At 63.6% G+C, this 55466-nt stretch carries 55 protein-coding genes and 1 pseudogene (1 of these 56 running past the window's edge); 26 read left to right on the top strand and 30 right to left on the bottom strand.

What is annotated here, in order from left to right:
• Both AWB79_RS32490 and AWB79_RS32485 read right to left on the bottom strand, forming a co-directional pair.
• Positions 1–293, bottom strand: partial view of a M24 family metallopeptidase gene (locus AWB79_RS32490; protein ID WP_082862537.1) — the 5' portion only. It extends 943 nt beyond the left edge of the window; the window shows 293 of its 1236 coding nt (coding positions 1–293); it begins with the start codon at positions 291–293; its stop codon lies off the left edge, out of view.
• Positions 294–454: 161 nt separating this feature from the next.
• Entirely contained in the window at positions 455–1378 is a 924-nt protein-coding gene (locus AWB79_RS32485; protein WP_061171571.1) for a LysR substrate-binding domain-containing protein, read from the bottom strand.
• Positions 1379–1633: 255 nt separating this feature from the next.
• Between AWB79_RS32485 and AWB79_RS32480 the strand changes: the two genes are divergently transcribed.
• Together AWB79_RS32480 and AWB79_RS32475 are read left to right on the top strand one after the other, a co-directional pair.
• Complete coding sequence (locus tag AWB79_RS32480) at positions 1634–2893, top strand: aromatic ring-hydroxylating oxygenase subunit alpha (protein ID WP_061171545.1); 1260 nt, start codon at positions 1634–1636, stop codon at positions 2891–2893.
• 9 nt (positions 2894–2902) lie between these two features.
• Positions 2903–4054, top strand: a complete 1152-nt coding sequence (locus tag AWB79_RS32475; RefSeq protein ID WP_061171570.1) for an FAD-binding oxidoreductase — start codon at positions 2903–2905, stop codon at positions 4052–4054.
• A 497-nt stretch (positions 4055–4551) separates the two neighbouring features.
• Here the strand turns inward: AWB79_RS32475 and AWB79_RS32470 are convergent, their stop codons facing one another.
• Positions 4552–5265 (bottom strand): FadR/GntR family transcriptional regulator, encoded by a 714-nt coding sequence (locus AWB79_RS32470; RefSeq protein WP_063963600.1) that lies wholly within the window; start codon positions 5263–5265, stop codon positions 4552–4554.
• A 109-nt stretch (positions 5266–5374) separates the two neighbouring features.
• Between AWB79_RS32470 and AWB79_RS32465 the strand changes: the two genes are divergently transcribed.
• On the top strand, positions 5375–6580 hold the full coding sequence (locus tag AWB79_RS32465; RefSeq protein WP_061171543.1) for a mandelate racemase/muconate lactonizing enzyme family protein: 1206 nt from the start codon (positions 5375–5377) through the stop codon (positions 6578–6580).
• Between the two features lie 123 nt (positions 6581–6703).
• Positions 6704–8107 carry a sodium:solute symporter family protein gene (locus AWB79_RS32460; RefSeq protein WP_061171542.1) on the top strand — a complete coding sequence of 468 codons (1404 nt, stop codon included), beginning with the start codon at positions 6704–6706 and terminating at the stop codon, positions 8105–8107.
• An 18-nt stretch (positions 8108–8125) separates the two neighbouring features.
• Here AWB79_RS32460 and AWB79_RS32455 read toward each other — a convergent pair whose 3' ends face one another.
• Together AWB79_RS32455 and AWB79_RS32450 are read right to left on the bottom strand one after the other, a co-directional pair.
• Positions 8126–9418, bottom strand: coding sequence for an NAD(P)/FAD-dependent oxidoreductase (locus tag AWB79_RS32455; RefSeq protein WP_061171541.1), 1293 nt, complete (start codon positions 9416–9418; stop codon positions 8126–8128).
• 12 nt (positions 9419–9430) lie between these two features.
• Positions 9431–9613 (bottom strand): hypothetical protein, encoded by a 183-nt coding sequence (locus AWB79_RS32450; protein ID WP_061171540.1) that lies wholly within the window; start codon positions 9611–9613, stop codon positions 9431–9433.
• A gap of 124 nt (positions 9614–9737) precedes the next feature.
• Between AWB79_RS32450 and AWB79_RS32445 the strand changes: the two genes are divergently transcribed.
• Positions 9738–10643 carry a LysR substrate-binding domain-containing protein gene (locus AWB79_RS32445; RefSeq protein ID WP_061171569.1) on the top strand — a complete coding sequence of 302 codons (906 nt, stop codon included), beginning with the start codon at positions 9738–9740 and terminating at the stop codon, positions 10641–10643.
• 7 nt (positions 10644–10650) lie between these two features.
• On the opposite strand, the gene AWB79_RS32440 is transcribed toward AWB79_RS32445, so the two are convergent.
• Positions 10651–11397, bottom strand: a complete 747-nt coding sequence (locus AWB79_RS32440; protein WP_061171539.1) for an ABC transporter substrate-binding protein — start codon at positions 11395–11397, stop codon at positions 10651–10653.
• 8 nt (positions 11398–11405) lie between these two features.
• On the bottom strand, positions 11406–12299 hold the full coding sequence (locus AWB79_RS32435; protein ID WP_061171538.1) for a GntR family transcriptional regulator: 894 nt from the start codon (positions 12297–12299) through the stop codon (positions 11406–11408).
• A gap of 73 nt (positions 12300–12372) precedes the next feature.
• On the opposite strand from AWB79_RS32435, the gene AWB79_RS32430 reads away from it, so the two are divergent.
• Entirely contained in the window at positions 12373–12891 is a 519-nt protein-coding gene (locus AWB79_RS32430; protein ID WP_232471088.1) for a porin, read from the top strand.
• Positions 12892–12936: 45 nt separating this feature from the next.
• On the opposite strand, the gene AWB79_RS32425 is transcribed toward AWB79_RS32430, so the two are convergent.
• On the bottom strand, positions 12937–13824 hold the full coding sequence (locus tag AWB79_RS32425; protein WP_061171537.1) for an SDR family oxidoreductase: 888 nt from the start codon (positions 13822–13824) through the stop codon (positions 12937–12939).
• Positions 13825–13922: 98 nt separating this feature from the next.
• Here AWB79_RS32425 and AWB79_RS32420 point away from each other — a divergent pair, with 98 nt between their 5' ends.
• Complete coding sequence (locus tag AWB79_RS32420) at positions 13923–14753, top strand: helix-turn-helix transcriptional regulator (protein ID WP_061171536.1); 831 nt, start codon at positions 13923–13925, stop codon at positions 14751–14753.
• Between the two features lie 38 nt (positions 14754–14791).
• Here AWB79_RS32420 and AWB79_RS32415 read toward each other — a convergent pair whose 3' ends face one another.
• The 3 genes from AWB79_RS32415 to AWB79_RS32405 form a co-directional block, all read right to left on the bottom strand.
• Complete coding sequence (locus AWB79_RS32415) at positions 14792–15007, bottom strand: hypothetical protein (protein WP_061171535.1); 216 nt, start codon at positions 15005–15007, stop codon at positions 14792–14794.
• A gap of 274 nt (positions 15008–15281) precedes the next feature.
• Positions 15282–17204, bottom strand: a complete 1923-nt coding sequence (locus AWB79_RS32410) for a bifunctional diguanylate cyclase/phosphodiesterase (protein WP_061171568.1) — start codon at positions 17202–17204, stop codon at positions 15282–15284.
• A 169-nt stretch (positions 17205–17373) separates the two neighbouring features.
• The gene (locus AWB79_RS32405; RefSeq protein ID WP_061171567.1) at positions 17374–18216 is read right to left on the bottom strand and encodes an EamA family transporter; all 843 of its coding nucleotides are present in this window, start codon (positions 18214–18216) and stop codon (positions 17374–17376) included.
• Between the two features lie 105 nt (positions 18217–18321).
• Between AWB79_RS32405 and gcvA the strand changes: the two genes are divergently transcribed.
• The 3 genes from gcvA (at position 18322) to AWB79_RS32390 (ending at position 23014) form a co-directional block, all read left to right on the top strand.
• The gene (gcvA, locus tag AWB79_RS32400; protein ID WP_061171534.1) at positions 18322–19230 is read left to right on the top strand and encodes a transcriptional regulator GcvA; all 909 of its coding nucleotides are present in this window, start codon (positions 18322–18324) and stop codon (positions 19228–19230) included.
• A 187-nt stretch (positions 19231–19417) separates the two neighbouring features.
• Positions 19418–21850: a glucose/quinate/shikimate family membrane-bound PQQ-dependent dehydrogenase gene (locus AWB79_RS32395; protein WP_061171566.1), complete on the top strand. Its 2433-nt coding sequence runs from the start codon at positions 19418–19420 to the stop codon at positions 21848–21850.
• Positions 21851–21967: 117 nt separating this feature from the next.
• Positions 21968–23014: a porin gene (locus AWB79_RS32390; RefSeq protein ID WP_061171533.1), complete on the top strand. Its 1047-nt coding sequence runs from the start codon at positions 21968–21970 to the stop codon at positions 23012–23014.
• Between the two features lie 9 nt (positions 23015–23023).
• On the opposite strand, the gene AWB79_RS32385 is transcribed toward AWB79_RS32390, so the two are convergent.
• Both AWB79_RS32385 and AWB79_RS32380 read right to left on the bottom strand, forming a co-directional pair.
• A complete protein-coding gene (locus tag AWB79_RS32385; RefSeq protein WP_061171532.1) occupies positions 23024–23560 on the bottom strand; it encodes a YbaK/EbsC family protein in 537 nt (178 codons plus the stop codon).
• A 139-nt stretch (positions 23561–23699) separates the two neighbouring features.
• Entirely contained in the window at positions 23700–24056 is a 357-nt protein-coding gene (locus AWB79_RS32380; RefSeq protein ID WP_061171531.1) for a MarR family transcriptional regulator, read from the bottom strand.
• A gap of 186 nt (positions 24057–24242) precedes the next feature.
• Here AWB79_RS32380 and AWB79_RS32375 point away from each other — a divergent pair, with 186 nt between their 5' ends.
• Positions 24243–24536, top strand: a complete 294-nt coding sequence (locus AWB79_RS32375; protein ID WP_061171530.1) for a hypothetical protein — start codon at positions 24243–24245, stop codon at positions 24534–24536.
• Positions 24537–24604: 68 nt separating this feature from the next.
• Positions 24605–25177: a hypothetical protein gene (locus tag AWB79_RS32370; protein WP_061171529.1), complete on the top strand. Its 573-nt coding sequence runs from the start codon at positions 24605–24607 to the stop codon at positions 25175–25177.
• A 108-nt stretch (positions 25178–25285) separates the two neighbouring features.
• Here the strand turns inward: AWB79_RS32370 and AWB79_RS32365 are convergent, their stop codons facing one another.
• From AWB79_RS32365 to leuC, 3 genes are read right to left on the bottom strand one after another with little or no spacing between them, the layout of a single operon-like run.
• Positions 25286–26608, bottom strand: coding sequence for a 2-hydroxycarboxylate transporter family protein (locus AWB79_RS32365; protein ID WP_061171528.1), 1323 nt, complete (start codon positions 26606–26608; stop codon positions 25286–25288).
• A 60-nt stretch (positions 26609–26668) separates the two neighbouring features.
• Positions 26669–27313, bottom strand: coding sequence for a 3-isopropylmalate dehydratase small subunit (gene leuD / locus AWB79_RS32360; protein WP_061171527.1), 645 nt, complete (start codon positions 27311–27313; stop codon positions 26669–26671).
• Entirely contained in the window at positions 27306–28688 is a 1383-nt protein-coding gene (gene leuC, locus AWB79_RS32355) for a 3-isopropylmalate dehydratase large subunit (RefSeq protein ID WP_061171526.1), read from the bottom strand. The genes leuD and leuC overlap by 8 nt, the downstream gene beginning before the upstream one ends.
• 106 nt (positions 28689–28794) lie before the next feature.
• On the opposite strand from leuC, the gene AWB79_RS32350 reads away from it, so the two are divergent.
• A complete protein-coding gene (locus AWB79_RS32350) occupies positions 28795–29685 on the top strand; it encodes a LysR family transcriptional regulator (protein WP_061171525.1) in 891 nt (296 codons plus the stop codon).
• 186 nt (positions 29686–29871) lie between these two features.
• Here AWB79_RS32350 and AWB79_RS32345 read toward each other — a convergent pair whose 3' ends face one another.
• The gene (locus AWB79_RS32345; RefSeq protein WP_061171524.1) at positions 29872–30861 is read right to left on the bottom strand and encodes a LacI family DNA-binding transcriptional regulator; all 990 of its coding nucleotides are present in this window, start codon (positions 30859–30861) and stop codon (positions 29872–29874) included.
• A 206-nt stretch (positions 30862–31067) separates the two neighbouring features.
• Between AWB79_RS32345 and AWB79_RS32340 the strand changes: the two genes are divergently transcribed.
• The gene (locus AWB79_RS32340; RefSeq protein WP_061171523.1) at positions 31068–33317 is read left to right on the top strand and encodes a beta-glucosidase family protein; all 2250 of its coding nucleotides are present in this window, start codon (positions 31068–31070) and stop codon (positions 33315–33317) included.
• A gap of 130 nt (positions 33318–33447) precedes the next feature.
• A complete protein-coding gene (locus AWB79_RS32335; protein ID WP_061171522.1) occupies positions 33448–34614 on the top strand; it encodes a phytanoyl-CoA dioxygenase family protein in 1167 nt (388 codons plus the stop codon).
• A gap of 1 nt (position 34615) precedes the next feature.
• On the opposite strand, the gene AWB79_RS32330 is transcribed toward AWB79_RS32335, so the two are convergent.
• Genes AWB79_RS32330 through AWB79_RS32310 form a run of 5 tightly spaced genes read right to left on the bottom strand, consistent with a single transcriptional unit; the run spans position 34616 to position 39916 of the window.
• Positions 34616–35338 carry a FadR/GntR family transcriptional regulator gene (locus AWB79_RS32330; protein ID WP_061171521.1) on the bottom strand — a complete coding sequence of 241 codons (723 nt, stop codon included), beginning with the start codon at positions 35336–35338 and terminating at the stop codon, positions 34616–34618.
• 3 nt (positions 35339–35341) lie between these two features.
• Positions 35342–36379 carry a galactofuranose ABC transporter, permease protein YjfF gene (gene yjfF / locus AWB79_RS32325; RefSeq protein WP_096031644.1) on the bottom strand — a complete coding sequence of 346 codons (1038 nt, stop codon included), beginning with the start codon at positions 36377–36379 and terminating at the stop codon, positions 35342–35344.
• A complete protein-coding gene (locus AWB79_RS32320; protein WP_061171520.1) occupies positions 36376–37434 on the bottom strand; it encodes an ABC transporter permease in 1059 nt (352 codons plus the stop codon). The genes yjfF and AWB79_RS32320 overlap by 4 nt, the downstream gene beginning before the upstream one ends.
• Complete coding sequence (locus AWB79_RS32315) at positions 37427–38947, bottom strand: sugar ABC transporter ATP-binding protein (protein ID WP_061171519.1); 1521 nt, start codon at positions 38945–38947, stop codon at positions 37427–37429. The genes AWB79_RS32320 and AWB79_RS32315 overlap by 8 nt, the downstream gene beginning before the upstream one ends.
• Positions 38948–38953: 6 nt before the next feature.
• Positions 38954–39916 carry an ABC transporter substrate-binding protein gene (locus AWB79_RS32310; RefSeq protein ID WP_061171564.1) on the bottom strand — a complete coding sequence of 321 codons (963 nt, stop codon included), beginning with the start codon at positions 39914–39916 and terminating at the stop codon, positions 38954–38956.
• Between the two features lie 386 nt (positions 39917–40302).
• Here AWB79_RS32310 and AWB79_RS39815 point away from each other — a divergent pair, with 386 nt between their 5' ends.
• Genes AWB79_RS39815 through AWB79_RS32295 form a run of 4 tightly spaced genes read left to right on the top strand, consistent with a single transcriptional unit; the run spans position 40303 to position 41971 of the window.
• Entirely contained in the window at positions 40303–40473 is a 171-nt protein-coding gene (locus tag AWB79_RS39815; protein ID WP_157695897.1) for a hypothetical protein, read from the top strand.
• Between the two features lie 4 nt (positions 40474–40477).
• On the top strand, positions 40478–40660 hold the full coding sequence (locus AWB79_RS32305) for a DUF6726 family protein (protein WP_061171518.1): 183 nt from the start codon (positions 40478–40480) through the stop codon (positions 40658–40660).
• A 1-nt stretch (position 40661) separates the two neighbouring features.
• Complete coding sequence (locus tag AWB79_RS32300; protein ID WP_061171517.1) at positions 40662–41282, top strand: hypothetical protein; 621 nt, start codon at positions 40662–40664, stop codon at positions 41280–41282.
• A 20-nt stretch (positions 41283–41302) separates the two neighbouring features.
• Positions 41303–41971 carry a flagellar basal body L-ring protein FlgH gene (locus tag AWB79_RS32295; RefSeq protein ID WP_061171516.1) on the top strand — a complete coding sequence of 223 codons (669 nt, stop codon included), beginning with the start codon at positions 41303–41305 and terminating at the stop codon, positions 41969–41971.
• Positions 41972–41989: 18 nt separating this feature from the next.
• Here AWB79_RS32295 and AWB79_RS32290 read toward each other — a convergent pair whose 3' ends face one another.
• Complete coding sequence (locus AWB79_RS32290) at positions 41990–42739, bottom strand: response regulator (RefSeq protein ID WP_061171515.1); 750 nt, start codon at positions 42737–42739, stop codon at positions 41990–41992.
• A gap of 244 nt (positions 42740–42983) precedes the next feature.
• On the opposite strand from AWB79_RS32290, the gene AWB79_RS32285 reads away from it, so the two are divergent.
• The 3 genes from AWB79_RS32285 to AWB79_RS32275 are packed head-to-tail and all read left to right on the top strand — an operon-like array spanning position 42984 to position 45915.
• Positions 42984–43712, top strand: coding sequence for a response regulator (locus tag AWB79_RS32285; protein WP_061171514.1), 729 nt, complete (start codon positions 42984–42986; stop codon positions 43710–43712).
• Between the two features lie 5 nt (positions 43713–43717).
• A complete protein-coding gene (locus AWB79_RS32280) occupies positions 43718–45025 on the top strand; it encodes an ATP-binding protein (RefSeq protein WP_061171563.1) in 1308 nt (435 codons plus the stop codon).
• The gene (locus AWB79_RS32275) at positions 45022–45915 is read left to right on the top strand and encodes a tyrosine-protein phosphatase (RefSeq protein ID WP_061171513.1); all 894 of its coding nucleotides are present in this window, start codon (positions 45022–45024) and stop codon (positions 45913–45915) included. The genes AWB79_RS32280 and AWB79_RS32275 overlap by 4 nt, the downstream gene beginning before the upstream one ends.
• Positions 45916–45926: 11 nt before the next feature.
• Here the strand turns inward: AWB79_RS32275 and AWB79_RS32270 are convergent, their stop codons facing one another.
• Positions 45927–47540, bottom strand: coding sequence for a hypothetical protein (locus tag AWB79_RS32270; protein WP_061171512.1), 1614 nt, complete (start codon positions 47538–47540; stop codon positions 45927–45929).
• Complete coding sequence (locus tag AWB79_RS32265; RefSeq protein ID WP_061171511.1) at positions 47537–48472, bottom strand: glycosyltransferase family 2 protein; 936 nt, start codon at positions 48470–48472, stop codon at positions 47537–47539. The genes AWB79_RS32270 and AWB79_RS32265 overlap by 4 nt, the downstream gene beginning before the upstream one ends.
• Positions 48473–48876: 404 nt before the next feature.
• Between AWB79_RS32265 and AWB79_RS32260 the strand changes: the two genes are divergently transcribed.
• The 3 genes from AWB79_RS32260 to AWB79_RS32250 all read left to right on the top strand — a co-directional run bounded on the left by AWB79_RS32260 (position 48877) and on the right by AWB79_RS32250 (position 50461).
• Positions 48877–49572 carry a class I SAM-dependent methyltransferase gene (locus tag AWB79_RS32260; protein ID WP_061171510.1) on the top strand — a complete coding sequence of 232 codons (696 nt, stop codon included), beginning with the start codon at positions 48877–48879 and terminating at the stop codon, positions 49570–49572.
• 58 nt (positions 49573–49630) lie between these two features.
• Positions 49631–50035 (top strand): GtrA family protein, encoded by a 405-nt coding sequence (locus tag AWB79_RS32255; protein ID WP_061171509.1) that lies wholly within the window; start codon positions 49631–49633, stop codon positions 50033–50035.
• Between the two features lie 228 nt (positions 50036–50263).
• A complete protein-coding gene (locus AWB79_RS32250; RefSeq protein ID WP_061171508.1) occupies positions 50264–50461 on the top strand; it encodes a hypothetical protein in 198 nt (65 codons plus the stop codon).
• A 189-nt stretch (positions 50462–50650) separates the two neighbouring features.
• On the opposite strand, the gene AWB79_RS32245 is transcribed toward AWB79_RS32250, so the two are convergent.
• From AWB79_RS32245 to AWB79_RS32235, 3 genes are all read right to left on the bottom strand, one after another.
• Entirely contained in the window at positions 50651–51181 is a 531-nt protein-coding gene (locus AWB79_RS32245) for a hypothetical protein (protein WP_061171507.1), read from the bottom strand.
• Between the two features lie 19 nt (positions 51182–51200).
• Positions 51201–51644: a hypothetical protein gene (locus AWB79_RS32240; protein ID WP_061171506.1), complete on the bottom strand. Its 444-nt coding sequence runs from the start codon at positions 51642–51644 to the stop codon at positions 51201–51203.
• Positions 51645–51798: 154 nt separating this feature from the next.
• Positions 51799–52866, bottom strand: coding sequence for a hypothetical protein (locus AWB79_RS32235; protein WP_061171562.1), 1068 nt, complete (start codon positions 52864–52866; stop codon positions 51799–51801).
• A 292-nt stretch (positions 52867–53158) separates the two neighbouring features.
• On the opposite strand from AWB79_RS32235, the gene AWB79_RS40230 reads away from it, so the two are divergent.
• On the top strand, positions 53159–53329 hold the full coding sequence (locus tag AWB79_RS40230) for a hypothetical protein (RefSeq protein WP_198399142.1): 171 nt from the start codon (positions 53159–53161) through the stop codon (positions 53327–53329).
• A gap of 136 nt (positions 53330–53465) precedes the next feature.
• Here AWB79_RS40230 and AWB79_RS32230 read toward each other — a convergent pair whose 3' ends face one another.
• Entirely contained in the window at positions 53466–55211 is a 1746-nt protein-coding gene (locus tag AWB79_RS32230) for a tannase/feruloyl esterase family alpha/beta hydrolase (RefSeq protein ID WP_063963598.1), read from the bottom strand.
• A 102-nt stretch (positions 55212–55313) separates the two neighbouring features.
• A pseudogene (locus AWB79_RS39185) lies at positions 55314–55466 on the bottom strand (porin); the annotation flags it as partial.

Raw genomic sequence — 55466 nt, 5'->3', positions numbered from 1 at the left:
CCGCGCCACACGTGCTCGCAATTGTGAAATTCGAAGCCGATGACCGGGCCGTGCGCGAACACCATGACATGGCGCGTCGGATTGCGGCCGCTCCAGATCTGCATGTTCGAGGTGTCGGTCGCGTAGCGAATGTTCACCGGGTCGTACAGAACGATGGCCGGGCAGCCGGACGCCCGAAGCATGTGCCGCACGCGCTCGAGGCGATAGCGCCGCACGCGGTCCAGCGTCCCTTCGGGCAGGTCCGGTTGCGCATCGCTCGTGGTTGCTGCGTGAATCGTGCTGACCGCTGACATGGGCTCTCCGTATCGTGGTTGTCTCGTGGTTGTCGCGTCGCGCGCAGGCGGGGACCGGCGCGAAATCAGAGCCAGTATCGAAACGAAGAAAACGGGCGTCAATGCGCTAAATTTTCACGCTCGGATTACACAAAGTTATCCGACCGGAAACGCGCACGCCGTCAAAGGCAGGCCGGTTCGCCGCGCAACCAGTCGATGATCTGCGTGACCGCCGGCGTGATCGAACGTCCGTGAGGGACGACCACGAAATACGCGTCCGTCGGCCGGCTCGTGACGGACGTGAGGCGCACCAGTTCGCCGCGCACCAGCAGGTCGTGCACGAGCCGCCCCCAGCCGAGCGCGACGCCCTGGCCGTAGCGCGCGGCCTGCACGGCGTCGGTGTACAAGCTGCAGCGCAGCACGAAATCGAGCCGCGGCGGGCGATAGCCTACCGAGCGAAACCACGCCTCCCAGTCCATCCATCCCTCGTAGGTCGAGTCGGACTGGACGAGCGGCAGCTTCGACAGATCCTCCAGCGTTTCCGGCGACTTGTATTCCTTCAGAAAGGAGGGCGAGCAGACCGGGAACACTTCCTCGTCGAACAGGAGGGTGGAGGTGCCGTCGCCCCAGTTGCCGTCGCCGAAGCGCACGGCGACATCGACCTCGACGTGGCGCAGATCGGCCGTGAACATCTGCGTGGTCAGCCGCAGTTGCAGCGGCGGCTCCATGCGCTTGAGCTTGGCCAGCCGTGGCAGCAGCCGAAGCTGCGAGAACGGCGCGGTGGACGCCAGCACCAGCTCGCGCCGCTCGACCACGCCGGTCGCAAGGCGGTCGAATACCCCGGCGATCTTCTGCATGGATTCGGCCACGACGAGATAGAGCGCCTCGCCTTCGCCGGTGAGCGAGATCGAACGGTGCAGGCGATGAAACAGCCGCACGCCGAGCGTTTCCTCCAGTTGCCGCACCTGCCGGCTCACGGCCGCCTGCGTGACGCCGAGCTCCGTTGCCGCAGTAGTGAAGCTGCCGAGCCGCGCCACCGCCTCGAACTCGACGAGCGCGGTCAGTGACGGCACGATCCGCCGATACCCCTTGGTTGCTTTTGTCATCTTCATGCGACGGCCGGCTTGTTAATCGACTGCTTCATGGTTGTCTCCGCGCTGCATCATCTGTCTAAAGGTTTATTGCGTCAAGCCGCCCCATTCCTCGAGCGCAGGCTGACCCGGAATGCGCGCACATCCGCATAACATAAAGTAATGCGATGCGAAGAATAAAGCGCATTGACGATCCATACCGTCGATCCAATACTCCGGGTCATGGAGACGCCTCATGCGTCGCAAACAGACCAGACGGAGAGCCCCGCAATGTCCACGATTTATTTAAAGACCCACCGTGAACTGCTCGACAGCAGAGAGCCGGGATTCGGCATGCCTGGCGAATTGTTCGGCCGCGAAGACGTCTTCGAGAAAGACGTCGAAGTCTTCTTCCACAAGATGTGGATTCTCGTGGCCGTCACGGCCGACGTTCCGGAGCCGGGCGACGTGTACACGGTCGACATCGGCAAGGCGTCCATCCTGGTCGTGCGCGACGACGACGAGAACATCCGCGCGTACCGCAACGTGTGCCGGCATCGCGGCTCGCGTCTGATGCCGAAGGCGGGCAAGACCAGCGTCGGCATGCTCGTTTGTCCCTATCACCAGTGGACCTACGATCTCGACGGCTCGCTCAAGCACGCCACGCACATGGGCGCGGACTTCGACACGAAATGCCGCAGCCTGATTCCTGTGCATCTCAAGGTGATCGGCTCGCATGTGTTCGTGTGCCTGGCCGACGAACCGCCCGCCGACATCGAGAAGCTCGAAGCGGTGATGACGCCGCGCTTCGCGCCGTATGACATGCAGCGCACGAAGATCGCGTATGAGCTGGAGGTGATCGAGAACGGCAACTGGAAGCTCGTGATGGAAAACAATCGCGAGTGCTATCACTGCTCGGGCACGCACCCGGAATTGACCGCGTCGTTCCTCGCCGAAGACTTCGGTTTCTGTCCGGACGGGCAAAGCGAGGAAACGCTGCGCGAGTACGAGGAATATCGTCAGCGCAACGCGAACGCGCAGAAGAACTGGGAAGCCGACGGCTACGAGTGCGCGCTCGTCGAATCGGTCGATGAGGACGTCGAGACGAACTTCCGCACGCAGCGTCTCGTGATCGCCGGCGCGGGCGAATCGCAGACGATCGACACGAAGGTCGCATGCGGCAAGCTGCTGGGCGGTCTGACCCGTCGCGATCTGGGCGACGTGCACATGTGGGGCCATCACGCCTGGACCCACGTGATGAGCGACCACGCGGTGGTGGCCTACGCCATTCCGCTCGCGCCGGACAAGACGCTTGTGCGCACGGTGTGGCTCGTGCATGCGGACGCGGTGGAAGGCGTCGATTACGACCTCCAGAAGCTGACCGAGGTGTGGGTCGCGACGACGCGCCAGGACGCCGAGCTCGTCGGCAATACGCATAGCGGCACGCAGGACCCCGCCTATGCGCCCGGCCCGTTCTCGATGTACACCGAGGCGGCGCTCGAACAGTTCTCGCGCTGGTACGCGGCGCGTCTCAAGGCAAACGGTATCTGAGTGTTGAAGATGAACGCGATCGACATGTTCTGTTCAGTGGCTTCCAGCGCGAGCGCGATGGATCGATTCACCAGCGCCGAGACATGGGAGCGCCCCGATGTGCAGTGGGGCAGCCATGAAATGCGGACGCTGACGTGCTGCCGCACGACCGACGAAACGCACGATGTGCGCACCTTCGTGTTTTGCGGCGAAGACGGACGACCGTTCAGCTTCGAGCCGGGTCAGTTCATCACGGTAAGCGCGGAGGTCGGCGGACGCACGGTCAGCCGCTGCTACACCATCTCGTCGCCGCCGACGCGCCCCTACACGCTGACGATCACGGTGAAGCGCACGCCGGGCGGCGTGATGTCGAACTGGCTGCACGACAACATGAAGCCCGGCGTGACGCTGAACGCTTACGGCCCGGCGGGGGTGTTCACGCCGTCTTCGGCGCCGGCGGTGAAGGCGCTGTATCTGTCGGCCGGTTCGGGCGTGACGCCGCTGATGTCGATGACGCGCGCGGCGTTCGAGCTCGGACTCGATCGCGACATCGTGTTTCTGCACAGCGCGCGCACGCCGCAGGACATCATCTTCCGCGATGAACTGGCGCGCATGAGCGTGCAGGCCGCTAACCTCGATGTCATCCAGGTGTGCGAAGGCGTCGGCACGGAGACGGACTGGAACGGTCCTACGGGACGGCTCAGTCTCGAACTGCTGGAGGCGCGCGTGCCCGACTTCCGCGAGCGCGAAGTCTTTACATGCGGACCCGCGCCTTACATGAGCGCCGTGAAAGAAATTCTCGCGCGCGGCGGCCACGATCCCGCGCGCTACCATCAGGAGAGTTTCAACTTCGCGGAGACGGTCGAGCCGCTGGTCGAGCCCGCCGTACCGGCAGCGGAAAACCAGGCAGCCGCGCAGAGCACGTACACGGTGCGTCTCGCGCGCTCCGGCAAGTCGTTCACCATGGAAAGCGATCAGACCATCCTCGCGGCGGCGCGCAAGGCGGGTGTGGTGCTGGCGTCGTCGTGCAGTCAGGGCATTTGCGGAACCTGCAAGACGGCCGTGCTCGAAGGTTCGGTGGATATGCAGCACAACGGCGGCATTCGCAAGCGCGAGATCGACAAGGGCCTGCGTCTGATGTGCTGCAGCCGTCCGACTTCGGATATCGTGCTGGACCTTTGATGCCTGCGCTTCGGCGCACCTCGGATGAAGAAGAAGCGAGCCTTGGCTCGCTTCTTTTTTTGCCCCTTGCTTTTCCCGAAGTCGACAGTGAACGCATGTCGGCATCCTTATAAAACCTTGTTCATTGTTGTCTGGTCTCCCCGGCGCGTGTTCTGTCTCGTGTGCTGCTTTTGTCCAGTGCCGATGGCTGATGCAATCCTAGGCGCTGGAACGCAGCCGTGAAAGTTCGATGTGTGCGCTCTCCCACAGAGCATCGCGGCGAGTCGACGGGGACGTCGCTCTTCCTGTCAGACAGCTTTTGGGATTTTCTTGGCGCGCGTTAGTCCACTTCATAGTCAGGCCCTGCCCGACGGAAACAACGCCTCTGCACAGGTCTGAATTCCGCCACTCCAGCCGATCATCCTATTCGGATGTCTAACCATGTCCCGGGGCCGATGTCGAACATCGGCCGCAACTTGTCGGAAGCATCGAACACGTAAAGCTGTGCGCTGCCTGATTCATTTGTTGAAGAGCCGTGCGATGCCGCCTTCGATATGGTCGCGCATCGCGTCGCGGGCGCGCCCCGCGTCGCCCGCGTCAATGGCCGCGACGATCCGCGCGTGCTCGTCGATCACCGCCTGACGACGCGGCGCGACCGGGCTCGCGCCCGACAGATCGCGCACGAGCCGGATGCTGAAGCTCATCTGTTCCAGCAAGGCGCCCAGCGTGTGCGCGAAGAACCGGTTGCCGGTCGCCTGCGCCACGGCCATATGAAACGCGATGTCCTGATCGATTCCCGATTCGCCGGACGAGAACGCCTCGGCCAGCCGCGCATGACACTTCTTGAGCTTCGATATCGCGAGCCTGTCGCCGAGTTGCGCCGCGCACGCCGCGCTTTCGCCTTCGAGGCTACGGCGGAACTCCAGAAAGTTGCGCACATCGGGAATGCTGCCGAGCGTCGCATACGAAAGAATCTTCGACGCGGGCTCCTGCGCGCTGACGTAGTGGCCCGATCCCTTGCGCGAATGAATCTTGCCTTCCGAGCGCAAACGCGCGAGCGCCTGCCGCAGCATGGGGCGCGACACGCCGAAGCGCTCCGCCATTGTCTGCTCGCCCGGCAGACGCTCCCCCGTCTCGAACTCGCCGCTGCCGATCAACGCGAGCAACTGGTCGTAAGCGTATTCGTCGCGCGTATGCACGGGAATCTGGGAGGAAGGGCGAAGCGAATGCATGATATTTCCTGGTGGCTCAAACCTGTCAGACAGACTAGCAGATTAAATTGACAGCATAAAGCGTGGTCGACAGAATCGGTTCAACGTCCAGCCAATCGGGTTTCACACCGTGCCAAAGATCGTCAACCTCCGCACCATCCGCCTGCCACAGCGTCCCAAGCTCGTCTGGGTCGAGATCGAAACCGACGACGGACTCACCGGTCTGGGCGAGACCTTTCGCGGCGCGCAGGCCGTCGAGGCGGTGTTGCACGAGCTGGTCGCGCCGGCGCTGCTGGGCCGCGCCGCCGAACATGTCACCGCGATCACGCAGGAACTGATGGGCTCGTATGTCGGCTTCAACAGCAGCAGCGCGGAGGTGCGCGCGGCCAGCGCGGTCGATATCGCGCTGTGGGACCTGGCCGGAAAGCGCGCGGGCGTGCCGGTGCACGTGGCGATGGGCGGCGCCATGCGCGAGCAGGTGCCGGTGTACAACACCTGCGCCGGCTATGACTTCAATACTTCGCAGGGCGCGCGGCGGAGCATCGGATCGCTGGAAACGAGCACGGGTCCGTACGACGACCAGCTCGCCTTCATGCGCGATGCCGGCGCGCTTGCCGAGAGTCTTCTCGAAGAGGGCTATGGCGCGATGAAGATCTGGCCGTTCGACGACTTCGCGTTGCAGAGCCCGCACCACATCACGCTCGCCGACCTGAACGCCGGGCTCGAGCCGTTCCGCAAGATTCGCAAGGCGGTGGGCAATCGCATCGAGATCATGTGCGAGTTGCACAGCCTGTGGGGCGCGCGCGCGGCCGCGCGCATCTGCAATGCGCTCGCGGACTTCGACGTGCTGTGGGTCGAGGACCCCATCGCGAAGATGGACAACTTCAGCGCGGTGGCCGATCTGCGCCGCCAGACGCGCGCGCCGATCTGCGGCGGCGAGAACCTCGCGGGCGTGAAGAGCTTTCGCGACATGCTGGCCGCCGACGCGCTCGATGTCGTGATGGTCGATCTGACGTGGTGCGGCGGTATCACCGAGGCGCGCAAGATCGCGGCGCTCGCGGAAGCGTACGCGAAGCCGCTCGCGCCGCATGACTGCACGGGGCCGGTGGCGCTGATGGCGGGTCTGCATCTCGCGCTGCACGCGCCCACGGCGATCTATCAGGAAGTCGTGCGGGCGTCGCTCGCGAGCTGGTATCCGGAGATCGTCGATCGCCTGCCGGTCATTCGCAACGGCGTCGCGCTCGCCCCCACCGACCCGGGTCTGGGCACCGCGCTGTTGCCGCAGGTCCGGCAAAGCAAAGGCGCGGCGATTCGCGAGAGCCGCCTGTCGCATTGATGTAGCGAAGCACCCCCGGCAAAGCCACCGACGCCTTCGAGGCGGGCATGCGCATCCAGACCTGCGCAGGGAGAGCGGCTGCCCGGATTTCTTGCACTTGCACTTTCATACTGGAGACAGAAAGTGTTGACACGAGTCACGTTGATCATCGGCGTCACCGCGATCTACTTCGCGCTGATCGCTTTCATGGGTTATAGCGTTCGCCGGCATGCATCGAGCAGCGCGGGCTTCACCGAGGGCGGCAAAGCCTTCGCTCCGTGGCTGATCGCGGCGCTGATGCTGTCGGAGTTCATCGGCAGCTCGGTGAGCATCGGCACCGCGCAGAAGGGTTTCGAGGACGGCATCTCGGCGGGATGGAATCTCGTCGCGCTGTCGATGGGCTTCCTGTTGCTCGGCGTGCTGCTCGTCGGCCGCTACCGGCGCACGAAGCTCAACACGATATCCGCGATTCTCGAACAGACGTATGGAAAGGGCGTGCGCTACGCCGCGTCGGTGCTGACGATCTTCTCGCTGAACGTGGTCGCGGTCGCGCTGTATGCGAGCGGCGGCGCGGTGCTGGGCGCGGTCATGCAGATCGATCGCGGCGTGGCGACCGTCATCGTCGGTCTGGTGGCGATCTTCTTCGTGACGGTCGGCGGATTCCGCTCGGTGATCTACACCAACACGCTGAACGCGATCATCAAGTATGTGGGCATCGTGCTGGCGCTCGCGTTCGCGCTCACGCAGTCGGGCGGCTATGCGCATTTGCGGAGCGCGCTCGCGCCGCGCATGTTCGATATCGCCGGCGTCGGACTCTCGCAGATCGTCGCGTGGATGATCGCGGGCATCGGCTCGATCTTCGCGACGCAGTACGTGATCCAGGGCATTGTCACGACGCCCGACGACCGTGGCGCACGGCGCGCGTGCTACTACGTCGCGGCGCTGATGATCCCGTTCGGTGCGATCGTCGCGCTGATCGGCGTAAGCAGCGCGTACCTGTATCCGGGCATCAGATCGATCGATGCCTTCCCGGTGCTGATCGCGCATATGCCGCCGTTCTCGGCGAGCATCGTCGTGATCGGACTGGCCGGCGCGCTGTTCGGCGGAATCTCGGCGAGCACGATCGCATCGGGCACGCTGCTGCTGCGCGATTTCTACGAACCGCTCTTCAGGAAGCAGGGCGACGATCGTTCGTCGTTGCGCTTCATTCGCATCACCACGGTCGTGATCGGCCTGATTCCGCTGGTGCTCGCGCTCTTTGCAAGCAAGATCCTGCTGATCGCGTTCCTTGGCAAGTCGCTCAGGGCGACGCTCGCCGTGATGATCCTGCTGTGCTTCTACGCGCCGCGCTTCGGCACGCCGCGAGGCGCGATGACGGGCATCGTGCTGTCCATCGTCGCGACGATTTCGTGGTTCATTGCGGGCAATCCTTATGGGATCGACAGTTCGTACTTCGCGCTCGGCGTGCCGGTTGCCGCGATGACGGTCAGCCAGCTACTCAAGGTTCTCCATCGCGATACGCACGCGGCCACGGCGGAACGGCCGTGATCGCGCGATTCAGCGACGTCAGTGCAGCTTGACGCGCGGCGTGGTCACACGCCGCAACGCATGCATCGCGAGACTGGCAAGCGACCGCCGCAAGCCCGACACCGCCGCGAGATGCTTGCGATACAGCGCCGCGTACATGAGCTTCGCCATGAAGCCGCGCACGATCAGGTTCTTGCCGAGCGCGCCGGGCAAGCTGCCCACTGCCGATACATGCCCGAGCGACACTAGTGAACCGTAGTCCGAGTACGTGAACTCGCCGATCGGCCGCCCGGCCACGCGTGACTTCAACGCCTTCGCCAGAAACAGCGCCTGCTGATGCGCGGCCTGCGCGCGCGGCGGGACCATCTTGCCATCGGTCCACGAGCAGCTTGCGCAGTCGCCGAGCGCGAACACGTTGTCATCGGCTTCGCTCCGCAGCGTGCGCGTCACCTTGAGCTGATTGATGCGATTGACCGGCAGGCCATCGAGCGCGGCAAGGCAGTCCGGCGCCTTGATGCCCGCCGCCCAGATGGTCAGATCGACGGGAATCGCGCGGCCGCTGCGCGTGGTCAGCGCATGCGGCGACACGTCGGTGACCGGATCGCCCACCGATACCTCGATATTCAGTCTGGCCAGCAAGGCTTCGGTGGTGGCGGAGACTTCGGGCGGCAGCGCCGGCAGCACGCGCGGTCCCGCTTCGATGAGCGTGACGCGGATATCGCTGTCGCGTGCGCTCGAATGCAGGCCGAAGCGGCGCAACTCGATCTCCATCCTGCGCAACTCGGCCGCGAGTTCGACGCCCGTCGCGCCGCCGCCGATGATCGCGACATTGGCCGCCGTGCGCGAGCCCTCGCCATGTCTGCCCGAATGCCGCACGCATGCCTGTAACAGCCGCTGGCGCAGACGCTCGGCCTGCTCCACCGTATCGAGCGCGATGCTGTGCTCCGCCGCGCCCGGCACGCCGAAGAAATGCGTCCGGCTGCCGAGGGCGAGTACGAGCGTGTCGTACTCGACGGTGCGCGTCGGCATCATGTGCTCGCTTTCCGCGGGTGGCGCGATGTGCAGATGCTTCGCGCCACGGTCGAGGCCGTCGAGCGCGCCATGCACGAACTCGAAGTGATGCCAGCGGGCCTGCGCCGCATATTCGATCTGATGCACCTGAATGTCGAGGCTGCCGGTCGCGACCTCGTGCAACAGCGGTTTCCAGACGTGCGTGGGGCGGCAATCGACGAGCGTGACCTGCGCGCGCCGCGTGCGGCCGAGGCTGTCGCCCAGCCGCGTCGCCAGTTCCAGCCCGCCCGCGCCGCCTCCGACGATGACGATACGATGCATCTCGCGCCTCCGTCAGTTGTAGCCGAGAATGGCGACCGAGGAGACGTCCGCGCGTTCGGAGACGTTGCTCGCGATAGACGACATCGGCGCGCGCAGCAGGACGGCATACGTCGAAGGCGGGGCGACGAGTTCCGCGATCTGGGAATGCGCGCGGTCGTCGGCGAGCGGGAACGGGTCGTAAGCGAAGGTCGTCATGTCGATGGCTCGAAAGAAGCGTGAATAAAAAATGTCGGAAACTCTTTCGGTCCATTGTTGTTGTGACGTATGTTTTGCAGCAAGCGATATAAATGCGTGATGTTGTGCGTTGGAGGAACGATCTGTGAGAAGAAGAATCCCGAGCATGGAGGCGCTGATCGCCTTCGAAGCGGCCGCGCGTCACCTGAGCTTCACGCGCAGCGCCGACGAGCTCGCGCTCACGCAAAGCGCGGTGGGCCGGCAGGTCGCGGGACTGGAGGAGTATCTGGGCTTGCCGCTGTTCAACCGCTTCAAGAAGCGCCTGAGCCTGACCGAGGTGGGCAAGCACTATGCGGAGCAGGTGCGCCGGCATCTGGATCGCATCGAGCGCGACACGCTGGATGCGATGGCCTATCGCAACGCGGGCGGCGTGCTCGAACTCGCCGTCATTCCGACATTCGCCACGCGCTGGCTGATTCCGCGCATGCCCGAGTTCTATGCGAAGCACGAGCGCATCATCGTGAATCTGACGACGCGCGCGGAGCCGTTCCTTTTCACCGATACACCGTTCGATGCCGCGATCCACTTCGGCGAGCGCGTGTGGCCCGGCGCGATCACGAAGTATCTGTTCGGAGAGGAGATCACGGCCGTATGCAGCCCGCGTCTGCTCGACGGGCGCAAGACACTGTCGGCGGCCGAGCTTGCGCAGTCGACGTTGCTGCATCAGTCGGCGCGTCCCGACGCGTGGCGGCAGTACCTCGCGCTCGCGGGCCTGCATGAGGTCGACTGCATGAAAGGGCAGCGCTACGAGCTGTTTTCGATGCTCGTGGAAGCGGCGCGAGCGGGACTCGGCATTGCGCTCGTGCCGCGCTTTCTGGTCGCGCATGAACTGGAAATCGGCGAACTCGTGCTGCCCTGCGATCTGTTCTTGCGCAGCGAAAAGGGCTACTACCTCGTGTATCCGGAGGACAAGCAGAACTCGCCGCTGCTCGAAGCGTTCGAGACGTGGCTGACCGGCGCGGCGAACCAGTACGTGGAAGCGAACGGCTGAACGGTTTTCAGGCCGTGGCGTCGCCGGCGGGCGCGACCGACGCGCCTGCGATCCCGTGACGCGCGAGCGCATCCGCGACGAAGCCCGATGCCTTCATCTCCTCGACGAAGCGCGCGAGCACGTCCGCTGCTGCCGTCCCGCGGCTCTTCGGCAGGCCCATCGCCTGACGGATGACCATGAAGCGCTCGTCGAGCAGACGCAGGCCGGGGAATTCTCGCGCATCGGCTTCGAGTCGCTGCTTCACGCCCGCGGCGACTTCGAGATTCTCGTCGATGAAAGTCCGCACGACGGCGGGCGAAGTCGGCGCGCGGACGATCTGCGCCGCCTTCAGTTCGCGCGTCAGGAACAGGTCATACGCGCTGCCCTTGCCGACGGCCACGCGGTGATGCGCATGATCGACATCGGCGTTGGTCCGGACCGGTGAATCGTCGCGCACGAGATAGAAGCCTTCGATCAACACGTATGGCGCGGTGAACGCGATGGTTTCGCCGCGCAACGGATCGATCGCGAAGAAGCCGAAGTCCGCGCGCTCCTCGCTCACGGCCTGCACCGACTTGCCCGCCGCGTCGAACACGACGAGTTCGAGTTCGACGCCGAGGTGCCGCGCGAACGCGCGCGCGAGATCGACGGACACGCCGAAAGGCTCGCCGGTCGTCGCGTGCCTGTTGGCGAGAATCGGATTGCCGAGATTGATGGACGGGCGCAGCGTGCCCGTGGGCGTGAAAGCGTTGACGATTCGTTGATCGATGCTCATGGGAACGATTAGGGTTCGAGAATCTCGCTGATGCGCGTGAGCGCATCGAGCGTATGCAAAAGATGCTGGCGCATCGCCTCGGACGCTTCCTCGTTCTTCTCGCGTTCGAGCAGTTCGAGCACTTCGAGATGCTGTTTCGCGTGTTCGACGTAACGCTCGCGATGCTGCATCGAGCGATAGGAGAGCAGGCGGCGCACGCGATTCACGCGCCTGATCGTGTCGATGAAAAAGCTGTTGCCCGATGCCTCCACCAGCGACTCGTGAAAACGCACGCCGCGCTCGTGCAACTGATCGGCCGTATCGGTTTCGATGCCGCCCGCGAGCAGATGCTTCTCCACATCGCGGCAACGCTCCAGCACTTTCTTCTCCAGCCGATACCCCGGTTCCAGCAACGCGGCGGGCTCCAGCGCGAGACGCAGGCGATATGACTTGAGCAGGCTGTCGGGCGTGGTGAGCATCGGCGAGAACTGCCAGCCGTAGCCGGGCTTGCGCTCGGCCCAGCCTTCCTGCGAGATGCGGGTGAGCACGGACGTCAGTTGCGCGCTCGTCAGGCCGTAGCGGTTGCGGATCATCTGCTCGGAGAACTCGTCGGGCAGCGCGCCTTTCAGGCGGTCGTCGGCAATCTGGAAGTACACGCTCGTGACGATGTCGGTCTGTTCGAGACCGAGTTCATCGACCACATCCGAGAGCGACTCGATCACCGGCTTCGCGACGAAGAACCCGCGATTCTTCTCGCGCGTGAGGACGCCTTTCTCGTGCAGCAGCGCAAGGGCCTCGTTCACCGGCGAGCGCGACACGCGCAGCCGGTCCGCGAGCATCTGGGCGGGGAGATGAGCGCCGGCCATCAGGCCTTCGGTTCGGATCAGTTCGAGGATTTGCGTCGCAATCGAGCGGTCGATCATGTCAGTGAGCCTTCTGCCGACACAGCGGCGCTCTCAGGCCTCCTGCATCGTAGGAAGCGAGCGTGAAGAAGACGTGTCTTGTTCCGGTAGCTTCGGCAGCCCGACGAGTCCGGAGAGCAATCCCGTGTTCGCGGGGTATGCGTCGGCGAAGATGCTGGAAATCGTGGGCGTCGGCGGGGGCGTGAACATCGGAGCGGCCAACATCAACTTCACTTACTCGAATACGCGCTTCGAGGACATGGGTTCCGCATCGGGTCCGAATGCGCTTCGATATAGCGGCACCGCGGCGTTCAACAACTTCGAGATAAACGGAAAGTATCACTTCACGCCTTCGCTGCTGGCGGGCGTCGCCTACGACTACACGCGCAACGGCGGCGCGGGCGGAAAGGGCGGCGCGAACTACAACCTCTTCAGCGCGGGCGTCGATTACTCTCTCTCCAGGCGCACCGATGTCTACACCGTCGCGGTCTACGAGAAGGCAAGCGGCACCGATTCGCTCGGACAAGGCGCGGTCGCGCAGATCACCGGGCTCACGCCATCCACGACCGACAAGCAGGTGTCCCTGCGCGTCGGCATGCGGCACAAGTTCTAGCGCTTTACGCGGCGTCGGGCGTCATGTGCCGCCCGACGCTCCTGCTCAGACGTAGCGCGCCTGGGCGAGGTCGGCGATCAGCGTCGGCCCCGTCGGCCGCCAGCCGAGACGCGCTTGCGTCAGCGCGCTGGATGCGGGCATGTCTAGCGCGACGAACATTGCCATCCAGCCGAAATGCGCCTGGGCTTCTTCCGGTGCGATGGACGCGACCGGCAATTTCAGCCCGCGCCCGAGCGCCTCGACGATCTCCCTGCTGCTTACGCCTTCTTCGCCGACCGCGTGATAGCGCGCGCCGCGCGCGCGCTTCTCGACCGCCAGCCGATACAAACGCGCCACATCCGACAGATGTCCCGCCGGCCAGCGATTGCTCCCTTCGCCCACATACCCGCACACGCCTTTCTCGCGCGCGATCGCGATGAGTGGCGTGATGAGGCCCTGCCGGAACGGATCGTGGACCTGCGGCAGCCTCACGACCGACACGTTGACGCCCGCCTCCAGCAGCGCATTGCCCGCAAGCTCCGAAGCAATGCGCGGATTCGGATGATGCAGGTTGAACACGTCTTCGCTGGCGGGTTCGCCATGCTCGCCGCTGCCCATGCCGGTGCCGGACGTGATGACGAGCGGCCGGTCCGAACCCGCGAGCACGGAACCGAGCGCGGCGATCACGCGCTTGTCCTTCTCGCAGTTCTCGACGAAGCGCGAGAAGTCGTGATCGAAGGCCGTGTGAATGACGGCGTCGGCCTGCGCCGCACCTTGCCTGATGCTTTCCACATCTTCGAGCGTGCCGCGATGCACGTCGGCGCCGGCATCGACGAGCGCCTGCGCGCCCGCATCCGAGCGCGTCATGCCGAGCACCTGATGGCCCGCGCCGATGAGTTCACGCACGAGCGCCGTGCCGATGAAGCCGGTCGCGCCCGTCAAGAAAATACGCATGGTGAAGTTCTCCTGTTGGTCACAGGCTCACTATCCGACGTATTTTTATCCCGTTAAAGTAGTGAGTTCATCATGGTAAAGCGATTAACAGGGTCTTCATGTCATCGAAACCGGCCGGATCGCTAGGCGACTTTCTGCGCAGCCGCCGCACGCGCCTCGACCCGGCGAGCTTCGGATTCGCCGGGCGCCGACGCACGCCGGGCCTGCGCCGCGAAGAAGTCGCGCAGCGCGCCAACATCAGCCCGACGTGGTACACGTGGCTGGAACAGGGGCGCGGCGGTGCGCCGTCGCCCGAGGTGCTGGAGCGAATCTCCGGCGCGTTGATGCTGACGGACACCGAGCGCGAGCATCTGTTCATGCTCGGACTGGGACGTCCGCCGGAAATCCGCCTCAAGCCGGTCGATGGCGTCCATCCGCGCTTGCAGCGTCTGCTCGACTCGCTCAATGCCAGTCCCGCGATCATCAAGACCGCGACCTGGGATGTGGTCGCGTGGAATCCCGCGGCGGCGGTCGTGCTGACCGATTACGGCGCACTGCCGCCGGGCGGACGCAATATCCTGAAGTTCTTGTTTCGCAATCCGGCCGTTCGCGCGAGTCAGCACGACTGGGAGAGCGTGGCGCGATTCGTCGTGGGGGCGTTCAGGGCGGACGTGGCGCGCGCGGGCCTCGTGTCGGAAGCCGCCGCACTCGTCGAAGAACTGTGCAGCGCGAGTCCGGAGTTCGAAGCCCTGTGGCGCGACAACGATGTGCTCGGGCACTCGGACGCGCATGCCGTCAAGCGTCTGCAGCATCCCGTGCTTGGGTCCGTCGAGCTGGAGTATTCGGCGTTCTCGGTCGATGGCCGTCCGGATCTGGGGATGATCGTCTACACGCCGGTCGACGCCGGCATGGCGGCGCGCATCAGGGCGCTGGCCGCCGACAAGCCTTGACGCGTGCTTCGCTCCCGCCGAAGCGAAGCACGCCGAGCTTATGCCGCTTTCCAATGGTCATCGACGGTCTTGTCGGTGATGCGCACCTTCGCGAGCATCGGCGAATAACCGCGCAGCTTGATTTCGTCGACCGCGAGCCGCTCCGAGCGATAAACCTGCTGCGTGATCCTGGTGCCGTCGTGAAATTCGAGGGCGTAACCATCGATGGGGCCCCACTGGCCCTTCGGCATCGGTTCGATATAGACGTTCTGCATCGCTATTCTCCTGCTTGATTGGAAAGCATTGAGGCGGCTCGCCTGGGCGAACGCGCGCCTCTTGTATAAGAGGTTAGCGAGAAAACGCAGTTGGCAAACGCCGCTCAGTGGCGGCGCGAACGAAATAAAACTTGCAATGCATCAATGAGTTATGCGCGCGATCTCACGATGAGAAAGCCCATTCTCCGATATGCAACCTCGCGCGTGCTGCCATGCAGCGCGAATTTTCGAGAAACGGACCTCAATTTCGGATCGTGAAATTTTGCGTGCCGATTCAATGACGCGTCGCGCTGCCACGGTCGACCAGATTGTTGATGGCGGGCGCGACCTCCGCGAGCAGCGACGCGAAGCGAAAGCCGTTGCGTCCCTTGCGCTTGGCTTCGTACATCGCGCGGTCGGCCTCGGCGAGAATCGCTTCCGCCGACGTCTGTGTGCCGCCCGCGCACATCGCGATACCGACGCTCGTCCCGAGCCGCGCCTCGCTCTGGCCGACTTCGAACGGCCGGGCGATCGCGCGGCAGATATCCTGCGCGATGCGGCTGCACGCGCTCGTCGACGTGATGCCGCGGGCGAGCAGCACGAACTCGTCGCCGGCCAGACGGCAGACCAGGTCGTCGGCGCGCGTGGTCTTTTTCAGGCGCGCGGCGACTTGCCGGAGCAGCGCGTCGCCGGCGTCGTGGCCGTGCTGGTCGTTGACGTTCTTGAAGCCGTCGAGATCCATGAAGAACAGGGCGAACGGCACTTCGGCGTCGCGCGCCGCGTCGATCGAAAGCGCGAGCTGCTCGGCGAGCGCGCGCCGGTTCGGCAGGCCGGTCAGCGCGTCGAGCATGACCTCGGAGCGCATCTGGTTCTCACGCTGCTTGGTCTCGGTGATGTCCTGCGACATGATGTAGAAGCCCGCCACTTCACCGCGCTGAAACTCCGGGACATAAGTCGCGTTCCACATGCGGTTCGGCGCGCCTTCATAGACGATACCCTCATGCGCCACGCGCTCGCCCGCGAGCACGCGCGCGAAGTACGGCAGGCAATGCTCGAAGGCCGCCGCGCCGATCGTCTCGCGCACCGTCGTGCCGTGCAGCGAGGACGGCTCCACGCCGAACACATCGCGATAAACCTGATTGTTGAAGCGATAGCGCAAGTCCGCATCGACGTGGGCGATCAGCACGGGCAGGTTGTCCGTGATCGTCTGCAGCGCGGTGCGGCTGCTGGTCAGCTCGCGGGTGCGTTCGAGCACGCGGCGCTCGAGTTCCTGCCGATAGCCGCGCAACACTTCCTCGCTGTGCTTGCGGCCGGAGATGTCCTGCATCGTGCTGACGAAGTGCATCGGCTTGCCTTCGTCGTCGTGGATCAGCGCGACGGAAAGGTCGATCCACACCGTGCCGCCGTCGCGACGGCGATAACGCTTTTCGAAGCTATAAGTCGTTCTGCGGCCGTCGAGCAGCTCGGCGACGAGTTCGAGGTCGGCCGGCAGATCCGCGCCGACGGTGATCTCCTGAAAGGTCATGTGCATCAGTTCGTCGGCGCTATAGCCGGTGATTTCGCACAGTTTCGGATTCACTTCGACGAAGCGCCCGTCCAGTCCGACGATGGCCTTGCCCGTCGGCGTCCGCTGGAAGATCGTATGAAAGCGCGACTCGGAGACGCGCAGCTTGCGGCGCTCGACCTCCTGCACTTCGAGCGTCTCGCGCGCGGCTTCGCGCTGCACGATTTCACGCTCGACCGTGGCGGCGAGATCGCACAGCGCGGCTTGTTTCGCGGGCGTGAGCTTTCTTGGCCTGGTATCGATCGCGCAGAGCGTGCCGAGCACGAGACCGCCCGACGAACGCAGCGGCACGCCCGCGTAGAAACGGATATGCGGCGCGCCCGTGACGAGCGGATTGCCCGCGAAGCGCGCATCGGCGTGCGCGTCTTCCACCAGCAGCAGGCTTTCGGAGTGCACCGCGTGCGCGCAGAAGGAGACATCGCGCGCGGTTTCGCACACGTCGAGGCCCACGCGCGACTTGAACCACTGACGATGCTCGTCGACCAGCGACACGAGCGCGATCGGCGCCTGTAGCAGCTCGGCCGCCACGCGCGTCACGCGGTCGAACACTTCTTCTTGCGGCGTGTCGAGCAGGGCGAGGCTGCGCAACTGACGCAGGCGCTTCGCTTCGTCGGCGGGCAGGGGCGCCGCGTGCCAGTCCTTTGCGGGTTTCAACGTGGTTCTCGAATCGTCCGGGTTACACAAGCTCATCGCGCGAGGCGCGTGCGTCTTCGACGCATCGAGCCCAATATCACGATGATGAATGTAACGGCATTCGCGCCAGACCGATTCACCGATCAAACGGCGGCTTGTGCCTCATTTCGAGGCTTCCGCCTGGCGGGGCTCACATGCCCAGACACACGGCGCCCGCCGCGACGACCACGCACGCAAGCCAGCGCTTGACGCTGACCGACTCCCGCAGGAACATCCGCCCGATGAGCGCCGCGAACACCACGCTGGTCTCGCGCAAGGCCGAGACCGCGCCCATCGCGCCCGCCTGCATCGCCCAGATGACGATGCCGTAAGCCGCGATCGAAACGAGTCCGCCGATGACCGACGAGCCCACCGACATGGGCGCGTCGAGTATCGGCGTCCACAGGGCCTTGACGCCGCGTTGCGCGGCGAACAGCAGCGGCATGATCCAGTAGAACAGGAACATCCACGCGGTGTAGGCGAGCGCATCGCCTTCGGATTTGCGCACGCCGATGCCGTCGATCACGGTATAGATCGCGATGGTCACGCCGGTCGTGAACGCGGCGAGCGCGCCCGCGCGCGAGACCTGGCCGCCTTGCAGCGCGAGCGCCATGATGCCGCCCGAGATCAGCACGACGCCTGCCGCGTGCAACGGACCGATGGCCTCGTGTGCGAACAGCGCAGCGCCGAGCGTGACGAGCAGCGGCGACGAGCCGCGCGCAATCGGATAGGCCTGGGCGAGATCGCCGCGCTTGTACGAACGCACGAGGCTCACGTTATAGACGATGTGCACCAGCCCCGACGCGACGATGTACGGCCACGCGGCCGCCGGCGGCAAGGGCAGCGACATGACGACGAGCGTGGACACGACGCCGATGGATATGCTCATCCACGTCATGGAGAGAAAGCGGTCGCGATTGCCGTGAAGCATCGCGTTCCAGCTCGCATGGAGCACCGCTGCGAAGAGAACGACACCGCCCGTATAGCTGAACATGCGCGCCTGTTTCATTTTTGTGACGGACAGTCCGTAGAATATCTATCTTGGCGACGCGCGACAAACCATTAAAATTGCGTCGTCACGTTAGAAAATCTATTGTGAATGAGACCGACATTGCCTTCGCTCAATGCGCTGCGCGCCTTCGAGGCGGCGGGGCGGCTCGGCAGCTTCAAGGAGGCCGCCGCGGAACTGCACGTCACGCACGGCGCGGTGAGCCAGCAGGTGCGGCTGCTCGAAGAATGGCTCGGCGCGCCGCTGTTCGAGCGGCATAACCGCCGTGTCGTGCTGACCCCGGCGGCGCGCGCCTATCTGACGGAAATCGGTCCGCTGTTCGATCAGCTCGCGCACGCCACGGCGCGCTACGGTCTGTCCGAAGCGGTGGCGCGACCGCTCACGGTGAACGCGCCCGCCACGTTTACGTTGCGCTGGCTCGTGCCGAGGCTGGAGACGTTTCGCGCGCGGCATCCCGGTATCGAGGTGCGGATCGAGACGTCGAACGAGCCGGTCGAAAGCCTGAAAGACGCCTACGACATGGTGATTCGCGGCGGCCCCGACACGTTCTACGGCTACGCGATGCGGCCCTTTCTCGCCGAAGAACGCCTGCCGGTGTGCTGCCTCGCGCTGCTGCGGCGCGTGCCGCTTCGCGCGCCCGACGACCTGCGCCATCACACCTTGCTGCACACGTCGAGCTTGCCGCGCGTATGGCCCGACTGGCTCGCGCAGGTGGACCTTCCCGAGCTGCGCCCGGCGGCGGTGCTGACTTTCGATCACTTTTATCTGACCTTGCAAGCCGCCGTCGATGGCATGGGCATCGCGATGGGACCGACCGCGCTCGTCGCAGGCGACCTCGCCGCCGGCCGGCTGATCGTGCCGTTCGCGAGTCCGCGTCTGCCGTCGCGAAGCTACTGCACCTACGTCGCCGACGAAAAAACCGACGACGATCTGATCGTGCTGTTTCGCTCGTGGCTCGAAGAAGAGGGCGAGTCCTTCGCGATCGAACATCGCATCTGAGATGCACCGAACACGATTCCGCGTGCGTGCACAATTTTAACTATCCAGTTAGAATGTAGTGGTTAACGCTTACTGCCCGCCGGTTTTTCGACAACCGCGCAGGCGAGCGATCCAGCATTTACGACCACGTCTTCTCATGCAGGGCTGCCGTCTGGATCGCATGGCAGATTCCCTGGAGAAAGATTCGATGTCTACGAATGAAGCCCGTCTTTCAGTCGCGCTGAGAGCCGGGTGTCTTGTATTGGGTCTCGCGCTTCTGGCCACCGGCCTGTTCTTCGTCATCGGCGGCGCGAAGCTCGCGTTGCTGCATGGAAGTGCGTATTTCCTGATCGCGGGCGCGGTCATCGTCGTGTCCGCCGTGCAGTTCATGCGGGCGAAGTCGTCGGCGGTGCTCGTGTATGGCGCGGCCTTCATCGGCACGCTGATCTGGGCGCCGCTCGACGCCGGCATCGACTTCTGGCCGCTCGTGTCGCGTCTCATGCTGCCCGCCGGCTTCATGGTTTTCGCGCTGCTCACATGGCCGGCGCTGCGCGCGCACGAAACGGGCACGCCCGCGGCGAAGCGTACGTATGGTTTCGCGGCGGTGATCGCGCTGTGCATGATCGTGACCTTCGTGCAGATGTTCCAGCCGCATCCGACCGTCGCGTTCGACGGAACGCCCGCGCCGCTCGTGCCGGTTGCGAAGGATCACGCGCAAAAGGACTGGAGCAATTATGGCAACACGCCGGGCGGCAGCCGCTTCGTCGCGCTCGACCAGATCACGCGCGACAACGTGAAGAACCTTCAGGTCGCGTGGACCTTCCATACGGGCGACGTGCCCGAGAGTCCCACCGGCAACGGCGCGGAAGATCAGCAGACGCCGCTGCAGATCGGCGATCGCATCTACATGTGCACGCCGCATAACAACGTGATCGCCGTCGATGCCGACAGCGGCAAGCAAATCTGGAAACGCGAGATCAACGCGCAGGCGCAGGTGTGGAACCGGTGTCGCGGTCTCGCCTACTTCGACGCGACGCAGCCGCTCACGCAGCCTTCGATCGCGGGCTCGACGCCCGTGACGCAGGTCTCGGTCGCTGCGGGCGCGAACTGCCAGCGGCGCATCCTGATGAACACGATCGATGCGCGCCTCGTCGCCATCGATGCCGATACCGGCGCGATGTGCGAAGACTTCGGCGATCATGGCTTCGTCGATCTGAAAGCGGGCCTGGGCGATGCAGCCGATCCGAAGTATCAGCTCACCTCCGCGCCGACGCTCGCCGGCACGACGGTCGTCGTGGGCGGCCGCGTGGCCGACAACGTGCAGACCGACATGCCGGGCGGCGTGCTGCGTGGCTTCGACGTCATCACGGGGCAAATGCGCTGGGCCTTCGATCCGGGTCACGACGATCCGAACGCGCGCCTGCAGCCGGGCGAGACCTACGCGCGCAGCACGCCGAACTCCTGGGCACCCATGTCCTACGATCCCGCGATGAACACGGTGTTCATCCCGATGGGCAGCTCGTCGGTGGATCTGTGGGGCGGCAATCGCACGGCGCTGGATCATCGCTATGCAACCTCGATCCTCGCGCTCGACGCGACCACCGGCCGCGAGAAGTGGGTGTACCAGACGGTCCACAACGATCTGTGGGACTTCGACATTCCGATGCAGCCGAGCCTGATCGACTTCCCGGGAAAGGACGGCGCGACGAAACCCGCCGTCGTATTCGGCACGAAGTCCGGCCAGATTTTCGTGCTCGACCGCATGACGGGCAAGCCGCTCACGCGCGTCGAAGAACGCCCGGTGAAAACCGGTACGATCCCGCAAGAGCAGTATTCGAAGACGCAGCCGTTCTCGGACGGCATGCCGACGATCGGCGCGCAGACCTTGAAGGAATCGGACATGTGGGGCGCGACGCCCTTCGATCAGCTCGTCTGCCGCCTGAGCTTCAAGTCGATGCGTTATGACGGTCTCTTCACCGCGCCCGACACGGATGTCTCGCTGAGCTTTCCGGGTTCGCTCGGCGGCATGAACTGGGGCAGCCTCTCGACCGATCCGAATCATCATGTCATCTTCCTGAACGACATGCGCCTGGGCCTCTGGATGCAGATGATTCCGCAAAAGACCGACAACGCAGCGGCCAGCAACGGCGGCGAAGCGGTGAACGCGGGAATGGGCGCGGTGCCGCTCAAGGGCACGCCGTATGCCGTCAACAAGAACCGCTTCATGTCGCCGCTCGGCATTCCGTGTCAGAAGCCGCCGTTCGGCACGCTGTCCGCCGTCGATCTGACGACGCAAAAGCTCTTGTGGCAAGTGCCGGTCGGCACGGTGCAGGACACGGGACCGTTCGGCGTGAAGATGCGCGCGAAGATGCCCATCGGCATGCCGACGCTCGGCGGCACGCTGGCGACGCAGGGCGGGCTCGTGTTCATCGCGGGCACGCAAGACTACTATCTGCGCGCGTTCGACAGCGCCACCGGCAAGGAAGTGTGGAAAGCGCGCCTGCCGGTCGGAAGCCAGGGCGGCCCGATGAGCTATGTCTCGCCGAAGACGGGCAAGCAGTACGTGCTGATCTCGGCGGGCGGCGCGCGTCAGTCGCCGGATCGTGGCGATTACGTCATTGCGTACGCATTGAATCGCTAAACGAACGCTCGGGCGATTATCATGTCGGCGGCTGCACGAAGCGTGCACGCCGCCGCTTCGCTTGAATCATCCCTTACTCTCTGATGATGTCGGCTTCGCGCCTGAGCCGGATATTTCATGCGTCTGACAAACTCTTTCGATTGCCGCACGACGAGGCGCATCGTGTCGCTGCTGATGTCGATGACGTGCGGCATTGCCGCCACGGCCGCGCATGCACAGAGCGCCGTGACGCTGTACGGCACCATCGACACGAGCATCGAGGTCACGAATCCCGGTTCCTCGTGGACGCCGCGCATGGACTCGGGCGCGTATCGCGGCTCGCGTTTCGGCTTGCGCGGCTACGAACAACTGAGCACGGACACGCGTCTGCTGTTCGATCTGGAAAGCGGCTTCAGTTCGGCCGACGGCACCTTCGCCACGGCCAACACGATCTTCAATCGCCAGGCGTGGATCGGTCTCGGCGCGCCGTGGGGCGAGCTGCGCATGGGCCGGCAATATTCGCCGATCTATATCCCGTTCAAGGGCGGGCTCGACGCGTTCGGCGCGGGCACGATCGCATCGGGCCTGAACAATCTCTCGAAGATCACGCCGTACACGAACAACGGCATCGCGTATCTTTCGCCCGATTTTCACGGCTTCACCACGACGCTCATGGTCGCTTTGCGCGATCCCGGCGACGGCAACGGTCTGTCCGGCAACTACGAGACCTTCGCGTATCACAACGGGCCGTTTCGCATTTCCTACGCGCATCAGCAGACGCAAGGCGATGCGGGTCTGCGGGCGAATCTCGGCGGCGTGTCGTATCGCTTCGGCAAGACGACGGCCTTCGTGTCCTACTTCAATGACGATGGCGGTACGCCGCGCTATCACAACGACGGCATATCGGTGTCGATGCGCTATGCCGTGTCGCCGCGTCTGCGCGCTTCGCTCGGCTATGCATACGCGCGCGATCGTTCCGGCGGCGACAACGACGCAGATCAGTTCAGCGTGGCCTGCGAATACGATCTGTCGCCGAAGGTCCTGCTGTATGCGAGCGGCGCGATGCTGCGCAATCACGGCGACGCCACCTTCACGCTGCGCGGCGTGAACGTCGTCGGGATTCCGGCGGCTTATCCTGGCGCGCCGGTTCGCGGCGTGCAGTTCGGCATGATCGAGCGCTTCTGATTCGCGGCTTCAGGTCACGAGGCTCGCGACACTCACGTTCGGCAGCGCGAGCAGTCGTTGCGGCGCCAGCAGCAGTTTCGCTTCGCGCACGCCCGCGCCCATCACAATGCGCTCGCGCTCCATCACGGCGGCTTCGACGAGCACCGGCACCGAATCCGGCAAGCCGAACGCGGTGATGCCGCCATACTCCATGCCCGACAGTTCGGTCGCCGTCTCGCGCGACGCGAACGAGATCCGCTGCGCGCCGAGTTCGCGCTTGAGCGCGCCGTTTACGTCGAGCCGGCGCGAGGCCAGCGTGACGATCGCGGCGTACTGTTCCGCGCCGCCCTTCTTGAAGCGCACGACGATGGTATTCGCGCAGTCTTCCAGATCGATGCCGAAGCGTGCGCTGCACGCAGCGGTGTCGGAGGCGTCGTCGGGCACGCTGAACACGACGATGTCCGTGCCGTTCAGCATGGAGTGCACCGGCTCGGGCAGGCGCGTGGCCACTGCATCGGCGGCGATGATGTCGAGGTTGAGGGCGTAGTCGTCTTGTCGGGCGTTCATGGTCGTCGAAGGGGAGAACGTCATGCGTCGGGCCGGAAACGGCAAAGACTCAAGCGTATCCGAATCGGCGGGATGATGAACGGGACGGTACGGAGGGAGGCGCACCGACACGCGAAGCGGCTCAGAAAGCCGACGCGGCTCAGCGCCTTTTCTTCGCTTCGTCGAGACAGGCCGCGAGCTTCTCGAAGTAGTCGAGCGCCTTGCGCGTCGGGACGACGGTCTTGATGCGCAGATCGTCGCTGCTTTCATCGACGGAAACGAGGCCCTGTTTTCTGAGGTTCGTCAGCTTTCGATGAACAGTCGCCGGCGCGCCCGCGACCGACAGCGCCATGGTTTCCGTGACGGTCAGCGTATGTCCGGCGTGCCAGGATGCGGTGAGCGCCTCGAGCAGACGTTCCTCGGCGGCATCGAGTTTCGGCACCGATGGCAGCGCCTGCACAGCCTGAGCAAGGTTCAGGAAGCGAAAATAGGCGTCGAAGACGCTCTTTTTAGCCATGAAAAAATCATTCGAAAGGGACCTTTCAATCATAGCATCGCGGAAGAATGCGGCAACGCGAGAAGGTTTAAAGTGATTATCAACGTGATAAGTAAGTGCTACCATTGCGCGACAGGCAGACACGTGGCCGACACCGCGGAAGACGCATTTCTCCACCTGCCTGGGAGACTTTTCGAGGACAGGGGCGTGGTTCAGGAACGCGACTTCACGTACATCACGGCGCATTTCATCGGGCACGAGATCGATCATCTGGCAAGAATGGTCCGCTCGCGACACTGGCATCGCAGCGCGGCGTGGCCGGTGTCGTACTGGCGCGAGCGCATCGACGAGTTGCAGCGTGCGCCTGCCATCGAGCCGAGTCAGCGCGCCGGGCTGCATGCGCTCCGCGCGGAACTGGAACGCATCGCACAAGAGCTGGAACCCTTGCCGGTTCCTCGCGAGACTTGCGGGCCACGCGAGTCACGCGATTTGGCGCAGTGAATCGCACGCCCGGCGAGACGGGGCGATAAGATACATGCCTTCTGCCCGCCCGAATGGCATGTCACGCAATGTCTTCCTTTCAGCTCCGTTTATGCGCGGTTTTCGGAACGGCGCTTTTCTTCGTCGCTTCGCTCTGGGTCAATCAGGAAATCTTCGTCCGGTCCGAGTTCGTGCGCGGCGTGAACTGGGTCTATCTGCCGGCCGGCATCCGGTTGCTCAGCACGCTGCTGTTCGGCGCCGACGGCGCGCTGGGATTGCTGTTCGCCAGTTGGGTCGTCAACTTCTTCTATTTTTTTCCGAACGATCCGGTGAGGTCGTTCGCTGGCGGCATCATCGCGACCGCGGCGCCGTACGCGATGTATCGACTCGCGCGCGAACTGTATGGCCTGAATGCATCGCTTTCCAACCTCACGGCGGGACGGCTGATGATCCTCACGGTCGCCTACGCGCTGGCCGGGCCGCTGTTGCATAACATCTGGTTCTGGCTTCAGGGCGACAGGGCGGATATCGTGTCGCGCTTCTTCGCGATGTTCATCGGCGATCTTTGCGGCACCATGATCGTCATCTACACGCTCAAGGTGGCGCTGCATTTCCTGCCGGTGCCACGCCGGTCCGAAGCGGACAGCCATTCGGACCGGTAGGCCTCGTCTTCTCTTTATCGTCTCTCAGGTTCTGGCGCGTCATGCCCGCCATGGCCGTCACTCTAACAGGTGCTTATCAAGTTGATAAGCTAAACAATCGGGTGCGTATCAACCGAACCACTTCATCATCAGCGTGGCGAGCACGACCATGCCCGCGCCGCCGATGCGCGTCGAGATTTGCGCGAAGGGCATCAGTCCCATGCGGTTCGACGACGAAAGAATCGCGACATCGCCGGTGCCGCCCAGGCCGCTGTGGCACGCGGTAATGATTGCCGCTTCGACCGGATACATCTTCAGCCAGGCGCCGACAAAAAAGCCCGACACGACCATCGCCGCCACCGTCGATGCGCAGATCACGAAGTACGCGGGCGAGAATGCGCCGACGAGCTTGTCCCACGACACGAACAGCGTGCCCAGTCCGACGAGGATCGCGAACGTGAGATTCGTCGACATGAACTTGTAGATCTGGTACGCGCCGGTCTCCATGCGCTCGGGAATCGCGCGCGCAACCTTCAGGAGCGCCGCCGCGACGATCATCAGCACGGGACCCGGGATGCCCGTGACCGGCGCGAGCAGCATGCCGAGAATGAAGAGCGTGCAGCCGAGCAGCAGGCCGAAGCCCATCAGACGCAGGTCGAGCGCGGCCTCGGCTTTCTGCTCCTTGAGCAAGGCCTGATCGTCGCCGCTCTTCACGAGCGTGCCGTCGCCGCTATAGGTGCGATGCTTTTCGCCGAAACGCTTGAGCAGGCCGCTCGCGAGAATCGCAACGACATTGCCGATGAGCGCGGCGGGCACCATCATCGCGATCAGATGGCCCTGTGCCTGACCCGTAATCTCCGAATAGCCGATCGACAGCGGCAGGATGCCTTCGCCGATGCCGCCGCCGAGAATCGGCATCACGATATAAAAGAACGTGTGCTTCGGGTCGTAGCCGAACAGCAGGCCGACGATGACGCCCGCCGCGATGGCGGTCACGGTGCCGACGAGCAGCGGTACGAACATCTTCAGGAAGCCCTGGACGAGGATCTTGCGATTCATGCCGAGCATGCTGCCCGCGACCAGACACGCGATGTACAGATATTGCAGGTTCGCGGTCTTCATCGTCGTGGTGATGGCCTTGAGCGCGGCGTCGTCCATCAGCTTGTAGCCGAGCAGCGCGGAAGGCACGAACAGGCACAGGATTGCAGGCCCGCCGATATGCCTGAACACCGGAATGCGCCGGCCGATCTCGCCAAGCAAAAGGCCCGAGAGCATCAGCACGGCGAAGCCGCCGATCATGTCATTGGGGAGCTTTCCGGTGACCGCGGCCAGCACGGTCACCAGCGCGAGCGCCGCGAACATCGCGAGCGGCATGCCGCCGATGGTCAAGGTCGAGAGGAACGTGCGACGGCCGAGCGGCGTGTCGCCCGAGCGCATCGAAGGGCTTTCCATATTGTGTCTCCTGTTTGAGGGATAGTGCGGCGCGGGACGCTCGTGCGTCTCTTTCTCGCCTTATGCGGCCTGCGCCTTGCGCAGCTTCGGCAGATCGATCCGCATCCACGGATGCGCGGCTTCGTGTCGTGCTTCGAACGCGCGGATCGCGTCGCTGTCGGCGAGCGTCATGCCGATCATGTCGAGGTCTTCTATGAACATGCGCTTCTGGCGCGGCGGCAAATCGAACGCGTAGTGCGTGCCGTCGCTCGCCGTGATGCGCTGGTTCGCCACGTCGATGCTCAGGCGGCTCGTCGCCGGATCGCTCACGAGCGCGGTGAGTCGCGCGACGACCGCTTCATCGAGCGTGATCAGCAACAGACGGTTGTTCTGCGCGTTGAAGTAGAAGATCTCGCCGAAGCCCGGCGCGATGACCGCATCGATCCCCGCCTGCTGCAACCCCCACACCGCATGCTCGCGGCTCGATCCGCAGCCGAAGTTCGCGCCCGTCACGAGAATGCGCGCGCCTGCATAGGCGGGCTGGTTGAGCACGAAGTCATCGCGCGACTGGCCCGATGCATCGAAACGCAGGTCGTACAGCACGCCGCGCGCAAGTCCCGATTTATCGATGCCGAACAGAAACTGCTTCGGCATGATCTGGTCGGTATCGAGATTGTTCAGCGGAAGCGGCGCGGCGATGCCCGCCAGAATTGCGTGCTCAGACATGCTGGAACTCCTTGCGTACGTCGACGATACGGCCCGCGATGGCGGCGGCTGCGGCCATCGCGGGACTCATCAGATGCGTGCGGGCGCCACGTCCCTGGCGGCCCTCGAAATTGCGATTCGTGGTGGACGCGCAGCGCTGGCCGGGATCGAGAATGTCGTCGTTCATCGCGAGGCACATCGAGCAGCCGGGCTGACGCCATTCGAAACCCGCTTCGATCAGCGTCTGCGCGATGCCTTCGCGTTCGGCCTGCTCGCGCACCATGCCGGAACCGGGCACGACCATCGCGCGCACGGAAGACGCAACCCGGCGGCCGCGCACGATATCCGCGACGGCGCGCAGGTCCTCGATGCGCGCATTCGTGCACGAGCCGATGAAGACGTGATCGATCGCCAGGCCGTCGAGCGTCTGTCCCGCGTCGAGACCCATGTAGTCGAGCGCCTTGGTCGCGTTGCGCTGATCGGCGGAGCGCGGAATGCGCGCATCGATCGCGATGGCCTGATCCGGGCTCGTGCCCCACGTGACGAACGGCGCGACTTCGCATGCATCGAAGCGATGCGTGATGTCGAACGAGGCATCGGCGTCGGATTCGAGCAGCTTCCATTGCGCGATGAACGCATCGGCGTCCATGCGTTCGGCGAGATAGCGGAACGTCGTCTCGTCCGGCGCGATCAACGCGCCGCGCGCGCCCGCTTCGACAGTCATGTTGCACAAGGTCATGCGCGCCTCGGCGGAAAGCGCATCGATCGCGCTGCCCGCATATTCGACGACGAAGCCGCGCGCACCCTGCGCGCCGATCTTCGCAATGAGGTAGAGCACGAGATCCTTCGATGTCGTACCGGCGGGCAGCGCGCCATCCACCACGATGCGCATGTCCTTCGCGACGCGATAGACGAGCGTCTGGGTGGCGAGCACATGCTCCACCTCCGACGTGCCGATGCCGAAGCCCAACGCCCCGAGCGCGCCGTAAGTGGTCGTATGGCTATCGCCGCACAGCACGACCATGCCGGGGCGAATCAGTCCGAGTTCCGGCGCCACCACGTGCTCGATGCCTTGCGCGCGGTCCTGGACGTCGAACAGATGAATGCCGTGTTTCGCGCAGTTACGCGTGAAGTTGGCGGCCTGTTGTGCGGCGGCGTCGATCATGATGGTCCGTTTGTCGACCGCGACGGGATGCGTCGGAATCACGTGATCGACCACGCCCATCTGCTTCTTCGGGCAACGCACCGGCAGGTTCTTCCCGGCGAGTCCCGCGAAGGCCTGCGGGCTCGTGTACTCGTTCATGATGTGCAGGTCGGCATAGAGCGCGACGTGCTCGTCATCGACGCGAAAAACCGTATGGCTGTCAACGATCTTTCGGTAAAGCGTCTGTCCCATTGCTGTCTCCGTCATGCCTCTCGATTCAAGTCGAGATCAGTGTAATTCGATAACAGAGGCCGTAAAATGCAGACTGATTTAACCTATTGTTAAGCCATATTTAAAAATGGATTCGATCGCCGATCTGGAGTTTTTCGCGCGCCTCGTCACGCAAGGCAGCCTCTCGGCGCTCGCGCGCGATCTCGGCGTGACGCCGCCAGCGGTGAGCGCGCGCCTGAGTCAACTGGAACGCCGTCTCGGCGTGAAGCTGTTGAACCGCACCACGCGACGCCTCGCGATGACGCAGGAAGGCGAGCTCTATCTCGGCACCGGCTCGCGTCTGCTCGAACAGGTGCAGGAACTGGAGCGCATGGTGTCGAGCAGCCGCGATCTGCCGCGCGGTCTTTTAAAAGTCAACGCGACGTTCGGCTTCGGCAGGCGTCACATCGCGCCCGCGCTGTCGGGCTTTCGCGTGCGTTATCCGGAAGTGGAAGTGCAGCTCGATCTCACCGACCGGCCCATGAATCTCGCGGAGTTCGCCTTCGATGTCGGCATACGCTTCGGCGAATTGCCCGACATGCGCGTGGTCGGCAGAAAGATCGCGGCGAACCGGCGCTTCGTGTGTGCATCGCCTGCGTATCTGCAGGAGCATGGCGCGCCGAAGCAGCCCGACGATCTGCGCAGCCATCGCTGTATCGTGCTGCGCGAGAACGACACCGCATACGGCACGTGGCATTTCACGAAGGGCAAGCGCCACGAGACCGTCAAGGTTCACGGCACGATGAGCAGCAACGATGGCGAAGCCACCTTGCGCTGGGCGCTGGACGGGCACGGCGTATTGGTGCGCTCGGAGTGGGACGCACGGAGCTACCTGGATTCCGGCGTGCTCGAGCGTGTGCTCGCCGACTGGTCGATGCCGCCCGCCGATATCTATGCGATCTATCCCGAGCGCCTGAATCTGTCGGCGAAGGTGCGCGTGTTCATCGAGTTTCTGGAGCAGTATCTGAAGCGCGATTGAGCCTGGCCGCGAAGCAAACGCTTACGGGAAACCCCTTAGAAGAAAAAAATGGTCAGCAATCTCAAAAATCGTTACTCTGGGTAACCGTTTTCCCAAGCAGATATTGGGAGCTTCCCTTCTCATCTTTTACACACGCCCTGCGCTTCGCGCGAGGCGTGCGGAGAGACTCATGCCTTAAAAAAGCACTCACGCGGTATGCGTCGATTCGCGCACGATCAGACACGGCTCGATGGTCACATGCTCGATCTCTTCCTTGCCGGAGAGCGCGTCGATGAGCTTCTGCATCGCGATCTCGCCCATGGTTTCGCTCTGCGTATCGACGCTCGTAAGTGAAGGCGCGGAGATTTCGCCGTAAGGCACGTTGTCGATGCCGGTTACCGCGACATCGCGCGGCACGTTGATGCCGAGCGCCGTGGCCGCCTTGATGAAGCCGAGCGCAATGAGATCGTTGTAGCAGATGACCGCCTGCGGGCGGCGCGGCCCGAGCATCACGCGAGAGCACGCGTGCTCGCCGGCGCGCGTGGTCGGCGCGTGTGCGTCGTGTACATCGAGTTCGAGCCCGGCTTCGGCCAGGCAATCGCGCACGCCGGCAATGCGCTCGTCGTTGATGCGCGCCTGCCCGAAGCCCAGATACGCGAAGTTGCGATGACCGAGATCGAGGAGATGACGAGTGAGCATGAAGGTGGCGAGCCGGTTGTCGATTCCGACGCTCGGAATGGGCAGCTTGTCGCTGCGCCTGAGCAGGACCACGGGCTTGTCGAGGTCGAGCAGCCATTGCGACTCTTCCTCGGGCAGGCGCGAACTCAGGATCAACCCGTCGACGCGGCGCGCGAGCGCTTCGACGAGCGGCCGTTCGCGCGCCTGGTTCTCGTCGACATCGACGAGCAGCAGCGTGTAATTGTGCTTGAGCGCCACGCGGTTCGCGCCCTTCACGACGTTGGTGAAATGCGGATTGCTGATGTCGAGGATCGTGAGACCGATGGTGCGCGTCTGCTTCGTCACCATCGAACGGGCGAGCGGATTCGACTGATAGCCGAGCTCCTCGATCGCGGCCTTGAGCTTGGCCTCGACCGGTTCGGTGAAGCGTTTAGTGCCGTTGATGTACTTGGACACGGTCGCGACGGAAACGCCGGACAGCGCCGCGACGTCGCGGATGGTCGCCGAAGGTTTTTTCATGTGAAAACGTTTAATCGGGTGGACGTGCGCGGTCGTGCCGCGCGAATGCATCGAGTGTACGACGCCGGACGGCGCTGACACAGATATAGAAATTCGGCGGATGTGAATCAAGCGGTCCGCATGTGTGGATCGAAGACCTCTTTTCGATAAGGATGACGAATTAAATGGCCGTGCAAATAATCGATTCCAACAGGAGGAGTGAAGTGATGAGAAACCGTACGATCCTGAGCGCCGTCATGGCGATGTTCATCGCCGCGGGTTGCGGGGGCGGTCACGACGACAATGGCGGCACGCCGGCCGCGTCGAATGCGCACGCGTGGATGAATACCTCGCTGCCGCCGCAGCAGCGCACGGCGCTCCTGCTCGCCGCGATGACGCCGCAGCAGAAGATCGCGCAACTCACCGGCACGCCCGGCGTGGTGCCAGAGATTCCGTCGTGCTACGGCGCGCGGCACATCACCGGCATACCGGACTTGCAGATTCCGACGCTGCGCGTGACCAACGGCCCCGTGGGCGTCGGGCAAAACGATTGCGTGTCGCCGGGCTTGCCCGGATTGCCGCTCTCTTCGCTGTCGAGCCCGGCATCGGCCAAGGCGACCGCGCTGCCTTCGGGCATGGCGGTGGCCGCATCGTTCGATACGGCCGTAGCCAGCCAGTTCGGCGACGTGATCGGACGCGAGTCGCGCAATCTCGCCTTGCACGTGCTCGAAGGTCCGGGCATGAACCTCGCGCGCAATCCCACGCTCGGACGCAACTTCGAGTACTTCGGCGAGGACCCGATCCTGAGCGGCACGATGGGCGTCGCCGAGATCAAGGCGATTCAGTCGCACGGCGTGATCGCGATGGCCAAGCATCTTGTCGCGAACGAGCAGGAAACGAATCGCATGACGATCAACGAGAACATCGACGACAAGACGCTGCACGAGCTCTACATGGTGCCGTTCGAGATGGCCGTGAAAGATGGCGGCGTGGCTTCCGTGATGTGCTCGTACAACTCGGTGAACGGCGCGTCGATGTGCGAGAACAAGCATATCCTCACAGACGTGCTGCGCGGCCAGTGGGGTTTCACGGGTTACGTGCAGTCGGACTTCTTCGCGGCGCACAGCACGGCGAACACCATGCTCGCGGGTCTCGACAACGAAATGCCGGGCATCGATGTCGCGCCGCTCACCGCGTGGTGGACGCCCGCGAAGATCAACGCGGCGCTTTCGGCGGGGCAGATCACGCAGTCGAATATCGACACCGCGCTCGGCCGCCGCTACACGCAGATGTTCAGGCTCGGCATCTTCGACAGGCCCGTCACGCAGACGGCGATCGATCAGGCGGGCGATGGCGCCATTGCGCGTGCGATCGGCGAGCAGTCCGCCGTGCTGCTCAAGAACACGAACGACCTGCTGCCCTTTGATCCGAAAGCGATTCGCTCCGTCGCGCTGATCGGCCAGGCCGCGTATGCGAACAAGGCGGTGTCCGGCTGCTGTGGCGGCAGCTCGGACGTGATTCCGCTCTATACGGTCACGCCGCTCGAAGGCGTGCAGAACGTGCTGAAGCAGGCGGGATCGCCGGCGAGCGCGAACCTCACGATCGTCGCGGACGACAACAGCAATCTCGCCGCGGCCGTCGATGCGGCGAAGCAGGCCGACGTCGTGATCGTGCTGGCCGGCACCATCGCGGAGGAGGGCGCGGATCGCCCGAGCATCGAATTGTCGAACAATCAGGACGCGATCATCGCGGCCGTGGCGGCGGCGAACCCGCGCACGGCGGTCGTGATGAAGGACAACGCGTCCGCGCTGATGCCGTGGATCGATCAGGCGCCCGCCGTGCTGGAAACGTGGTTCCCCGGACAGGAGGACGGCAACATCATGGCGAATCTCGTGTTCGGCATGGCGAATCCGTCGGGCAAGCTGCCCGTCACGTTCCCGAAGAAGTCAGGCGACTGGCCCGCGAACACGCCCGCGCAATATCCGGGCGTGACCGTCAACGGCCAGCCGACCGTCACGTATTCGGAAGGCTTGCAGATTGGCTATCGCTGGTACGACGCGCAGAACGTGAAGCCGTTGTTCGCGTTCGGGCACGGTCTGTCGTACACGAGCTTCAAGATGTCGAACCTGCAGGTGAGCCCGCAGTCGTCGGATGGCACGAAGCCCGTCACCGTATCGGTCGATGTCGAGAACAGCGGCAAGGTCGCCGGCGCGGAAGTGCCGCAGGTGTATCTGTCCTTGCCGGCGGGTCTCGGGCAGCCGCCGAAGCGCCTCGTCGGCTTCCAGAAGGTCATGCTCGCGCCGGGTGAGAAGAAGACGGTGCAGATCGTCATCGATCCGAACGCGGCGAGCCATCCGCTCGGCACGTGGGACACGGCCTCGCAGCAGTGGAAGACGGCGGGCGGTCAGTATCAGGTGATGGTGGGCAATGCATCGGATAACCTGTCGCTGAATTCGGCGTTGTCGGTCGGGAAGTAAGCGCTGCGCGTGTGGCCGGTCGTCTCGGATCGCATCGGGACGGTCGGCCGTTCTTGATGGTTTTTTGAGGTGTTTATGATGGTTCGTGCCGCGCCAAAGCCGTTATGCTTGTTCGAAAGCGGAGCGAGACATGAACGACACGAACTGGTACATGGAAAGCGGCTGTTCGCTCGATGAGTTTGCGCAACAAATCGAGCGCGGTACGCATACAGATCTCACTTTCGCAGCGGACGTGCAGAAGAACATTCCGCTCTACGATTGCGCCGTGCTCGCCGATGCGTTGAACGATCCGTCGCAGCGCATGGCGTTGCAATCGGAGTGGGCGAGCGCGTTGCGCGACGGCGCGGGCGTGTTCGTGCTCAAACATGCGTATGCGGATCTCGCTCCCGTCGATGAAGCCACCGCGATCTTCGAATCGATCATCCGGGAGGAGCGCGAACAAGGCACGAGCGGCGCGGATCACTTCGCGAAGGCCGGCGCGAACGACCGCATCTGGAACGCGCAGGAAAAGCTCTGTCTGCACGCGCCGCGTGTATTCGCGCGTTACTTTTCGAACCAGTTCATCGAATGCGCGGCGCAGGCTTGGCTCGGGCCGGGATTCCAGATGACCTCGCAGGTCAATGTGGTGCGTCCCGGCGGCGCGGCGCAGGAAGCGCATCGCGACTATCACCTGGGTTTTCAGAGGGCGGATGAAGTGCAGCGCTATCCGGCGCATGTACATGTCATGTCGCCGTTTCTCACGCTGCAGGGAGCGGTCGCCCACAGCGACATGCCGGTGGAAAGCGGGCCGACCAAGTTGCTGCCGTTCTCGCAACGCTATGCGCCTGGTTATCTCGCGTGGCGGCGCGCGGACTTTCGCGCATACTTCGAAGCGCATCATGTGCAGTTGCCCTTATCGAAAGGGGACGCGCTGTTCTTCAGCCCCGCGCTCTTTCATGCGGCCGGCGCGAATCGCACGCATGACGTGCAGCGCATGGCGAACCTGCTGCAAGTGTCGTCTGCATATGGGCGGGCGATGGAAACGGTCGATCGCGCGCGCATGTGCGAAGCGGTCTATCCGGTGCTTCTCGATGACAAGTCGACGGGCCGCCTGAACGATGCGCAGATCGATGCCGTTATCGCATCATGCGCGGAAGGCTATGCATTCCCGACGAATCTGGATCGCGATCCGCCTGTGGGCGGTCTTGCGCCAAAGAGTCAGCAAGCCATGCTGCGGCAGGCGCTCGATGAGCAATGGCCGCTCGATGCGCTGAAGGACGCGCTGAACGAGAACACACGGCGTCGCGCCTACTCCTGAACTATTCCTGATACACCGCGGACAGAACGCTCTCCGCATCGGCTTGCGCGTTGTCGAGTTGCACGAGACTCGCATGTCGCGCGCCGAGCGAATCGCGATTCGTGATCGCGGTGAGAATGGCCTTGTGCCGTGGCAGGGACAACGCGTGCGTATCGGGATGGCGGCTTGTCAGCTTGATCGACTCGGACAACGCGAGCGTCAGCATGTGACCGATGTACATGAGCATGTCGTTATGCGTCGCCGTCATGATCGCGCGATGAAACTCCAGATCGGGCGCGAGCAATTCCTCGGGCGTATGAGCGTGCGACATGCGTTCATACGCCGCGCGTATGCGCACGAGATCGTCGTCGGTCGCGTTCGATGCCGCGAGCGCGGCCGCCGCAGGCTCGATGATCCTGCGCACCACCAGCAACGAGCTAAAGAACTCGCCCTCATGCACGCTGTTGATGGTCCAGAAGAGCACGTCCGGGTCGAGCGTGTGCCATTCGTCGCGCGGACGCACGACGCTGCCAAGACGCGGCTTCGACAGCACGAGCCCTTTCGCGACCAGCACGCGCGTCGCCTCGCGCAGCACCGGACGGCTCACGCCATAGGCCTCGCATAGCTTCGCTTCGGCGGGCAGGCGGTCGCCCGGTTGCAGCCTGCCGCTCACGATCTCGATGCCGAGCTCCTGCACGATGCGCGCGTGCATGCTCTTGCGAGGTTGCAGATGGCGATAGTCCATATGTCAGCGCCTGACGGCCGTTCGATCGCCGAACGCGCGCTGCGACAGGCAGAACACGAGCAGCAGCGCGCCGACCGCAATCTTGGTCCACCACGAACTGAGCGAGCCGTCGAACGAAATCAGTGTCTGGATGATGCCTAGCAGCAGCACGCCGAACAGCGTGCCGATCACATAGCCGACGCCGCCCGTGAGCAAGGTTCCGCCGATCACGACCGAGGCGATCGCATCGAGTTCGAGGCCCATTGCGTGCAGGCCATAGCCGGAGAGCATGTAGAACGTGAACAGCACGCCGCCGAGCGCCGAGCAGAAACCCGAAAACGCATACGCGCCGATGGTCGCCGCGTTCACCGGCAGGCCCATCAGCAGCGCGGAATGCGGATTGCCGCCGACCGCGTAGATGGTGCGCCCGAACGGCGTGTAATGCGCGACGAACACGGCGGCCGCGAGCACGATGAGCGCGATCACCGCGCCGATCGAAAGCGACGCGCCGCTCATCACCGGTATGCGAATCTGCGAGACGGTGGCGTACCAGGGATCGGTGATGCTGATCGAATCTATGCTGATGAGATAGCACAGCCCGCGCGCGAGGAACATGCCCGCCAGCGTGACGATGAACGGCTGCAGGCGAAAGCGCGCGATCAGCCAGCCCATCAGCGTGCCGAACGCGGTGCCCATCGCGAGCACGAGCGGAATCACCACGAGCGGATGCCAGCCCGCTTTTTCGACGAGCGCGGCGGACACCATCGTCGTGAGCGCGATGATCGATCCCACCGACAGGTCGATGCCGCCCGACAGAATGACGAACGTCTCGCCCACCGCGACGACGATCAGAAACGCATTGTCGATCAGCAGGTTGAGGAACACCTGCGGCGAAAAGAAGCCGGTGTACATGACCGAGCCGACCACCGAGACGACGATGAACAGCGAGATCGTCGCGGCGAGCGGCAAGTAGCGGCTCTGCGAGAGCTTGCGTGATGAAGCGTGGCCGTCGCGTGGAGGCGTGAGCGTCACGCTGCGCGGCTTGGGCAGGCCCGAGTTCATCGGCGCACCTCGCTGCCGCCACGCGCGGGCCGTCGCGCGAACTTCGCTACAGTCGCGCGAAACTCGCCCGATTGCAGCATCATGACCGCGAAAACGACGATCGCCTTCACGACGAGATTCACTTCCGGCGGCACGCCGAGCGAATAGATCAGATACGTGAGCGTCTGGATGATGAGTGCGCCGATCACGCTGCCCGCGAGCGTGAAACGCCCGCCCGTGAGCGCGGTGCCGCCGAGCGTGACGGCGAGAATCGCGTCGAGTTCGAGCAGCAGGCCCGCGTTGTTGCCATCGGCGCTCTTCACGTTCGAGCTGATCAGAATGCCCGCCACGCCCGCGCACAAACCGCTGAATGCATACGCGCCGAGCGTGAGGCGTCTGGCCTGCACGCCCGCGACGCGCGCAGCGGTGGGATTGATCCCGATCGCCTGAAGAAACAGCCCGAGCGCCGTGCGCGTGATCGCGAGATAGAGCAGCGCGAACACGAGCGCGACGATCCATATCGAAGTCGGCAGGCCGAGCAGATAGCCGCCGCCGAAAAAGAAGTAGGGCGTGTAGTAGATCGTGATGATCTGCCCGCCGGTGATGAGTTGCGCGATGCCGCGTCCCGCGACCATCAGAATGAGCGTCGCGATGATCGGCTGCATGCCCGCGCGCGCAACGAGCACGCCGTTCCAGAAGCCGCACAGCAACGCGACGCCGAGCGCCGCGACGATGACCAGCGGCAGCGGAAAGCGCGTGACGTTGCCGGCGATCGAGCCGCCGATCGCCCATGCCGCGACCGCACCCGCAATCGCGACGACCGCGCCCACGGAGATATCGATGCCGCGCGTCGCGATCACGATGGTCATGCCGAGCGCGACGACCGCGAGCGGCGCCGCGCGATTCAGGATATCGACGAGACTGCCGTAGACATGCCCGTTGCGCCATTCCACATGCAGAAAGCCCGGATTGAACGCGGCGTTCAACGCGAGCAGCAACACCAGCGTGACGATGGGCCAGCCGAGCCGGTGCTCCATCGCCTGCCGCAGCATTCCACGTTGCACGGTGTCATCCATGTTCGGCTCCGATCATTTCGCACACGGTGTCCTCGCTCGTGCCGGCCGGCAGTTCGCCGACCTTGCGCCGGTCGCGCAACACGACGATGCGATTCGCTATACGCACCACCTCCGATATCTCCGACGAGATGAACAGCACCGCCATGCCCGTCGCCGCGAGCCTGAGTATCTCGTCCATGATTTCCTGCTTCGCGGCGACGTCGATGCCGCGTGTGGGCTCGTCGAGGATCAGTAGGCGCGGTTCGGTGGCGAGCCATCGCGCGATGAGCGCCTTCTGCTGATTGCCGCCGGATAACAGACCGATGGGCATGTCGAGCGTCGCGGCCTTGATGCCGAGCGCGTGAACGAAACGCTCCGCGAGCGCGTTTTGTTCGGCGCGCGTGAGGCAGCGCCGCGCGCCCATGCGCGCCTGTAACGCAAGCGCAATGTTCTCGCGCAGCGACAGCTCCGCCACGATGCCATCGGCCTTGCGCTCCTCGGGACAAAACGCGATGCCGTGACGGATCGCCTGCGCGGGCGTCGCGAACGACACGCTCTCGCCCTCCATGCGCAATTCGCCTTCATCGGGTTTTTCCAGACCGAACAGCAGCTTCGCGAGCTCGGTGCGCCCGGAGCCGAGCAAGCCCGCCACGCCGATCACTTCGCCCGCGCGCACGCGCAGATCGAGCGGCTGCAACTGTCCTTTCTGACCGAGACGCACCGCTTCGAGCAAGGCGGTGTCCGTTGCGCTGGCGTCCGTTTCGTCGGGCGGCGCCTGGCGCGCTTGCGCGGCGGCAAGCTCACGCCCGAGCATCGCGGCGATGAGCGCTTGCGTGCCGAGTTCGCTCGCGCGCCATTCGCCTACGCGCCGGCTGTTGCGCAACACGGTGATGCGATCCGAGATCGCATAGACCTGATTCAGAAAGTGCGTGACGAAAAGAATCGCCAGCCCTTCGCCGCGCAGACGACGCAGCACGTCGAAGAGCCGGCGCACTTCGTCTTCGTCGAGACTGGAGGTGGGTTCGTCGAGAATCAATACTTTCGATGAGAGCTTCAGCGCCCGCGCAATCGCCACCATCTGCTGAACCGCGACCGGATAACTCGTCAGCACGCGCGTCACGTCGATATCGAGTCCGACGCGTTCGAGCAGCTCGCGCGCCTGCCGGTTGGTCGCGTCCCAGTCGATGCGAAAGCCGTGCAGCGCGCCACGGCGCGGAAAGTACCCGGCGAAGATGTTCTCCGCCACCGAAAGGTTAGGGCAGAGATTCACTTCCTGATAGACCGTGCTGATGCCGAGCTTCTGCGCGTCCAGCGGGGAGTCCGGGCGAATCGCGCGACCGTCGAGCACGATCTCGCCGGCGTCGAGACTCACGACGCCGGTCAGCACCTTGATGAGCGTCGACTTGCCCGCGCCGTTCTGTCCCATTAGCGCGTGAACCTCGCCCGGATAGAGGGTGAGGTTCACGTCCTGCAATGCATGGACGCCGGCGAAGCGCTTGTCGATGCCGCGTAGTTCGAGTATCGGCGCTGTCATCGAAGATCAGTATTTCCGATTGGGGAATTCCTTCGCCGCGACCTCCATCGGGAAGATGCTTTCCTGCGTGACGATGCGCTTGGGCACGGACTTGCCCGCCTTGATGTCCTTCACGACCGCCATGAGCTGCGGCCCGAGCAGCGGGCTGCATTCCACCGACACGTTGAGCTTGCCCGCCATCATCGCTTCGAACGCGCCCTTCACGCCGTCCACGGAAATGATGATGATGTCCTTGCCGGGCTTCTTGCCCGCTTCCTCGATCGCCTGGATCGCGCCGATCGCCATGTCGTCGTTGTGCGCGTAGAGCACGTTGATCTTGTCGCCATCGGCCTTGAGAAAGGCCTCCATCACTTCCTTGCCCTTCGCGCGCGTGAAGTCGCCGGTCTGCGAACGGATGATCTTGAACTTTGGATCGGACTTGATGATTTCCTCGAAGCCCTTCTTGCGGTCGATGGCGGGCGCGGAACCCACCGTGCCCTGCAATTCGACGATATTGACCGGCCCCGGATTGCCTTTCTCCTTCTCGACGAGCCAGCGGCCCGCCTTGCGTCCTTCCTCGGTGAAGTCGGAGCCGATGAAGGTCACATAGAGCGTGTCGTCCTTGCTGCTGATCGCGCGGTCGGTGAGCACCACCGGGATCTTCGCGTTCTTCGCTTCGACCAGAACGGTGTCCCAGCCGGTTTCGACCACCGGCGAGAACGCGATGACATCGACCTTTTGCGCGATATAAGAGCGGATAGCCTTGATCTGATTTTCCTGCTTCTGCTGCGCGTCGGAGAACTTCAGTTCGATGCCCGCGTCCTTCGCGCTGGACTTGATCGACTGGGTGTTCGCGGTGCGCCATTCGCTTTCGGCGCCCACCTGCGCAAAGCCGAGCACGATGGGTTTGCCCTGCGCGAAGCCTGTAACCGGCAGCATCGCGCCCAATGGCGCTGCAGCCATCGCAACTAACACGGTGCGGCGTTTCATGTCGGTCGTTCCTCCATTCGTTGGCAATTTATTCATTCGACTTTGTCGAATGCTTTTTCTGGAATAACTTTTTAATTCGTTGTTCTATTCATCTCGCTGCCATTCCGATATTTGGGTTTTCGATAACTTATGCAATGGCGTCGAGATAGATTGACTATATGTACCTCTTCGGCCACTTTTTATTCACGTTAACCCGCTTTTTGTACCGAAACAGTCATACCATCTCGGCGTGCGCGTTGCGTCGCAACATCTGGTAATGGCGGAGTAACGGCTCGTAAGCACTCGCGAAAAGCGCGTGTTGCTCACATGATCACGTACGCGCGTTCCCGGAGAAGATTGCCGGCGTTGCATCCCGCAACAGCCTTTCTCATTCAGGAGCGCGCAGCATGAATGTCACCAGCCCGACCACCTCGCAGACGACGCAAAGCACGTCGCACACGCTGCCGATCAGGCGCAACAGCGCCGATATCCCGACGGTCGAGACCGGCACCGCAAACACGAAGACCGCCCCGAGCAATCCGGCGCATCTCGGCAATCGCATCGACACGACCGCTTGACCACATGCCGACGCAACTCCGTTTCGCTCTCGCGTGCGCTGCCGTCGCGGCCTGTCCGTTTCTGCTCGATGGCTGCGCGCTCGCCGCGTTGCCGTGTCGGCTCACCTCGGCGGCGCTGAAGGTCGTGCCGGTCGTGGGTCATGCCGCCTCCACGCCCTTCGATGCGTGCGCCACCGCGATCGACTGACATGAAGCGAACGTTTCTTCGCTGCGCGTGCATCGTACTGAGCGCGCTGCCCGCATGCGCCCTCGCGCAAAAAACTTTCGATTTTCGCGGCCTGCCGCTCGGCATTTCGCTCAATGCGTTCCGCCGCGACGAACCCGCGCGCGCCACGCCGCCCGGCAGCGTCGCCGTGTGCGATACCGATATCGAAGCGGCCTCGCTCGGCATGGTGCTGCGCGACGCGCACAGCCTGTCCATCGCGTGCAAGTGGGCGCATCGCTCGGAAGACGGCTGGCGCGTGTCGCAAGCAGTTGTCGATGGCGCGCCCGCGCGCGATCACGTGCTGCGCTTCATGGCGCTACCGGGCGATGCGTCGCCGCGCCTGTACCGCATGTCCTTCGTGATCGATGCGCGCGTCGTCGAGGACTTCACGCAAGGGCTGACCTCCCGTTTCGGCAGGAGCCGCGTGGAGCGCGCGAACGGCTATCGGACGCGCACGTGGGAGAACGCGACGAGCTCGATCACGTTGGAGGCGAACGGCGCGGCGGCGTCGGCGCGCGTGATCTATCGGCTCAAAAGTCATGAAGCGTGGCTGCGCGAGACCACCGACAAATGGCGTCTCGCCGCGTTGCACGGCACGCCCTGAATCAATGGAAAGGATCGTTCATGAAACTGGCGTCATTGCCATGCGCCGCCCTGGCGTGCGCGCTCGCCGCGTGCAGTTCTTCCAGCGGGCGTTCGATCGTAGAAATGCCGACTTATGCGCCGGCCGTCGCACAGCCAGTCAATGTCAACACGCTGGGCGCGATCTATCAGGCGGGCTCGTCGCTGTCGCTGTACGAAACCTCGCGCGCGCAGAAAGTGGGCGATGTATTGACGATTCGTCTCGCGGAGTCGTATCAGGGCAGCAATACAGCCGATGCCAGCGCGAGCCGTGCGAGCAGCATCAGCGCCGAAGCGGCGGACAAGTCGAGCGGCGCGGCGGCGCGTCTCGCGCGCCTCTTCAACGTCGGTTCGGCGGAGACGTCGTTCAAGGGCAACGGCAGCACGAGCAATCTTTCGGCGATGAGCGGCACGCTCGCGGTATCCGTCATCGGCACGTTGCCGGGCGGGAATCTCGTCGTCGCGGGCGACAAGGTCATCGCGATGAGCGGCAATCAGGACCGGCTGCGCTTCTCCGGCATCGTCAATCCGAAGGATATCGAGGCGGGCAATTACGTGGCGTCGAACAAGGTGGCGAACGCGCGCATCGAACAGGCGGGCGTGGGCATGCTCGCCGACTCGACCACCATGGGCTGGCTGCAACGTCTGTTCATGAGCGCGCTGACGTTCTGACGATGAAGCCGCTTCGCTTCATCCCGGCGGACGCAAGGCTATGCGCCCGGCCGCGCTCGGGTCGCCATGCGGCACGAAGATGTAACCCTGGCCCCACACGGTCTGCACATAGCGCGGTTCGGACGGATCGATTTCGAGCAGGCGACGCAGACGCCAGATCGCGACGTCGAGACTGCGGTCGCGGTGCGCGCCGTTGCCGCGCAGCTTTTCGTTGAGCTGCGTGCGCGTGAGCACGATCATCGCGTTTTTCACGAGCGTCTTGAGCAGGGCGAATTCTCCCGAGCGCAGCGCGATGCGTTCGCCATGACGGCGCAACTCGCGCGCGCCGAAGTCCATCTCGAACGGGCCGAAGCGATACGTCGGGCGCATTTCCGGCGCGCCCGGCACGGAGGGCAGATCCGGCTCGCGGCGCCGAAGAATCGAACGGATGCGCGCGAGCAGCTCGCGCGTATCGAAGGGTTTGCCGAGATAATCGTCCGCGCCGAGTTCGAGGCCGATCACGCGGTCGAGCACATCGGAGCGCGCCGTCAGCAGGATCACGGGCGTGTCGTCGCGAGCGTTGCGCAGCTCGCGCAATGCGCTGATGCCGTCGCGGCCGGGCATCATCACGTCGAGGACGACTAGCGCCGGGCGCTCGGCCTGCACGCGCTGCCTGAGTCCCGCTCCGTCGCTCTGGACGGAGGTCTCGAAACCATGATGGCGCAGATAGTCGCAAACGTGGTCGCGCACGACGGGGTCGTCGTCGACCATCAATACATGTGGAGTCATGCGCCGATTCTAAGCGTGAGGATCGCGCGAGCGCGACGGCGCAAAACTTTCCGTTTCTTTCCGTTACGGCGCGTTGCGTCGCGCGCGCCGCGGGCCAATCGCCGCTGTGCGCGCCTTCGCGCGGGAATGGCACGAGCGTTCTGCGTGCGTGCATCGACTGAAAGATAGATCAGGTAAGAAACCGTAATGACACGCGACGCACGGGACGCACGGAAATCAAATAAGGTCCGAATAGAATTTTGAGATGTCTACATCGGTTCTCATCGTCGACGACGATCCCGCGGTGCGCGATCTGCTGCGCCGCTTCTTCAACGCGCAAGGCATCGAGGTTTCCGTGCTGCACGACGGCGGCGGGCTGCGTCGCCGGCTGGAGCTGGAGCGTCCATCCATCGTGGTGCTCGACATCATGATGCCGGACACCGACGGCCTGCGCGCGCTGCGCGACTTGCGCGCGGCGGGCGAGGACATTCCGGTGATTTTCGTGACCGGTTGCGACACCGTTCCGCAAAGAATCGCGGGCCTGCAATCCGGCGCGGACGACTATGTTTCCAAGCCGTTCGATCCGCGCGAACTGCTCGCGCGCATCGAAGCCGTACTGCGCCGCCGTGCGGCCGCGCCGAGCCGCCCCGAGCGCGTCGCGCGCGAACGCTTCGGGCGCTTCGAAGTGGACTTCGTCACGCGCGAGCTCGTCAGCGGAGAAGAGCGCATCGCGTTGCGCGACAGCGAATTCGCGCTGCTGAAGGTGTTCATCAAGCATCCGTACAAGGTGCTGTCGCGCGTGCTGATTCACGATCTGGTTCATCGCGACGACCTGCCGTTCCGCGATCGCGGGCTCGACGTGCCGATCTGGCGTCTGCGCCGCATCATCGAGGCCGATCCCTCGCGTCCGCGTCACGTGCAGACCGTGCGCGGGCAAGGCTATGTGTTCGTCCCCGATACGGACGGCCCGCTGCCTGACTCGTTCGAGGCATGACCGCGATGCGTTCCGCTGCATCGCGGCCGGCGCACCTGCCGCGCCGCCTGTTCGACACGCTGTTCGGCCGCATGGCCTTGCTGTCCATCTGCGTGCTGCTCGCGCTTCAGGGCGGCTGGTTCGCGATTCTGCACGTGCAGGGTCCGCATCGCGAAGCGGATGGCTACGCGCGCGCTTTGCTCATCGTGCTCGAAGCGGCGCATAACGATGTGGCCTTGGGCGGGCGCCTCATGCGCGAGACGCGTGTGCATATCGTGCCGGTGTGGAACATGCCGACGCCGCTGACCTTGCTCGATCCGGCGAAGACGCGTCACGCACATCTTGCGCGCCAGATCGCCGATGGCTTGCCCGAGGGCTCGCGCATCGCCATAGATACCGATGGTCATCGCATGGCGCGCCTGTGGGTGCTTTATCCGTCGAGCACGGTGTGGATCGTCGCGCCGATCGACTTGCCGCCGCCCGCGCCGTTCATGATGGAATCGATCGTGATGATGCTCGGCGCGCTGCTGCTGTCGCTCGCGGTGACGTGGCAGTTGCAGCGGCCGCTGGCGCGCGTGGCGCAAGCGGCGTGGCGCTTCGGTGGAGGCGAGCGGCCGGTTCCCGTCGATGAGAACGGTCCGCGCGAACTGCGCGAACTGATCGGTGCGTTCAACCAGATGATGCGCAAGCTCACCGACGCGGAAGACGATCGCGCCGTGATGCTCGCGGGCATCGCTCACGATCTGAAGGCGCCGCTCACGCGTCTGTCGCTGCGCGCGAGCGTGCTCGCCAAGGACGAGCGCGAGCGCGCACACTTCCTGCGCGATATCGACTCCATGACGCGTATCGTGCAGCAGTTTCTCGAGTTCGCGGGGCGCTCTTCGGCGGAGAGCACGCGCACCGGCGTCGATGCGTTCATTGCCGAGCAGTTCGCGTCGCCCGAGGATGGCGAGGCGCCGTTGTTCGCGCTGTCGCTCGAAGCGGGCGATGCGTTCATGTTGCCGCGCACCTTCGTCGACCGGCTGATGACCAATCTCGTCGACAACGCGCTGGAGCATGGCGAGCCGCCCATCGAAATCATGACCGCGCGACGGGGCGACGACTGGGTGATCGAAGTGCGCGACCACGGTCCCGGCATTCCCGACGAGCGTCTGGTCGATGTCCTGCGGCCCTTCGTGCGGCTCGATCCGGCGCGCAGCGGCAACGGGCATTGCGGGCTCGGGCTCGCCATCGTCGAGCGTCTCGCGCGCGAACAGCGCGGCCGCTGCGAGATCGGCAACGCCGAGAGCGGCGGGCTGATCGTGCGTATCGTCATTCCCGTTCAAACTCCATGATGCCAACTTCGTCCGTGCGCGCGGCGCCACTTTCGCGCCGCGCATTTCTTCGTGGCGGCGCGCGTGCCGCGCTGCTTTCGACCGCGTTCGGCGCGAGCGGATTGTTATCGGCATGCGGCGGCGCGAGCGAAGATCAGACGACGACCGAAACGCCGAGGCTCGCGTCGATAGAAAACTTCCGCGACGTGGCGGGCGAGGGCGATGGTTATCCGACGGTGGATGGCGCTCGCGTGCGACGCGGCGTGTTTTATCGCTCGGGCGCGCTGACTCCCGACGATACCGACCTCGCCGCGCTCGCACGGCTCTCGTTGCGCGCGGTGCACGATCTGCGCGTGGTCGGCGAGGCAGCGCTTGCGCCGGATCGCGTGCCGGCGAACGCGGTGCGCGAGACGCACGAAATTGCACCGATCGATGCCGCCGCCGCGACGCCCGCCGATGCCGCCGCCGCGAGCGCGTGGATGATCGGCAAGCAACGGCTGATGGTCACCGATCCGGTCGCGCGTCTGCAGTTCGGCGCGTTGCTCACGAGGCTCGCGCGCGTCGCGGGGCGGCAGGTGATTCAGGGCACGGCGGGCAAGGATCGCACCGGCTGGGCGGCGGCGCTCCTGCTCGCTATCGTCGATGTGCCGCTCGATGTGATCATTCAGGATTATCTGCTGACGAATACCGCCGCGCAGACGCCGATCGCTTCGCGCACGAAGGCGCATGCGATGCGCATCGGCGTGGATGCGCAGACCGTCGCGCCGCTATATCAGGCGCAGAGCGCGATCATCGAGGCCGCGTTCGACGAGATGCATCGCCAGTTCGGGACGCTCGCCAACTACCTGGCGCAAGGGCTCTCCGTGAGCGACGCGGATGTGGGCATGTTGCGCGCGAAGCTGGTGACGTAGGTTTCGCGAGGTCATCGGCAATTGCGCCGTTCATAAAGCGACCATTCACCGGATCGCATCAGCAAGGACACGTCGCATTCGTCGTTGGCGAAAAAGTTTGCCGGCAAGGGATCGGACTTGCGAACGAAGAAATAGCGATACATCCGGCCGTTGTTTTTCTTCCAGTCGAACGCGCCCGGAAACCGGTCCAGGGTCGACGCGGCGACGGGCAGTTCGTCCGGTCTGAAACGCACGATCTGCGGCAGGTACTGCGCGAAGTTGGGATCGACGAATCCGTGCTTTTCCGCCTGATACCACAAGGCTTGCTGCAGATAGGCATCGGGGCTCCAGTAGGCCTCGCTCGCAGCATCGAATATGAGGCTGATTGCGCGCTGATTCGGCTCGGTTCGCGACAGCATTTGCTCCAGCGGCGCAATCTCGGCGGCGAAGCGATGCAAGCGAATCGACTGGTTCGCGAGAAAGATCCAGCAGCCGGCGATGATGGCGAACTGCAGTCCCAGGTCACGCAAGCGGCGCGCCGAAACGTGTCCGGTCTGCGGTGCTTGCGCCACGGATGACTTCGAGGACACGAACATCAGCGCATAGGCTGGCAGCAGAAACAAGGCGAAACGCTGAAACAGATACGCGGTGCCGAGCGCCATGTTCGGCACGAATAGCCAGATGACGACGACGGCGAGCATCGGCACGAGCACGGCGCGGTCGGGATTGATGCGATCGCGCCAGATCCAGGGGGCGGCGCCCATCAGGGCGACCAGCGGCAGATAGAGCGCGCTCCACTTGGTCAGCCCCCAGACCATCGTCGGAAACGCGAGCAGACGTTTCCATCCCATGTCTTTCCAGCCCCAGTCGACCGACGCGACGTTCTCGATCGTCTTTCCGAGTACGGGATCGCTCGCGTGACTCCACCACGTGTAGACGATGCACAGGAGGCCGAGCGGCACGAACGGCGCAAGCGCGCGAATCTTGTCCACGAAGCGGCGCGGCTTGACGAGCGCGAAACCCGTGCCTATCGCGCACGCGAACAGGAAAACGAGCCCGTGACAGAAGAACAGCGCCGTGCCCGCAAGAACGACCCCGGTTCCCCTCGCGAGCGACGGCTGCGTGGCGAAGCGGTGAGTGAGCCACATGAACAGCATGCCGAACGGAGCCGCAACGAGGAACGTGTAGAAGCCCCACGCAAATGCGAAGCCGAAGAAGCCCGGAATGAACAGGACGTCGAGCCGCGCATCGCCGTTCAGATGTCTTCGAAAGCCGACGCCGGCCGCCACGAAGCCGAAATACGCGAGCATCAGCATGAACTTGAGCGCGGCGGATATGGACATCACGTACGTGAGCGGCAGCGCCAGTCCATAACCGATGAGATACGGCGTGAAAAGATTGATGCGCACGAGACTCTGCCAGGGCGATGCATGCTCCAGCAGATCACGCAGCAACATCACCTGCGCGGCATGCTGTGGCAGGTCCACGAGTGGCGGGCGCGGCGCGATCCAGAACAGCGCCGCGCCATAGAGCAGCGTCACGATGAATAAAGCACGCGGTAACCAGTCGAAAAGAAAACCGCTGCGCGAGAGTGATGCGCTGGCGGGCGACGCGGCAGTGTCCGCGCGTTCAGAAGGCGAGTTCATAGCGTGCGCTCGACAATGAAGCGTGGACGATGTTTGGTCTCTGCGTAGGTCTTCGATATGTATCCGCCAATGACGCCGAGAAAGAGCAACTGAATGCCGCCGAGGAAGTACATCGGGACGACCGTGGACGCCCAGCCGGGCACGGCCAGATCGGTGAAAAGGCGCGCATACACGGCCCATGCTCCGAAACCGAGCGAGCCGAGCGCGAGCAATGCGCCGATGCGCGTGCTCCACTGCAAGGGCACGGCTGAGAACGAGGTGATGCCGTCGAACGCGAACGCGAGCATCTTCGCGAGCGGGTACTTGCTTTCGCCGGCGAAGCGCGCCGCGCGCTCGTATTCGACGATGGCCGTCCTGAATCCGAGCAGCGGAATGATGCCGCGCAGGAAAAGGTTGACCTCCTGAAAGTCCTTCAGCGCGTCGAGCGTCTTGCGGCTCATCAGGCGAAAGTCCGCATGGCCCGGCAGGATCTCCACGCCGAGCGCCTTCAGCGTCTTGTAGTAACTTTGTGCGGTAAAGCGCTTGAAAAACGTATCGCACGCGCGTTTGTGCCGCACGCCGAAGACAATCTCGGCGCCCTTGCGATACTCTTCGAGCATGCGCGGAATTGCTTCGATGTCGTCTTGCAGGTCGGCATCGAGACTCACGAGCACGTCGCCTTCCGCAACCGTGAGCCCGGCGAGCAGCGCGTTCTGGTGACCGCGATTACGCGAGAGTTTGATGCCGCGGCACCGGGCGTCGGAGGCGTGCATCGTTTCGATGATCGACCATGTCCGGTCGCGGGAACCATCGTCGACAAAGGTGATTCTGCTTTCGTCGCTCACCTCGCCGGCGCCAATCAGACGGTCGAGAAGCGCGAGAAGACGCGAGCATGTTTCTGTGATGACTTCCTCTTCGTTATAGCAAGGTACGATGAGATTCAACGTCGTCATTGGCGGAACCCCTGTTTCCCAAGGTGCCCCGACCAACGCCCGAGCCACGAGCGAGATATGGGACAAGGTGAGTTTCCCTCGTGTTCAAAGGGACGGACGGCGGTTGCTGTGTTGCTGGAGGCAGCACGCACGGTGCGGACGAACGGGGATACAGTAAAGCACATACTAGGCGCAGTGCAAAAGCAATGACAAGATTTTCGTAGCCCCGGATTTATCGAACGATTCTTTGTGCAGTCAGTCTGTAAAGCGTTTAGTTCCCGACGAATTTATCAGAACATAACGGACGTTCGCACGCCGTTATGCTGCTGATCCAGCGCCGCGACACGTTTCAAATGGCTGCGCTACATTAGCCGTAACCTCGCAACCATTGGGCGAGGACCGGATTTTGCAGAAGAGGAAGACGCATGGACAAAGCCGAATTCGATAGCTTCGCTGATGAATATCTTTCGCTTCACGCGCGAAACATTTCCGCATCCGGCGAGGGTCCGGCATATTTTGCCGAATACAAGATTCGCGATATTGCCGAGGAAATGACACTCCGGAATCAAATGCCCGAACGCATGCTCGATTTCGGAGCGGGCGTGGGCACCTCGGTTCCGTGGGTGCGCGAGTATTTGCCCGACGCACAACTCACGTGCGTGGATGTATCGGAACGTTCACTCGAAGTCGCGAAGGATCGCTTCGCGGATATGGCGCGCTTCGTTCACTTCGACGGCCGCACGTTGCCGTTCGAGCAAGGTGACTTCGACCTGGCTTATGCCATGTGCGTGTTTCATCACATCGACCATGCCGAGCATGTCGATCTGCTGCGCGAATTGCGGCGCGTGCTCGGCCCACGCGGCACGCTCGTCATCTTCGAGCACAACCCATATAATCCGCTGACCGTTCGAGCCGTCAATACATGTGAGTTCGATGTCAACGCGAAATTGATCACCGCGCCCAAAATGCGGCAGGCTTGTCGCGATGCCGGCTTTACCCAGGTTCGACTGCGCTACCGCATTTTTTTCCCCCATGCGCTGGCGGCATTGCGTCCGCTCGAAAAGTACATGACTCATGTTCCACTTGGCGCGCAGTACGCCGTCTATGCGACGTGCGCCTGAGCCGACGTTTTTCCATGGTGCATTACTCATCTTTCGTTTCATTCATCAATAAGCGCGCATGCAAGCACGGCCCACCGATGTCCGCCTGGAGTTTCTCAAGTATCTGCTGGTTGGAGGTCTCAACACGGCGTTATCGGCCGCGATCATTCTGGGCGTGCAGTGGGCGGGGGCGAGTCCGGTCGTCGCCAACATGATCGGATATGGCATCGGCGTCGCAGTGAGTTTCGCGCTTAACAGCAAGTTCACGTTCCGGACCGCGGCCACGCGTCACGCGGCCCTGCGGTTCCTTGTCGTGGTGCTCATCTCTTATCTGGCGAATCTCGCCACCGTGCTATCCGTGCTGCGTCTCACGCACGCCCCTTACCTTGCTCAATTGAGCGGCATTCCTGTCTATGTGATCCTGGGATTCATCGGGAATAAGTACTGGGCATTGCGCAACATCCCGGTGCGCGCCGAAGGGTAAGCGTGTGTTTGTCGATAACCAACATAGCTTTTCGATGTTGGGTCATGGCTGACGCCGTTCGCGCCGAACTGAATCGACTGCGAGAAAAAGAGCTTTATAAACAATCGGGTACGCTCAGTCAGCGTGCAAAGTGAAGTTGGCACACTACGTGAATAGTAAAAAGCGAGCGAATAGACAACCGCTCAGCACAGTCCAGACGTTGTGACCAACTTTCAAAAGGTGACGGAAATGAGCACACTGACTATTGTTGACCTGCATCAGGAGAAGGAACTGTCCCTGTCCGACATGTCCCGGATCGTCGGCGGGCACGATGTGGAGAAGGAAAAGGCTCTCGTTGAAGCCTATCGCGTGATCAACGAGATGAACAATCTGGAGAACACGCCCGACCCCGCGCCCCCGCATGTGTCGATGAAGTTGCCGGGATGACTCTCGAGCGTTGACGAGCGCCGCCGCCGATAGCGGCGCACCTGCTCGGCCACAACGAAAAAAGCGGCACCGCCAGAAGAACGATGGCGAGCCGCAAGAGGGACTGATTCACGAAGTACGACAAAGGCAGATTAGCACCGCTTTCGCGCATGTAAGGCCACAAGAAAGATGCGGAAAGGAAAGCGAATCTCAGGGCGTGCGCGCCACCACCATCCGGTCGACCAGCGCATCGAGCTTCTGTCGCGCGCTCGCGAATCGGTCGACGTTCAGGCCGTTCGTGTCATAACGCGCAGTGACCAGAATCTGCCCGCGTTGCAAGAGCGTCAGATCGATCGCGGACAAGTACGACACCGGTTCGCTGCTGAACGCATGTTTGTCCCAACTGGTGATCGCGCCATATACGAGCATGGCTTCGCAGCCGGGCGGCGATGTGCCGGGGTTATAGAGCATCGAATTCACGCCGCGCCGCTGCAACGCGACTTGCAGCACGGGCACGAAGTCGCCGGTCGCGACGCTCTGATTCAGTTCGATGCAGACCGATTGCAACGCGGCGGGCGCGCCCGTCACCGAAGTCGGCGACGAATAGTTCGATGCGACCGAAAAGCCCGCTTGCACGAGCGAACCGGCCGCGTCGGCCGCGGTGATCAACGTCCACGTGCAGCCGGACAGCGCGAGCGCGCCGCAAGCGAGCGCCATCGCGAGAATGGATCGACTGAGCATGCCCGTGCCGTCATGCGCTTTAGCGAACGATGCGCAGACGCATCGTGTTCGGCGCTTCGATCGTCGCGGTCATCGAAGTGACGCGCTTGTCGGATGCCGAGCGCAACGCGAAGTGCTGGCGCGTGGCCGTGTTCACATCATGGCGGACATCGGGGAAGCAGGCGGCGATATCGGCGCCGAGTTCCTGAAGCGGATCGGCGACCACGCCGTCCGCGCCCCAGTGCGCGCGCCAGCGGCAGTCGTAACTGTGAGCGCTGCCACGGCATGTACCCTGTCCGGGCGAGCCTGCGGGCAGCGGCGCGCGCTCTTTGGCGAGCGCATGGAACGAGGGCGCGGCGACGATCGCCTTCAGCGCCGAGCAAACGTCGGGAAGATCTTCGGCGGATGCGGAAAGCGCCGGTGAGAGCAACAGCGCGGCGACGAGCGCGGCGCGCAGAGGGGAGGAGCGGAGTTGAACTTGCATGGCCTGGCGTAGTATCGGAGAGAGAAATGCGGCCGGTCGCGGGCACACGGACCGCATCGATATCTTCGGGCACTTGCCGACGCGCCGATTTGCAGAGCAACGCGCCAATCCGCCAGGTTGTTTCCAGTTATTAATCGGGTAATGAGTCTCGCGCTTACATCGGGTTGCCAAGCACGAAGTTCTTGTACGACCAGTAAGCAGGCTTTTTCGTCGTGCCGTCGCCTTGAATCAGACCGTAGTCGCCTTCGCTGTCGTCGTAGAGCTCGAACGCCTGGATCGACTGGATGTTGTACTTCGACGCGACGCTCACGAACTGGGCCATCATCGTGTTGCCGGTGATGTAAGCCGCGATCTGATCGTAGGAACCGAAGTCCGGCCGCACGCCGAATTCGTTGATCCAGATTGGCTTGCCCATGCTGTGCAGCGTCTGAAGCACGTCTTGGCATCCGGTGTTGCCGCATGCATGCGTGATGTCCCCTTCGTTTGAGTACCAGTGCCATGAGGTGATGTCCCAGCTCACGGTCGGGTGACCCCACGAGCCGTCGGGTTGCGAGCCGTCGGCGAGCATCTGGAAGAACGCGGTGTGTTTCCAGGTGCCGCCCAGCACGATCTTCGCGGAGCCATCCACCGACTTCACGCCCGCGATCATGCCGCGGATCACGCCGCGCGCCAGCATGAAGGACCAGTTGGTGTAGTGAGTCCACAAGTTGCCGTCCCAGTTGCCGTTGAGCGTCTTCGCTTCCAGCTCGTTGCCGACCTCGTAGTACTTGTAGTGGTAGCTGCTGGCGGTCTGCTGGCCCATCACGAAGCCCGCTTGGTACGCGTCGTCTTCGTTGTTGTAGTTCAGGTTCATGAGCATGACCGGATACATGGTGACGCCGCCGTTCTCGATCGTATTGGCGACATTCGCCAGAGCTTTGGCTGACGCGGCGCTGTACACGTCGTTGCGATATATGGTTGCGCCGAGTTCCTGAAGCTGCGCGAGCTGCGTCTGTGGGCTCGTGCCGTCGTATGCGCCGCCGTTGGTGTTGTGGCCGTTCACGCCATAGAAGATCGAGCCATTGCCGCTCGCCGCCTTCGCGGTGGACTTGGGGGCGGCGCTCTTGCCGGTTGCGGCATCGACGGCGCTGCCGCTGTCGCCGCCACATGCGGCAAGTGTCGCGCTGGCCACGACTGCCGCGGCGATGGAACGAGGAAATAGGGAAGCGGTTCGATTCTTCATATCAATCAGGATTACGAAAAGATGGACGCGCATTCTCGAAGCAATAAAGCGCGTTCGAGAGCCCTTTTTCAGCGACGGAAATAACGATGCGACGCTGGCCGGTCCTCTCCGATGCCTTGAGGAATGGTCGTTAGTGATCCGAATGACTGCCGGAAGCTAATTGAAGTCACTCGATGCGAAATAACCGCGTCGAGTGAACGGGGCAGTCGAGATTCGCTGAAGCAAACCCGAAGGCACGTTTCACATGCGTTCGGAAAAGCGGGGTCGCCGGCAAAAGAACGGAGAGCGCTCGATGATGAACGTCAGGCTCGGCAGAGCCCTGTCATCGGTAACATGTACAACGATTGCCGTTGCGGCAGGAGTCAGAATTTCTGACCATGAAGCAAATGCTTTCCAGCCGGTGCAAAGCGTTGCCGGGATCGATTCAGCGGGGAAAGGTTACTTTGTTCTGATGTCGATGTAAACCGAACAGCAGAAAAAACATCTTGTATGAGGCAAGGTTTCGAATAGAACCTTCTTCGATTTATCGTTTTGATCGCTCGCGTTTCTACGGCAACGCGCCCGTCGCTCTCCCAGCGACGGCGCGATGTCAAACCCGTTTAGGGCGCCGCCACGCCCTGCGTCTTCGAACTATAAGAGGTGTAGAAGCTCGAACCCGCCCAGGCCGGCGCGGCATCGTTATACAGCGGTGCGCCCAGGGCCCAGTTCGCGCCATCGTGCCAGTCACCATTGCCGCTGAACTTCGCGACCGCCGGATACGGATACACCGGACGCGATGCGGTTACCTTGCTCGTTGTCGAATCGGTCTGATACGTCATGACCGCGTTCGGCGCCGAACCTTGCTCCACCCAGCCGGTGATCTGCGAGACCAGGTCGATGTTCGGGAAGCCTTCGCCGCCGCCGCAATGACCTACGCCCGGCACCACATACAGGCGCGAGAACTGGTCCGCATTCGCTTCTCCCATCGTGTCCTTCACGGCCTGGTAATAGCGGATCGTGAAGAGCGGCGAGATGTGCTGATCGGCCCAGCCATGCCAGAGGATCAGCTTGCCGCCCGCGGCCTTGAACGCCGACAGATCAGGACTCGTCGCGTCGTTGAGCGGGTGATTTGCCTGCAGATAGTTCGGATAGAAGCTCGCGTTCTGATAACCGAAAGTGTCGATGTTCGGCATAGTCGGCGATCCGGTGAAGATCAGGTTGTATGCGCCGGTCACGATCGTGTAGCTGAACAGGCTCGTCACCGCGACGGGCGCATCCGTGGAGTTCGACGTCGGCACTTCCACGCCGATCCAGTTCGCTTCCGAGCCGTACTGCGGCGAGCCGCCCAGCATGAGCATGCCGGTGGCGGCATCGGTCGGGCCGCTGTAGATCTTCTTCGCCGTCGCGACTTCCGCGGCCGTCAGACAGTTGCTCGTGCTCGATGCGCTGGCCGCGCATTGAATGGTCGCGGGATCGAAGTGACAGGTGCGCGGATCGGCGAGGAGGTCATCGGCCACGCCGGTCTGGCCACCGCAGGCGGCCACGACCGCCTTGTGCAGCACCTGAGCCTTGTCCGCGTAGAGCACGGCCTTGCCGGCGCTCGTGCCCGTGGTGCTGTTCGATACGACGCTCCAGCCGTGATACAGCGAATTCTGGATCTGAAAGTGCGCGGCAGGCGCGCCGGCGACGATGCCGTTGTAGTCGGTCGGATAACGCTGCGCGGCGATCAGCGCTTCACGTCCGCCGTCCGAGCAGCCGACGAAGTACGAATACTTCTGGGCCTGTCCGTAATAAGCCTGGATCAGCTTCTTCGCGGTGAGCGTCGTGATGTGCTGGCCGCGGTAGGCGAAGTCGGCCTGCTTCTGCGGATCGGTTGTCCACGCGGCGCTTTGTCCGGAGTGGCCCATGTCGGTGGCCGCCGTGACGAAGCCGCCTTGCTGCACGAGCGGGCAGGTGTAGCTGAAGCTGAACGAGCTTTGCTTGGTCGGATCGCTCAGATTGCCGCACAGGCCGCCGCAGCCGAGTTCGGCGAAGCGTTGCGTCCACGAGTCGACGGGCAATGCCACCTCGAACGTGTTGGCGGGCGCAAGCGTGCCCTTGACCGTGCAGAAGTTCACGGTCGCGCCGTTGATGGTCGCCGGGGTGAGGGTTGCGGAAGTGATCGAACTGCCCGCGCCGCCGATATCGGTGATATCGATCGATGCCAGCTTCGAGCAATCGACGACCGGCTTCACCACGGCCAATGCCGCCGTGGGGGCGCTGCCGCCATCGCCGCTGCTGCTATTGCCGCCACACGCAGTGACGACGGCGGCCACGACGCACATGGCCAGTAATGTCAGTAATCGCTTGGGATCCAGAGCTCTCATGGTTATCTCCTTGACTTCATTCCGATGGCGAACGACCGAGCATCGCCTGCACGGCGAAGCGCGCTGGCGATGAACCGATCGAACGGTACTTGGTAATCCTGATCAGAAACGGTGAATGATGCCCACGCCCGCTGCGAACATGCTGCGCGAAGCCGACGGCGAGCCCTGGAAGCCGTCGCCGATGGTCGCGTTCGCGGACGTCGTGCGGTTCTTCGTCGTGCCCGACGGAACGGCCAGCGTGGTGCCGTTGGCGCG

The organism is Caballeronia hypogeia (genome assembly GCF_001544875.2).
In the GTDB taxonomy this organism is placed as follows: Bacteria; Pseudomonadota; Gammaproteobacteria; order Burkholderiales; family Burkholderiaceae; genus Caballeronia; species Caballeronia hypogeia.
The sequence above is the reverse complement of the archived record's forward strand: the minus strand, read 5'-3'. Positions and strand labels throughout refer to the sequence as shown.

Bases quoted from the DNA above. Each gene is read 5' to 3' on its own strand.
- AWB79_RS32470 (WP_063963600.1), bottom strand. From the start codon at position 5,265: ATGCATTCGCTTCGCCCTTCCTCCCAGATTCCCGTGCATACGCGCGAC.
- leuD (WP_061171527.1), bottom strand. From the start codon at position 27,313: ATGTCTGAGCACGCAATTCTGGCGGGCATCGCCGCGCCGCTTCCGCTG.
- AWB79_RS40230 (WP_198399142.1), top strand. From the start codon at position 53,159: ATGATGAACGTCAGGCTCGGCAGAGCCCTGTCATCGGTAACATGTACA.
- AWB79_RS32270 (WP_061171512.1), bottom strand. From the start codon at position 47,540: ATGAACTCGCCTTCTGAACGCGCGGACACTGCCGCGTCGCCCGCCAGC.
- AWB79_RS32275 (WP_061171513.1), top strand. From the start codon at position 45,022: ATGATGCCAACTTCGTCCGTGCGCGCGGCGCCACTTTCGCGCCGCGCA.
- AWB79_RS32245 (WP_061171507.1), bottom strand. From the start codon at position 51,181: ATGCTCAGTCGATCCATTCTCGCGATGGCGCTCGCTTGCGGCGCGCTC.
- AWB79_RS32435 (WP_061171538.1), bottom strand. From the start codon at position 12,299: ATGATCGACCGCTCGATTGCGACGCAAATCCTCGAACTGATCCGAACC.
- AWB79_RS32260 (WP_061171510.1), top strand. From the start codon at position 48,877: ATGGACAAAGCCGAATTCGATAGCTTCGCTGATGAATATCTTTCGCTT.
- AWB79_RS32395 (WP_061171566.1), top strand. From the start codon at position 19,418: ATGTCTACGAATGAAGCCCGTCTTTCAGTCGCGCTGAGAGCCGGGTGT.
- AWB79_RS32265 (WP_061171511.1), bottom strand. From the start codon at position 48,472: ATGACGACGTTGAATCTCATCGTACCTTGCTATAACGAAGAGGAAGTC.
- AWB79_RS32310 (WP_061171564.1), bottom strand. From the start codon at position 39,916: ATGAAACGCCGCACCGTGTTAGTTGCGATGGCTGCAGCGCCATTGGGC.
- AWB79_RS32295 (WP_061171516.1), top strand. From the start codon at position 41,303: ATGAAACTGGCGTCATTGCCATGCGCCGCCCTGGCGTGCGCGCTCGCC.
- AWB79_RS32380 (WP_061171531.1), bottom strand. From the start codon at position 24,056: ATGGCTAAAAAGAGCGTCTTCGACGCCTATTTTCGCTTCCTGAACCTT.
- AWB79_RS32455 (WP_061171541.1), bottom strand. From the start codon at position 9,418: ATGCATCGTATCGTCATCGTCGGAGGCGGCGCGGGCGGGCTGGAACTG.
- AWB79_RS32425 (WP_061171537.1), bottom strand. From the start codon at position 13,824: ATGCGTATTTTCTTGACGGGCGCGACCGGCTTCATCGGCACGGCGCTC.
- AWB79_RS32450 (WP_061171540.1), bottom strand. From the start codon at position 9,613: ATGACGACCTTCGCTTACGACCCGTTCCCGCTCGCCGACGACCGCGCG.
- AWB79_RS32485 (WP_061171571.1), bottom strand. From the start codon at position 1,378: ATGACAAAAGCAACCAAGGGGTATCGGCGGATCGTGCCGTCACTGACC.
- AWB79_RS32415 (WP_061171535.1), bottom strand. From the start codon at position 15,007: ATGCAGAACGTCTATATCGAACCGATGCCGAAGGGCCAGTGGGGCCCC.
- AWB79_RS32365 (WP_061171528.1), bottom strand. From the start codon at position 26,608: ATGGAAAGCCCTTCGATGCGCTCGGGCGACACGCCGCTCGGCCGTCGC.
- AWB79_RS32345 (WP_061171524.1), bottom strand. From the start codon at position 30,861: ATGAAAAAACCTTCGGCGACCATCCGCGACGTCGCGGCGCTGTCCGGC.
- AWB79_RS32440 (WP_061171539.1), bottom strand. From the start codon at position 11,397: ATGAGCATCGATCAACGAATCGTCAACGCTTTCACGCCCACGGGCACG.
- yjfF (WP_096031644.1), bottom strand. From the start codon at position 36,379: ATGAACTCGGGCCTGCCCAAGCCGCGCAGCGTGACGCTCACGCCTCCA.
- leuC (WP_061171526.1), bottom strand. From the start codon at position 28,688: ATGGGACAGACGCTTTACCGAAAGATCGTTGACAGCCATACGGTTTTT.
- AWB79_RS32330 (WP_061171521.1), bottom strand. From the start codon at position 35,338: ATGGACTATCGCCATCTGCAACCTCGCAAGAGCATGCACGCGCGCATC.
- AWB79_RS32405 (WP_061171567.1), bottom strand. From the start codon at position 18,216: ATGTTCAGCTATACGGGCGGTGTCGTTCTCTTCGCAGCGGTGCTCCAT.
- AWB79_RS32230 (WP_063963598.1), bottom strand. From the start codon at position 55,211: ATGAGAGCTCTGGATCCCAAGCGATTACTGACATTACTGGCCATGTGC.
- AWB79_RS32390 (WP_061171533.1), top strand. From the start codon at position 21,968: ATGCGTCTGACAAACTCTTTCGATTGCCGCACGACGAGGCGCATCGTG.
- AWB79_RS32280 (WP_061171563.1), top strand. From the start codon at position 43,718: ATGCGTTCCGCTGCATCGCGGCCGGCGCACCTGCCGCGCCGCCTGTTC.
- AWB79_RS39815 (WP_157695897.1), top strand. From the start codon at position 40,303: ATGAATGTCACCAGCCCGACCACCTCGCAGACGACGCAAAGCACGTCG.
- AWB79_RS32475 (WP_061171570.1), top strand. From the start codon at position 2,903: ATGAACGCGATCGACATGTTCTGTTCAGTGGCTTCCAGCGCGAGCGCG.
- AWB79_RS32420 (WP_061171536.1), top strand. From the start codon at position 13,923: ATGTCATCGAAACCGGCCGGATCGCTAGGCGACTTTCTGCGCAGCCGC.
- AWB79_RS32370 (WP_061171529.1), top strand. From the start codon at position 24,605: ATGTCTTCCTTTCAGCTCCGTTTATGCGCGGTTTTCGGAACGGCGCTT.
- AWB79_RS32235 (WP_061171562.1), bottom strand. From the start codon at position 52,866: ATGAAGAATCGAACCGCTTCCCTATTTCCTCGTTCCATCGCCGCGGCA.
- AWB79_RS32340 (WP_061171523.1), top strand. From the start codon at position 31,068: ATGAGAAACCGTACGATCCTGAGCGCCGTCATGGCGATGTTCATCGCC.
- AWB79_RS32350 (WP_061171525.1), top strand. From the start codon at position 28,795: ATGGATTCGATCGCCGATCTGGAGTTTTTCGCGCGCCTCGTCACGCAA.
- AWB79_RS32285 (WP_061171514.1), top strand. From the start codon at position 42,984: ATGTCTACATCGGTTCTCATCGTCGACGACGATCCCGCGGTGCGCGAT.
- AWB79_RS32335 (WP_061171522.1), top strand. From the start codon at position 33,448: ATGAACGACACGAACTGGTACATGGAAAGCGGCTGTTCGCTCGATGAG.
- AWB79_RS32255 (WP_061171509.1), top strand. From the start codon at position 49,631: ATGCAAGCACGGCCCACCGATGTCCGCCTGGAGTTTCTCAAGTATCTG.
- gcvA (WP_061171534.1), top strand. From the start codon at position 18,322: ATGAGACCGACATTGCCTTCGCTCAATGCGCTGCGCGCCTTCGAGGCG.
- AWB79_RS32320 (WP_061171520.1), bottom strand. From the start codon at position 37,434: ATGGATGACACCGTGCAACGTGGAATGCTGCGGCAGGCGATGGAGCAC.
- AWB79_RS32305 (WP_061171518.1), top strand. From the start codon at position 40,478: ATGCCGACGCAACTCCGTTTCGCTCTCGCGTGCGCTGCCGTCGCGGCC.
- AWB79_RS32250 (WP_061171508.1), top strand. From the start codon at position 50,264: ATGAGCACACTGACTATTGTTGACCTGCATCAGGAGAAGGAACTGTCC.
- AWB79_RS32480 (WP_061171545.1), top strand. From the start codon at position 1,634: ATGTCCACGATTTATTTAAAGACCCACCGTGAACTGCTCGACAGCAGA.
- AWB79_RS32315 (WP_061171519.1), bottom strand. From the start codon at position 38,947: ATGACAGCGCCGATACTCGAACTACGCGGCATCGACAAGCGCTTCGCC.
- AWB79_RS32290 (WP_061171515.1), bottom strand. From the start codon at position 42,739: ATGACTCCACATGTATTGATGGTCGACGACGACCCCGTCGTGCGCGAC.
- AWB79_RS32300 (WP_061171517.1), top strand. From the start codon at position 40,662: ATGAAGCGAACGTTTCTTCGCTGCGCGTGCATCGTACTGAGCGCGCTG.
- AWB79_RS32385 (WP_061171532.1), bottom strand. From the start codon at position 23,560: ATGAACGCCCGACAAGACGACTACGCCCTCAACCTCGACATCATCGCC.
- AWB79_RS32240 (WP_061171506.1), bottom strand. From the start codon at position 51,644: ATGCAAGTTCAACTCCGCTCCTCCCCTCTGCGCGCCGCGCTCGTCGCC.